54 protein-coding genes (2 of these 54 only partly in view) are annotated in these 55375 nt (G+C 69.3%); 23 read left to right on the plus strand and 31 right to left on the minus strand.

Annotated elements, in window-relative coordinates; genetic code table 11:
• Nucleotides 1-27, minus strand: partial view of a response regulator gene (locus tag DEU34_RS15700; protein ID WP_121151919.1) — the 5' end (the start) only. It extends 672 nt beyond the left edge of the window; the window shows 27 of its 699 coding nt (coding positions 1-27); its start codon is at nt 25-27; the stop codon falls past the left edge of the window.
• On the minus strand, nt 24-1277 hold the full coding sequence (locus DEU34_RS15705) for an ATP-binding protein (RefSeq protein ID WP_121151921.1): 1254 nt from the start codon (nt 1275-1277) through the stop codon (nt 24-26). Before DEU34_RS15705 ends, DEU34_RS15700 begins: the two co-directional genes overlap by 4 nt.
• A gap of 125 nt (nt 1278-1402) precedes the next feature.
• Here DEU34_RS15705 and DEU34_RS15710 point away from each other — a divergent pair, with 125 nt between their 5' ends.
• The 3 genes from DEU34_RS15710 to DEU34_RS15720 are packed head-to-tail and all read left to right on the plus strand — an operon-like array spanning nt 1403 to nt 4574.
• The gene (locus DEU34_RS15710) at nt 1403-2386 is read left to right on the plus strand and encodes a tripartite tricarboxylate transporter substrate binding protein (protein ID WP_121151922.1); all 984 of its coding nucleotides are present in this window, start codon (nt 1403-1405) and stop codon (nt 2384-2386) included.
• A gap of 20 nt (nt 2387-2406) precedes the next feature.
• Nucleotides 2407-3036 carry a tripartite tricarboxylate transporter TctB family protein gene (locus DEU34_RS15715; protein ID WP_183042525.1) on the plus strand — a complete coding sequence of 210 codons (630 nt, stop codon included), beginning with the start codon at nt 2407-2409 and terminating at the stop codon, nt 3034-3036.
• Nucleotides 3036-4574, plus strand: a complete 1539-nt coding sequence (locus tag DEU34_RS15720) for a tripartite tricarboxylate transporter permease (protein ID WP_121151926.1) — start codon at nt 3036-3038, stop codon at nt 4572-4574. The genes DEU34_RS15715 and DEU34_RS15720 overlap by 1 nt, the downstream gene beginning before the upstream one ends.
• 75 nt (nt 4575-4649) lie before the next feature.
• On the opposite strand, the gene DEU34_RS15725 is transcribed toward DEU34_RS15720, so the two are convergent.
• The 8 genes from DEU34_RS15725 to DEU34_RS15760 all read right to left on the minus strand — a co-directional run bounded on the left by DEU34_RS15725 (nt 4650) and on the right by DEU34_RS15760 (nt 13184).
• A complete protein-coding gene (locus tag DEU34_RS15725) occupies nt 4650-5237 on the minus strand; it encodes a hypothetical protein (protein WP_121151928.1) in 588 nt (195 codons plus the stop codon).
• Nucleotides 5238-5298: 61 nt separating this feature from the next.
• Nucleotides 5299-6405, minus strand: a complete 1107-nt coding sequence (locus DEU34_RS15730) for an Lrp/AsnC family transcriptional regulator (protein ID WP_121151930.1) — start codon at nt 6403-6405, stop codon at nt 5299-5301.
• Complete coding sequence (locus tag DEU34_RS15735; protein WP_121151931.1) at nt 6339-7247, minus strand: alpha/beta fold hydrolase; 909 nt, start codon at nt 7245-7247, stop codon at nt 6339-6341. Before DEU34_RS15735 ends, DEU34_RS15730 begins: the two co-directional genes overlap by 67 nt.
• A gap of 46 nt (nt 7248-7293) precedes the next feature.
• Nucleotides 7294-8487: a Xaa-Pro peptidase family protein gene (locus DEU34_RS15740; RefSeq protein ID WP_121151933.1), complete on the minus strand. Its 1194-nt coding sequence runs from the start codon at nt 8485-8487 to the stop codon at nt 7294-7296.
• Entirely contained in the window at nt 8477-9379 is a 903-nt protein-coding gene (locus tag DEU34_RS15745; RefSeq protein ID WP_121151935.1) for an ABC transporter permease, read from the minus strand. The genes DEU34_RS15740 and DEU34_RS15745 overlap by 11 nt, the downstream gene beginning before the upstream one ends.
• A complete protein-coding gene (locus DEU34_RS15750) occupies nt 9376-10341 on the minus strand; it encodes an ABC transporter permease (RefSeq protein ID WP_121151937.1) in 966 nt (321 codons plus the stop codon). Before DEU34_RS15750 ends, DEU34_RS15745 begins: the two co-directional genes overlap by 4 nt.
• Nucleotides 10342-10359: 18 nt before the next feature.
• Nucleotides 10360-11976: an ABC transporter substrate-binding protein gene (locus tag DEU34_RS15755; RefSeq protein ID WP_121151939.1), complete on the minus strand. Its 1617-nt coding sequence runs from the start codon at nt 11974-11976 to the stop codon at nt 10360-10362.
• Nucleotides 11976-13184, minus strand: coding sequence for a dipeptidase (locus DEU34_RS15760; RefSeq protein WP_121151941.1), 1209 nt, complete (start codon nt 13182-13184; stop codon nt 11976-11978). The genes DEU34_RS15755 and DEU34_RS15760 overlap by 1 nt, the downstream gene beginning before the upstream one ends.
• A gap of 169 nt (nt 13185-13353) precedes the next feature.
• Here DEU34_RS15760 and DEU34_RS15765 point away from each other — a divergent pair, with 169 nt between their 5' ends.
• The 4 genes from DEU34_RS15765 to DEU34_RS15780 all read left to right on the plus strand — a co-directional run bounded on the left by DEU34_RS15765 (nt 13354) and on the right by DEU34_RS15780 (nt 18836).
• Entirely contained in the window at nt 13354-15030 is a 1677-nt protein-coding gene (locus tag DEU34_RS15765; RefSeq protein WP_121151943.1) for an ABC transporter ATP-binding protein, read from the plus strand.
• 20 nt (nt 15031-15050) lie between these two features.
• On the plus strand, nt 15051-16730 hold the full coding sequence (pgi, locus tag DEU34_RS15770) for a glucose-6-phosphate isomerase (protein ID WP_121151945.1): 1680 nt from the start codon (nt 15051-15053) through the stop codon (nt 16728-16730).
• An 8-nt stretch (nt 16731-16738) separates the two neighbouring features.
• Nucleotides 16739-17743, plus strand: coding sequence for a hypothetical protein (locus tag DEU34_RS15775; RefSeq protein WP_121151947.1), 1005 nt, complete (start codon nt 16739-16741; stop codon nt 17741-17743).
• Nucleotides 17744-17924: 181 nt separating this feature from the next.
• Nucleotides 17925-18836 (plus strand): phospholipase, encoded by a 912-nt coding sequence (locus tag DEU34_RS15780; protein WP_121151949.1) that lies wholly within the window; start codon nt 17925-17927, stop codon nt 18834-18836.
• A 24-nt stretch (nt 18837-18860) separates the two neighbouring features.
• Here the strand turns inward: DEU34_RS15780 and DEU34_RS15785 are convergent, their stop codons facing one another.
• Nucleotides 18861-19187, minus strand: a complete 327-nt coding sequence (locus tag DEU34_RS15785) for a hypothetical protein (protein ID WP_121151951.1) — start codon at nt 19185-19187, stop codon at nt 18861-18863.
• A 164-nt stretch (nt 19188-19351) separates the two neighbouring features.
• Here DEU34_RS15785 and DEU34_RS15790 point away from each other — a divergent pair, with 164 nt between their 5' ends.
• The gene (locus DEU34_RS15790; protein WP_121152072.1) at nt 19352-20158 is read left to right on the plus strand and encodes an alpha/beta fold hydrolase; all 807 of its coding nucleotides are present in this window, start codon (nt 19352-19354) and stop codon (nt 20156-20158) included.
• Nucleotides 20159-20230: 72 nt separating this feature from the next.
• Here the strand turns inward: DEU34_RS15790 and DEU34_RS15795 are convergent, their stop codons facing one another.
• From DEU34_RS15795 to DEU34_RS15805, 3 genes are all read right to left on the minus strand, one after another.
• Nucleotides 20231-21295 carry an ABC transporter substrate-binding protein gene (locus DEU34_RS15795; RefSeq protein WP_121151953.1) on the minus strand — a complete coding sequence of 355 codons (1065 nt, stop codon included), beginning with the start codon at nt 21293-21295 and terminating at the stop codon, nt 20231-20233.
• A gap of 89 nt (nt 21296-21384) precedes the next feature.
• Entirely contained in the window at nt 21385-21960 is a 576-nt protein-coding gene (locus DEU34_RS15800) for a phosphoribosyltransferase family protein (RefSeq protein ID WP_220659967.1), read from the minus strand.
• Between the two features lies 1 nt (nt 21961).
• Nucleotides 21962-22549: a hypothetical protein gene (locus DEU34_RS15805; protein WP_121151956.1), complete on the minus strand. Its 588-nt coding sequence runs from the start codon at nt 22547-22549 to the stop codon at nt 21962-21964.
• 115 nt (nt 22550-22664) lie between these two features.
• Here DEU34_RS15805 and DEU34_RS15810 point away from each other — a divergent pair, with 115 nt between their 5' ends.
• Complete coding sequence (locus DEU34_RS15810) at nt 22665-23708, plus strand: LacI family DNA-binding transcriptional regulator (protein WP_121151958.1); 1044 nt, start codon at nt 22665-22667, stop codon at nt 23706-23708.
• A gap of 86 nt (nt 23709-23794) precedes the next feature.
• Nucleotides 23795-24025 (plus strand): hypothetical protein, encoded by a 231-nt coding sequence (locus DEU34_RS15815; protein WP_121151959.1) that lies wholly within the window; start codon nt 23795-23797, stop codon nt 24023-24025.
• A gap of 3 nt (nt 24026-24028) precedes the next feature.
• Here the strand turns inward: DEU34_RS15815 and DEU34_RS15820 are convergent, their stop codons facing one another.
• Nucleotides 24029-24427 carry a pyridoxamine 5'-phosphate oxidase family protein gene (locus DEU34_RS15820; RefSeq protein ID WP_121151961.1) on the minus strand — a complete coding sequence of 133 codons (399 nt, stop codon included), beginning with the start codon at nt 24425-24427 and terminating at the stop codon, nt 24029-24031.
• 176 nt (nt 24428-24603) lie between these two features.
• On the opposite strand from DEU34_RS15820, the gene DEU34_RS15825 reads away from it, so the two are divergent.
• Nucleotides 24604-25317: an alpha/beta fold hydrolase gene (locus DEU34_RS15825; protein WP_121151962.1), complete on the plus strand. Its 714-nt coding sequence runs from the start codon at nt 24604-24606 to the stop codon at nt 25315-25317.
• A gap of 16 nt (nt 25318-25333) precedes the next feature.
• Here the strand turns inward: DEU34_RS15825 and DEU34_RS15830 are convergent, their stop codons facing one another.
• On the minus strand, nt 25334-25690 hold the full coding sequence (locus tag DEU34_RS15830) for a DUF2834 domain-containing protein (RefSeq protein ID WP_183042526.1): 357 nt from the start codon (nt 25688-25690) through the stop codon (nt 25334-25336).
• A 173-nt stretch (nt 25691-25863) separates the two neighbouring features.
• Between DEU34_RS15830 and DEU34_RS15835 the strand changes: the two genes are divergently transcribed.
• From DEU34_RS15835 to cls, 3 genes are all read left to right on the plus strand, one after another.
• Complete coding sequence (locus tag DEU34_RS15835; protein ID WP_121151964.1) at nt 25864-26310, plus strand: VanZ family protein; 447 nt, start codon at nt 25864-25866, stop codon at nt 26308-26310.
• A 148-nt stretch (nt 26311-26458) separates the two neighbouring features.
• The gene (locus DEU34_RS15840; protein ID WP_121151966.1) at nt 26459-28114 is read left to right on the plus strand and encodes an alpha-amylase family protein; all 1656 of its coding nucleotides are present in this window, start codon (nt 26459-26461) and stop codon (nt 28112-28114) included.
• Nucleotides 28115-28154: 40 nt separating this feature from the next.
• Complete coding sequence (gene cls / locus DEU34_RS15845) at nt 28155-29645, plus strand: cardiolipin synthase (protein WP_121151969.1); 1491 nt, start codon at nt 28155-28157, stop codon at nt 29643-29645.
• A 154-nt stretch (nt 29646-29799) separates the two neighbouring features.
• Here the strand turns inward: cls and DEU34_RS15850 are convergent, their stop codons facing one another.
• Genes DEU34_RS15850 through DEU34_RS15860 form a run of 3 tightly spaced genes read right to left on the minus strand, consistent with a single transcriptional unit; the run spans nt 29800 to nt 32772 of the window.
• Entirely contained in the window at nt 29800-30900 is a 1101-nt protein-coding gene (locus DEU34_RS15850) for a HAMP domain-containing sensor histidine kinase (protein WP_121151971.1), read from the minus strand.
• Between the two features lie 43 nt (nt 30901-30943).
• Nucleotides 30944-31546 (minus strand): DNA-binding response regulator, encoded by a 603-nt coding sequence (locus tag DEU34_RS15855; RefSeq protein ID WP_121151973.1) that lies wholly within the window; start codon nt 31544-31546, stop codon nt 30944-30946.
• Nucleotides 31543-32772 (minus strand): sensor histidine kinase, encoded by a 1230-nt coding sequence (locus DEU34_RS15860; protein ID WP_183042527.1) that lies wholly within the window; start codon nt 32770-32772, stop codon nt 31543-31545. Before DEU34_RS15860 ends, DEU34_RS15855 begins: the two co-directional genes overlap by 4 nt.
• A 185-nt stretch (nt 32773-32957) precedes the next feature.
• Between DEU34_RS15860 and DEU34_RS15865 the strand changes: the two genes are divergently transcribed.
• Nucleotides 32958-33449, plus strand: a complete 492-nt coding sequence (locus DEU34_RS15865) for a small multidrug efflux protein (RefSeq protein ID WP_121151977.1) — start codon at nt 32958-32960, stop codon at nt 33447-33449.
• 52 nt (nt 33450-33501) lie between these two features.
• Here the strand turns inward: DEU34_RS15865 and DEU34_RS15870 are convergent, their stop codons facing one another.
• Nucleotides 33502-34161 (minus strand): response regulator transcription factor, encoded by a 660-nt coding sequence (locus DEU34_RS15870; protein ID WP_121151979.1) that lies wholly within the window; start codon nt 34159-34161, stop codon nt 33502-33504.
• Between the two features lie 87 nt (nt 34162-34248).
• Here DEU34_RS15870 and DEU34_RS15875 point away from each other — a divergent pair, with 87 nt between their 5' ends.
• A complete protein-coding gene (locus DEU34_RS15875) occupies nt 34249-34878 on the plus strand; it encodes a M15 family metallopeptidase (RefSeq protein ID WP_121152076.1) in 630 nt (209 codons plus the stop codon).
• On the opposite strand, the gene DEU34_RS15880 is transcribed toward DEU34_RS15875, so the two are convergent.
• The 9 genes from DEU34_RS15880 to DEU34_RS15920 all read right to left on the minus strand — a co-directional run bounded on the left by DEU34_RS15880 (nt 34815) and on the right by DEU34_RS15920 (nt 45211).
• The gene (locus tag DEU34_RS15880; RefSeq protein ID WP_259460207.1) at nt 34815-35423 is read right to left on the minus strand and encodes a trans-aconitate 2-methyltransferase; all 609 of its coding nucleotides are present in this window, start codon (nt 35421-35423) and stop codon (nt 34815-34817) included. The genes DEU34_RS15875 and DEU34_RS15880 overlap by 64 nt on opposite strands.
• 68 nt (nt 35424-35491) lie before the next feature.
• Complete coding sequence (locus tag DEU34_RS15885; RefSeq protein ID WP_121151983.1) at nt 35492-35977, minus strand: DUF1990 family protein; 486 nt, start codon at nt 35975-35977, stop codon at nt 35492-35494.
• Nucleotides 35978-36099: 122 nt separating this feature from the next.
• Complete coding sequence (locus DEU34_RS15890) at nt 36100-37122, minus strand: LacI family DNA-binding transcriptional regulator (protein WP_121151985.1); 1023 nt, start codon at nt 37120-37122, stop codon at nt 36100-36102.
• Nucleotides 37123-37139: 17 nt separating this feature from the next.
• The gene (locus tag DEU34_RS15895; RefSeq protein WP_121151987.1) at nt 37140-38474 is read right to left on the minus strand and encodes a glycoside hydrolase family 13 protein; all 1335 of its coding nucleotides are present in this window, start codon (nt 38472-38474) and stop codon (nt 37140-37142) included.
• Nucleotides 38475-38480: 6 nt separating this feature from the next.
• Nucleotides 38481-39302 (minus strand): carbohydrate ABC transporter permease, encoded by an 822-nt coding sequence (locus tag DEU34_RS15900; RefSeq protein ID WP_121151989.1) that lies wholly within the window; start codon nt 39300-39302, stop codon nt 38481-38483.
• Nucleotides 39299-40243 carry a carbohydrate ABC transporter permease gene (locus tag DEU34_RS15905; RefSeq protein ID WP_121151991.1) on the minus strand — a complete coding sequence of 315 codons (945 nt, stop codon included), beginning with the start codon at nt 40241-40243 and terminating at the stop codon, nt 39299-39301. The genes DEU34_RS15900 and DEU34_RS15905 overlap by 4 nt, the downstream gene beginning before the upstream one ends.
• A gap of 10 nt (nt 40244-40253) precedes the next feature.
• Nucleotides 40254-41519, minus strand: coding sequence for an ABC transporter substrate-binding protein (locus DEU34_RS15910; RefSeq protein ID WP_121151993.1), 1266 nt, complete (start codon nt 41517-41519; stop codon nt 40254-40256).
• Nucleotides 41520-41572: 53 nt separating this feature from the next.
• Entirely contained in the window at nt 41573-43282 is a 1710-nt protein-coding gene (locus DEU34_RS15915) for a glycoside hydrolase family 13 protein (RefSeq protein ID WP_121151995.1), read from the minus strand.
• A 57-nt stretch (nt 43283-43339) separates the two neighbouring features.
• Nucleotides 43340-45211, minus strand: coding sequence for an alpha-amylase family glycosyl hydrolase (locus DEU34_RS15920; protein ID WP_183042528.1), 1872 nt, complete (start codon nt 45209-45211; stop codon nt 43340-43342).
• A gap of 503 nt (nt 45212-45714) precedes the next feature.
• Here DEU34_RS15920 and DEU34_RS15925 point away from each other — a divergent pair.
• Nucleotides 45715-47364, plus strand: a complete 1650-nt coding sequence (locus DEU34_RS15925) for a RecQ family ATP-dependent DNA helicase (RefSeq protein ID WP_259460209.1) — start codon at nt 45715-45717, stop codon at nt 47362-47364.
• Between the two features lie 27 nt (nt 47365-47391).
• Here the strand turns inward: DEU34_RS15925 and DEU34_RS15930 are convergent, their stop codons facing one another.
• Nucleotides 47392-48552, minus strand: coding sequence for a DUF4232 domain-containing protein (locus DEU34_RS15930; protein ID WP_121151999.1), 1161 nt, complete (start codon nt 48550-48552; stop codon nt 47392-47394).
• 66 nt (nt 48553-48618) lie between these two features.
• Nucleotides 48619-49221, minus strand: coding sequence for a hypothetical protein (locus tag DEU34_RS15935; protein ID WP_121152001.1), 603 nt, complete (start codon nt 49219-49221; stop codon nt 48619-48621).
• 112 nt (nt 49222-49333) lie between these two features.
• Between DEU34_RS15935 and DEU34_RS15940 the strand changes: the two genes are divergently transcribed.
• The 6 genes from DEU34_RS15940 to DEU34_RS15965 form a co-directional block, all read left to right on the plus strand.
• Entirely contained in the window at nt 49334-50698 is a 1365-nt protein-coding gene (locus DEU34_RS15940) for a serine hydrolase (RefSeq protein ID WP_259460210.1), read from the plus strand.
• A gap of 107 nt (nt 50699-50805) precedes the next feature.
• Nucleotides 50806-51741, plus strand: a complete 936-nt coding sequence (locus DEU34_RS15945; protein ID WP_121152005.1) for an iron-siderophore ABC transporter substrate-binding protein — start codon at nt 50806-50808, stop codon at nt 51739-51741.
• Nucleotides 51738-52781 (plus strand): iron ABC transporter permease, encoded by a 1044-nt coding sequence (locus DEU34_RS15950; protein WP_259460211.1) that lies wholly within the window; start codon nt 51738-51740, stop codon nt 52779-52781. The genes DEU34_RS15945 and DEU34_RS15950 overlap by 4 nt, the downstream gene beginning before the upstream one ends.
• Nucleotides 52778-53827: an iron chelate uptake ABC transporter family permease subunit gene (locus DEU34_RS15955; protein WP_121152009.1), complete on the plus strand. Its 1050-nt coding sequence runs from the start codon at nt 52778-52780 to the stop codon at nt 53825-53827. The genes DEU34_RS15950 and DEU34_RS15955 overlap by 4 nt, the downstream gene beginning before the upstream one ends.
• Nucleotides 53820-54635, plus strand: a complete 816-nt coding sequence (locus DEU34_RS15960; protein ID WP_121152011.1) for an ABC transporter ATP-binding protein — start codon at nt 53820-53822, stop codon at nt 54633-54635. Before DEU34_RS15955 ends, DEU34_RS15960 begins: the two co-directional genes overlap by 8 nt.
• Nucleotides 54632-55375, plus strand: the 5' portion of a protein-coding gene (locus DEU34_RS15965; RefSeq protein WP_121152013.1) for a siderophore-interacting protein. The gene runs 78 nt beyond the window's last position; 744 of the gene's 822 nt are visible here — the first part of the coding sequence; it begins with the start codon at nt 54632-54634; its stop codon lies off the right edge, out of view. The genes DEU34_RS15960 and DEU34_RS15965 overlap by 4 nt, the downstream gene beginning before the upstream one ends.

A 55375-nucleotide genomic window follows, 5' to 3' on the forward strand; every position in this document is an offset into this window, starting at 1 on the left:
CAGCGTGCGGATGCGGGGGCCGCTCACCGGACGAGCCCCCGGGCCGGGATGGGCATCTCGACCGTGAAGCGCGCTCCGCCCCACGTGGAGCGTCCGACCGTGATGGTGCCCCCGCGCCCCGCGACCGCGCGACGCACGAGGTCGAGCCCGACCCCGCGCTCGTCGGGTCCGCCCTTCGACGAGACGCCGCGCTCGAAGACGCGGTCGACCAGGTCGGCCGCGATGCCCGGGCCGTCGTCGCCGACGTCGATGTGCACCCCGGTCGGGTCGGCGGCGACGAGTACGCGAACGTACTGCCCGCCCGCCTCGATGGCGTTGCGACAGAGGTTGCCGATCACGAGCAGGTCGGCGTCATCGAGCAGCCCCGGCTCGACGGTCGTCAGCGGATCGAGCTCGAGGCGCCCGCCGCGTTCGTGGAACTCGGCGGCGAGGGCATCCAGCAGGGTGCGCAGGGCGGGGTCGCCGACCGCCGCGGCCGCCGCGGTGCCGGTCGTCAGCGGCACCAGTCGATCGACGTAGTCGAGGGCGGCCTCCGACTCGCCCTCGGCGACGAGGCCGCGGATCACGTGCAGTCGGGTGCGGAACTCGTGCGTCTGGTCGCGCAGCGCCGCGGCGATCCGCCGCTGCGTCTCGGCGTCGCGGGCGCGGTCTTCGAGACGGCGGATGCTGCGGCGCAGGACTCCGGTCAGCAGCGCGCTGACGAAGCATCCGATCACCACCGATCCGAGCACCCAGGGGAGGAGCCCTCCGACCGCGGCGTTCAGGTCGCTCGCGATACGGCTCTCGAGGATGCCGACCGACGCCGCGCCCACGATCTCTTCGCCGTCGTAGACCGGCACCTTCGCGCGCAGCGTCGACCCGATCGTGCCCGTCTCGGTGCCCACGAAGGTCTCGCCGTCGAGCACGGCCGACGGGTCGGTCGAGACCGGCAGGCCGCGCTGATCGGGCGTCGGGTGGGTGAGACGCAGGCCCGCCGCGTCGGTGATGACCACGTAGTCGACGCCGGAGGACTCCTGCAGGATGTCGGCGAGCGGCTGCAGCTCCGCCATGGCCGAGGCGGTGTCGTCCTGCACGGCGGTACGCACCTGGTCGAGCTCGGCGAGGCTCCGCGAGACGTCGAGCACGCGCTCGGTCGTGGCGACACGGATGCTGCGGTCCTGCACCGCGAGGGCGACCAGGGTGGTGACGGCCACACAGGCCAGCACGACGACGCACTGCATCACGAGGATCGCCAGCGTGCGGGTCTTCGTGCTCGTGCCCTGCGTGTTCGAGGTCATCGTCGACTCCTCCGCGGCGTGAGCATCAATGAGCGCAAATCCAGCCGAACGCGACGCGACACCCACGCGATGCCAGTCTACTCGGGCGGTCTGCAGCAACGACGACGCAGACCCGGGAGGTGGATATGCGTCGACGCATCATCGGAACGATCGTGGGTGTGCTCGCCGGGGCGCTCTTCCTCGGCGCCGCCGTGCACGCGAGCGTCACCGGAGGGGGCTCCGCCAGCCCGCGCACGAAGATCACCCTCGTCGCGCCCGCCGCACCCGGCGGCGGATGGGACGCCTTCGCACGCGAGGGGCAGCAGGTCATGCGCACCGAAGGCATCGCCGGGGGAGTGCAGGTCGTGAACATCCCCGGCGCGTCGGGCACGATCGGCCTCGGACAGGTCGCCGAGATGGGCGACCGGCACGACATCATGCTCGTCACCGGCGGAGTCATGGTCGGCGGAACGATCATCAACAACTCCCAGGTCACCCTCGAAGACGTCACCCCGATCGCCCGGCTCGCCGACGATTTCAACGTGCTCGTGGTGCCGGCCGACTCGCCGTTCCAGACCCTCGACGACTTCGCCGCGGCGCTCGCCGCCGACCCGGGCGGCACGGCCATCGCCGGCGGTTCACTCGGCGGCATCGACCACCTCCTCGCCGGGCTTCTCGCTCAGGCCGTCGGAGCGGATCCGGCCTCCGTGAACTACCTCGCCTACCCCGGCGGCGGCGAGGTCGTGACCTCGGTGCTCTCGCACACGGCCGCGGCCGGCCTGTCGGGGTACAACGAGTTCCGCGACCAGATCGAATCGGGCAGCATGCGGGCCCTCGGCACCTCCGCCCCCGAGCCCGTCGAGGGCATCGACCTGCCGACCTTCCGCGAGGGCGGGCTCGACGTGTCGATGTCGAACTGGCGCGGGTACATCGCCCCGCCCGGCATCGACGACGAGACCCGTGAGGAGCTGATCGCCATGGTCACCGAACTGCGCGATACGGAGGCGTGGGCCGAGGTGCTCGACCGCAACGGCTGGGTCGACAGCTTCATGACCGGAGATGACTTCGGCGCATTCATCGCCGATGAGACGCGCCGCACCGAGCAGATCGTCGAGGAGCTGGGACTATGACGACCAACGATTCACATCCGATGACCACGGGGACCATCCGCGTCCAGCGCATGCCTCGCTGGTTCACCGGCCGCAGCGAGCTGTTCGTCGTCGCCGGCGTGCTCGTGCTTGCGACGTGGATGCTCATCGGCACCGTCACGATGCAGGTGCCCGACGGCGCCGCCTTCCCCGGGCCACAGTTCTTCCCGACCCTCGTCTGCGTCTTCCTCTACGCGGTGGGCATCGCCTTGGCGATCGAGGTGCTCCGCACCCCGCAGCGCCAGCACGTGGGGGATGACCCGGTCGAGATCTCCGACGAGATGCTCCGCGACCTCGGCGCGATCGACGCGACCAGCGAGATCCGCGTCGTCTCGCCCGAGGACTACGCCGCGAAGCCGACGGATGCTGCGGGGAGCGCAGCATCCGGATCCGACCACAAGACGGTGCTCATCACGATCGCCGGCTTCGCGGGCTTCATCGTGATCCTGCCGTTCGTCGGCTGGCTCATCTCGGCCGCGGCGCTCTTCTGGGTCATCGCCTGGGCGTTCGGCAGCAAGCGACCGCTGATGGACATCGCGATCGCCGTCATCGTCTCGTCGGTCGTGCAACTCGCGTTCGGGGCGGGCCTGGGCCTGTCGCTCCCCGCCGGCTTCCTGGGAGGGATTCTCTGATGGATCAGCTCGGACACCTCATGGAGGGGTTCGCGGTCGCCTTCACGCCGCAGAACCTGCTCTTCCTCGTCATCGGTGCCGTGCTCGGCACCGCCGTGGGCGTGCTCCCGGGCCTCGGCTCGGCCATGGCCGTCGCCCTGCTGCTGCCGGTCACGTTCAGCCTCGACCCGACCGGCGCGTTCATCATGTTCGCGAGCATCTATTTCGGGGGGCTGTTCGGCGACTCGACCTCGGGCATCCTGCTGAACACGCCCGGGAACTCCTCGGCGATAGCCACGACCTTCGAAGGCCATCGGATGGCGAAAGACGGTCGAGCGGCCAAGGCCCTCGGAACGTCGGCGATCGGCGCCTTCATCGGCGGCACCATCGCCTGCATCCTCGTGGTCTTCTTCGCCCCCGCGATCGTGCAGCTCGCGACGATCTTCGGTCCGGCCGAGTACTTCGCGCTCGCCGTGTTCGCGTTCGTCGCCATCTCGGCCGTCGTCGCCGACTCGATCGTGCGCGGCCTCGTCTCGCTCGGACTCGGCTTCGCGCTCGCCCTCGTCGGGATCGACGGCATGACCGGCACCGAGCGGTTCACCGCCGGCAGCCCGGTGCTCTTCGACGGCATCTCGATCATCGTCATCACGGTGGGCCTGCTCGCTCTCGGCGAGGTGCTGCACGTCGGCTCGTACATCCGTCGATCAGGCGGCCCCGGCGCGGTCGTCGCGCCGAAGGGCTCGCCGATGCTGAACGCCCGCGAGTGGCGTCAGGCGCTGCCGGCCTTCCTCCGCGGCACCGCGTTCGGCGTGCCGTTCGGTGCGATCCCGGTGGGCGGCTCCGAGGTTCCCACGTTCCTGGCGTACGGCACCGAGAAACGACTCGCCAAGCGTCGCAACGACCCCGACTTCGGCACGCGCGGTGCGATCCAGGGCGTGGCCGGTCCTGAGGCCGCGGGCAACGCGACCGCCGGCTCCGCGATGGGTGCGTTGCTCGGCCTCGGCATCCCCACGTCTGCGACGGCGGCGATGATGATCGCCGCGTTCCAGCAGTACGGGATGCAGCCCGGCCCGCTCCTGTTCGAGCGCAGCGGCGACCTGGTCTGGCCGTTGCTGGCGAGCCTCTTCCTCGGTCTCATCATCCTGCTGATCATCAACCTGCCGTTCGCCGCGGTGTGGGCGAAGCTGCTGCTGATCCCGCGTCACTACCTCTACGCGGGCATCTCGGTCGTCGCGATGCTCGGCATCTACGCCATCGCGTCGCGCACCGTCGATCTCTGGATGGCACTGGGCATCGGCGTCGTCGGGTTGATCATGCGACGCTTCGCGCTTCCGCTGGCACCGGTGCTGATCGCCGCGATCCTCGGCCCGCTGGCCGAGACGCAGCTGCGCCGTGCGCTGGCGGTGTCGGAGGGCGACCCCACGATCCTCGTCTCCTCGCCCATCACGGTGGTGCTGTATCTGCTCCTCGCGGTAGTCGTCGGGGTGAGCGTGCTGCAGCACACCCGCCACACCGTCAAGCGCCGCAAGACCGACAAGGCCGACGCGCTCGTTCCGTGACCCACGCGAAAACGGCGGTTCGTGCCGCATCCGGATGGATGATGCGGCACGAACCGCCGTCTGGACGTCGACGTGTCAGGCGGTCCACTCCCAGGTGGCGAAGACCGACTGCGCGAGGGCGGTGCGGTCGGCCTCGGCGACGTCGTCGTTGAACGTGAACGTCACGACGTAGGTCTGGCCGGCGTTGCTGGGGTAGTACTGGTCGATGCGGAACTCGCTGCCGCTCGAGGCGAGGAGAGCGGTCAGGTGCGACGACTCGACGCCCGCGACGGTCGATCGGTCGAGCACCTGAACGTCGGTGGCTCCGCCGGTCTCCAGCTCCTGCACGCCGATGGTCTCGACCTGCTCGTTCGTGACCTCGCCGGCGGGGCTGAGGACGACGTTGATGTTGTCGGCGAAGCCGTCGGTGTCGGTCACATCGGCCACGGCCGTGTCGACGCCGTCGGGCACGGCCTGGCCTTCGGGGATGCCCCAGCCCTCGGGAGCGATGAAGCTGTAGCCGTCACCGGTGATGCGGTCGCCGGTGGTGGCTTCGGCCGACTCCGACGGTGCGGTCGTGCTCGAGGCGGCGGGGGTGTCGGTGTCGATCGTCGCGGGCGCGCACCCGGCGAGGGCGAGGGCGATCACGACGGAGGCGGTGGCGAGTGCAGGAATTCGGCGCATGCCTTTCACCGTACGCGGGGCGCGGGGCGAGATCGACCGCCGGTACACTCCGCCCACGGCGTCACGCCGACGCGATGGCCCCGCGGTCGGGAAGGGCGGACGCGAGCTGCGACCGCCACCACGGCGTCTCGATGAACCCGCGCTTGAGGAAGACGAGCTCCATGCTGGAGGTCCACCCCTGCACGCCGTCCAGGTGGGCGAGGGAGTCGGTGATGAAGGCGTAGAGCTCGGCGGTCGACGGCGAGATGACCTCGCACACGAGGGCGTTCTGGTCCAGGAGCACGGCCAGATAGCGCACGAAGGGGTAGGCGCTCAGTTCACGGGCGACGTCGTCGAGGCGGTCGGGGCGCACCGTGACCGTCATGAAGGTCTCCGCCGCCATCCCGAGGGCCGCCGAGGGAACGAGGGCGAGCATGTCGACGCAGTGCGTCGTGCGCATCCGCTCGAAACGTCGTCGCACGCTCGACTCGTTCATGCCGAGTCGTTCGGCGATGCTCTGGAACGTCTCGCGTCCGTCGGCGCGCAGTGCCGAGAGGATGGCGCGATCGGCGCTGTCGAAATGCTCGGGCGCGCACGCCGCGTGCGTCGGGGGCGCTTCGTCCTCGACGGTGTCGGGCGGGCCGAGCAGCTCCCCGTACAGCTGACGGCCCCAGTCGAAGCTCACCTTGTACACGTGCAGGATGAGGTCGCTGCGCCAGCGCTCGACACCCTCGATCAGTTGGAGTTCCGCGACGTGCTGCGGGTACCGGGTCGCGCCACCACGAACGATGACCTCGGCGATGATGTCGTAGCTCCCCGTCACGACGGTGCAGAACCTGACCTCCCTGCTCTGGGCGAGAGTCTCGGCGACACGCATCTGCATCCCCGGCGCGGTGTTGATGCGCACGAAGAACGAATCGAACGGTCCGTCGGCTCCGAGGGCGGGAACGGCCGCGACGCGCACGACCCCGTCGGCGATCAGCTGCTGTCCCCGTCGGGAGACCGTCGTCACCGGGCCGCCGACCGCTTCGGCGATGGCACGCCAGCTGGCGCGCCCGTCGCGTTGCAGCGCGACGATGATGCGCTTGTCGAGATCGGTCAATCGGTCCAGGGCGCCCGAGATCACGGGTTCGCTGCCGCCTTCGGCGGGACGACCCGATGCAGGAACGAGCGGACGGTCCGGGTCCATTCCTCTGCCTCCTCGATCTGGGGCGAGTGGCCCGACTTCTCGAAGACGACGAGATGCGAGTCGGGGATGAGCTCTGCGATGGTCTCACTGCACGATACCGGCGTGATCCAATCGGTGCGTCCGACAGTGATGAGCGTCGGCGCCGTCACCCCGGGCAGCCGCGGCTTGAGGTCGTAGTTCTTGAGATTGACAGAGAAGGCGTAGTTGTGCGCCTCGAAGCGGTAGGGCGTGGCCTGCACCTTCCTCTCGGTGGCCTCGGGGTCGTAGACGAAGTCGTAGAGGGGCAGGATCTCCCGCCAGCAGTCCTTGAGGTCGTCGTTGTCGCGGACACGACCTTCGTCGATGCGGTCGAACTTCTCCATGTCGATGTCGACGCGGTCGCTGGCGATCGCGTTCTCGCGAGCGAGGTGGGCGTTTCCGTTGTCTGCCGAGGTGTCGCGCAGCACGACCGCGCTCACACGGTCGGGGTAGCGGATGGCGTATTCCATCGCGATGAAGCCGCCGTACGAGCCACCCGCCATGATGACCGTCTCGGCGCCCGCCCACTCGCGCAGTCCATCGAGGTCGGCGGCCCACTGCTCGTGGCTGAAGACGCCCGCCCCCTCGCTCTCACCGCTGCCGCGTGCATCGAAGACCACGACGCGATACTCGTCGGCGAGTCGGCCGAAGCTGGCGCGGGGCTCGGCACGCGAGCCGAGCCCGGGCGCACCGTGGTGGGTCAGGATGACGGGAGCGCCCTCTGGGCCGAGCACTTCGACGGCGAGCTCGTTGCCGTTGATCACCACGCGTTGTGCACGCGTCGTGGCTGCGGCGAACTCGGGGGAGACGGCGTTCTCGGTCATGGGGGTCCTTTCGACGGGTGGATGCTGCGCGGTGAGCCGGCGAGGATCAGAGGGGGATGACGCAGTCCGCGAGCGAGCGCGGGAACGACGTGAGGGGTTCGGAACCGGTCTCGGTGACGAGCATGCTGTCGCTGATCCGGTAGCCCGCGTGCCCGGGGATGTAGATGCCCGGTTCGTTGGAGACGATCATGCCGGGTCGCAGGACGGTGGGATCGCCGTCCTCGAGCCACGGCGGCTCGTGCATGCCGAGTCCGATGCCGTGGCCCTGGCGGTGCCGGAGGTACGACCCGAGTCCGGCGTCGCGGATCACATCGAGGCAGCGCGCGTTGCTGTCGCAGCAGCGCGTGCCCGGGGCGATCGCCCGGCCTCCCTCGGCCTGCGCGTCGCGGATCGTGTCGTGGTAGCGCCGCTGGTCGGACGTCGGCTCGCCCAGCACGAACGTGCGTTCGCCCTCGACGAAGCGTCCGCCGACGGCGGCTCCCAGGGACAGCATGAAGGTGTCCCCGTCGCGGAGTCGGTACGAGGAGGGCAGGCCGTGCGGGATGGCCGAGTTCGCTCCGGCGTAGACCAGTCCGCCCGCGAGGAAGGAGATCACGACGACGTCGGCGTGCTCCCGATACATCTTGCCCACGCCCACGCGTCCGACGTGGGCTGCGAGGTCGGCTTCGGAGGGGAACGGTGCGCCCGACACGATCGCATCGCGCACGAGGCCGACTCCCTCGTGGAGCATGAGATCCGTGATCCGAGCCGCCTCGCGGTGGAGTGCGATCTCCTCGGGCAGCTTGATGAAGCGGGCCGTTGTCACCATCTCGCTCGGCACCCACTCGACGTCGTCGAAGGCGGAGCGCAGGAGCGCAAGGCGATGATGGGTGATCTGCGTGGTGACTGCGATCCTGCGCGCCGGCTTCGCCGCCCGGCAGAGCGGTGCGAAGGGGTTCTCCAGGCCGGGATACTCCGCGAACGTGACGATCTCGGAGCGCGCACGCTGCTCCTCGGCGTGCTGGCGTTCGAGCTCGGGCACCAGCAGCACGATACGGCCGCTCGCCTCGAGCAGAGCGGCCACCGGCCGCTCGCCCGGGTGGTGGAAGAACCCCGTCAGGTAGGAGACGTCCTCCGGGTGGTCGGTGATGAGCGCGTCGACCTTCGCTGCGGCGAGCATGGGCAGCATCCGCTCCTGGATGCGGTCGTAGACCTCCGGATCCAGGCGCTGCGAGAAACGGGTGGACGGATCAGCGCTCATGGTTGCGGGGGTTCCTCGCGTCGTTGTAGCCGATCGAGAGCAGCGTCGCCGACAGCACCAGGGCGAGGATCGCCAGCGAGGGGAACAGTGTCAACCACCACGCGCTCACCATCGCGCCCGACTGCTGCGCCTCGAACAGGATGCGTCCCCACGACCAGGTCGTGGGGTCTCCGAGTCCGAGGAACGCCAGCCCCGCGGCGGAGAGCACCGCCCGCGACGCCGTGACGACGACCGACACCACGATGACCGGTGTGACGGCGGGGATGATGTGACGCCCGACGATCCAGATGTGGTTGCGCGTCATCAGGCGAGCGGCGTCGATATAGGGGAGTTTGACGACGGCGAGAGCCTGCGAGCGGACGAGGCGCGTCACCTCGGGCCACGAGAAGGCCGCCACGACGAGGATGATCGTCCATGTGCTGGGCCCCGCGAGCGCGGCCACGAGGATCATCAGCGGCAGAACAGGCAGCGACAGGGTGAGATCGACGACGACGCTGACGACGGTGTCGAGACGGGGCACGTAGGCGCCGGCGACGGCCACCAGCGTGCCGATCATGATCGCGATCGCCGACGCCGCCACGGCCACGAGAACCGACTGCTGGGTGCCCCAGATCACCTCGGCGAACACGTCGCGGCCCAGCGCGTCGGTGCCGAACCAGTGGGCCGCGCTGGGCGGACTCAGCACATCGGTGCCGTAGCTGGCGGGGTAGGGGGAGAGGAGAGGCGCCAGGACGCTGACGAGCACGAGGATCGTCAGGATCACGAGCGAGACGATGCCGAGGGGCTGTCGCCGGAACGCGCGCCACGTGGCCCGGCTCGCGCGGTCGCCGCGTTCTCCGGCCGGCTCGACGAGCGGGGTGGTGAGCTCTGTGGTGGTGAGCGGAGCGGTCATGAGGCGGTCTTCACTCTCGGGTCGAGGAATCCGTAGGCGATGTCGGTGAGCATGTTGGCGATGACGACGGTGAGCGCCAGGAGGAGGAACGCTCCCTGGAGAACGGGGAAGTCGAGCTGGGTGACGGCCTCGTAGATCCCCCGGCCGATGCCGGGGTAGGCGAAGACCGTCTCGGTGAGCACGGCACCGCCGACGACGAAACCGAGCTGCAGGCCGATCAAGGTGATGGCGGGGAGCATGGCGTTGCGCAACGCGTGTTTCCAGAGGATGCGGCGCGGGGGGATGCCGTTCGCCTTGGCGAGGGTGACGTAGTCATCGCCGAGCGCATCGATGAGCGTGGCCCGCATCGTCAGCGCGAACGAGCCGAGTTGGATGAGCGCGAGCGACACGGTGGGCAGCACGAGGTGCTGCAGCACCGACCCGTACCACTCCATCCCGTAGACCCCCTCGCTGTAGGCGCCGCCGATGGGGAACCAGCGGAACGTCAGCCCGAAGACCAGAAGGAGCAGGATTCCGACGCTCGGGACGAAGAGCGACTGACCCGTCACACCGAGCACCTGTACGAGCCGGTCGAGAAACCGGTTCTTGTGGGACGCCGCGAGCACGCCGAGCGGGATGCCGATCACGATCGTGAGCACGAGTGCCGAGATCGTCAGCAGCAGCGTCCACGGCAGTCGCTGCAGGAGGACGTCGACGACGGGCACCGACTGGGTGAACGACGTGCCGAGGTTGCCCTGCAGCAGCTGCCCCAGGTAGAGGACGTACTGGACGGGGAGGGGCTGATCCAGCCCGTACTGCGTAAGCAGGGCCGCCCGCGCCTGCTCGGTCATGTTCGTGCTCGCCACTGCCAGCGCGGGGTCACCGGGCAGCAGTCGCAGGAGCAGGAAGGTCACGGTCACGGCGAACAGGATCGTGACGGCTCCCCGCCCGAGGCGGCGGAGGACGAACAGAGCGATGGACACGCGGGCGGCCCTTTCGGATTACTCGGCGACCCGGAAGGCGCTGGCCACCGAGACGGGGTTGACGATCGACAGCAGCTCGCTGGGCTTGGACATGAAGCCGTCCCACTCGGAGCTGTACGCCACGTAGAGGTTCTGCGTGTACATGACGTTGTCGTAGACCTGCTCGTGGACGATCTTCGCGGCCTCCTGCATGAGCGAGATCTTCTCGGCTTCGTCGAAGGTCTGGGAGGCCTCGGCGATCAGCGCGTTCAGTTCGGCGTCATCGTTGTAGGTGTAGTTGATGGCACCGCCGGGCAAGTACGACAGGCTGAAGTTCGTCACCGGGTCGTCCATGATCGCGAAGTTGCCGGCGTAGATGTCGTAGTCGCCGTCGTTCGTCTGCGACAGGTAGGTGTTGCGCTCCGAGCCCTGCAGCTCGATGCGGATGCCGGCCTGTGCCGCGCCGTCCTTCACCAACTGGGCCCACTGGCTCGTCACCGGGTCCTGCAGCGAATAGATGAGGCGGAACGAGACGGGGAACATGCCGTCGCCGTCGGCCGTGTAGCCGGCGTCCTCCATCAGCTGCCGCGACTGGTCGGGGTCGAAGGCGTACTCGGTGATCGAATCGTCGTAGTACTTCGACAGCACGGGCATCAACGGGCTCGACCCGGTCGATACGGCCTGTCCCTGCAGCACCACGTTGCGGATCGCCTCGTAGTCGGCGGCGTGTGCGAGCGCCTGGCGCACCTCGACCTTGGCGAGGTCGGGGTTCTGCATGTTGTAGGTCATGTGGGCATAGCCCAGACCGGTGACTTCGGCGACCTCGATGCCGTCGGTGTTCTGCAGCTGCTGCACCTGCGCGGGCGGCAGCGAATTGGCGATCACGTCGACTTCGCCGCTCTGCAGCGCGAGGATCTCGGTGTTGACGTCGGGGTAGACCCGGTAGACGACCTTCGCGGCGATCGGCGTGCCGCCGTCGACGAGCGGGTAGTTCTCGACCCGCTCCATCGTGTAGCTCTGACCTGCCTGCACGGTGGTCAGGAGGTACGGGCCGGCGCTGACCCAGCCGCCGTCACCATCGTTCGCGAACTCGGCGACCGAGCCCGCGGGTTCGAAGACGTGCTGCGGCACCACGTTCCCCCAGAAGCCGATCTCCTCGACGATCGACGAGTCGGGCTGGGTCAGCTGGATCTCGACACGCGTGTCGGAGACCGCGGTGGCCGAGGCGAAGTTGGTCATCTGCCCGTAGAAGGTGCCGGAGGGCTGATCCTGTTTCACCGCGTTCATCGTGTAGGCGACGTCCTCCGCCGTCAGCGGCTCGCCGTCGCTCCACGTCATGTCATCGCGGATCTCGTAGTAGCCGGTGGTGTCGTCGACGTAGCCCCACTCGGTGGCGAGCTGCGCCTCTTTGGCGCCGTCGTCCCCGATGGACAGCAGGTGCGGGTACATGAGATTCGTGACCCAGTAGTCGCTGCGGCTGTTGCCGATCAGCGGGTTGTAGTTCACGACGTCGGTGGTGGTGGCGATGGTGAGGGTGTCGTTCCCCGCCTCGCTCGCCCCTCCCGACGGTGCCTCCGGCGCCTGCGGCGCGCAGGCGCTCAGAGCGAGTGCGGCGACGGCGAGCAGGCCCGCCCCCGCCAGTGTTTTGTGTCGCATCAGAACCAGACCTCCTCGAGTACGCGCATCGTGTTGCCACCGACGACGGCGCGGATTTCGTCGTCGGAGTATCCGTTCTTGACCAGCCAGCCGATGATGTTGCCCATCGCTTCGGCGGGGTTCTCGACGCCGTCGACGTAGGGCACCTCTTCGAAATCGACCTGGCCGTGGGCCTGGCCGAGGGAGAGCTGCGCCGCGAAGGCGTGGTGGAGTCCGACGTGGTCGCCGAAAAGGGTGTCGGGTCCGAAGCTCACGTGCTCGATCCCGACGAGGTCGACGCAGTACTGGAAGTGGTCCATCACCGACTCCAGCGAGTGGTGGGGATGCGCCGGCGACAGGGTCGTGTGGGGAGCCGCCTCGATGCCGATCACCCCGCCGCGCTTGGCGCACTCGATGATCGTCTCGTCGGTCTTCATGCGGTTGGTGGGCCAGAGGCCGCGCGCACCGGCGTGGGTGATGAAGACCGGCTTGGTGGAGGCCTTGATGACGTCGACGCAGGTGCGATCGCCCGAGTGCGAGATATCGATCGCGATGCCCAGCTTGTTCATGCGGGCCACGGCCTTCTCGCCGAAGTAGGTCAGACCGCCGTCGCCGCGTTCCTTCAGCCCGCCGCCGAGGTAGTTCGCCTCGGAATAGGCGATCCCCATCTGCCGCACGCCGAAGCCGTACAGGACGTCGAGACGGTCGACCTCGTTCTCGATCGGCGTGGCCGCCTCGAGCGCGAAGATGTGGGCGATCCGGCCCGTGTCCTTCGCCAACTGGATGTCTTTCAGCGACTCGCCCTTGATGACGTAGTCCTGGTGGGCGAGATCGGCCATGCGCACGCCGAGGTCGAAGAGGACGTCCTGGTACTTCCAGCCGGCGTCGCTGGAGATGCAGCACGTGCCGTCCATTCCGTTGTCGAACACCGCCGTCAGTCCGGAGCGCGCGAGACCTTCGTAACCCGTGGGTTCCCTTCCCGCCCGGATGTGGTCGCGCAGGTCTTCCATGTTCTCGGGGAACACCTGCACGTGCTCGTGCAGGGAGATGACCGTCTCCTCGGCGAGGAGCTTCTTGGCGCGGGTCGACTGCTCATCGGTGAGCTGCAGGCCGGCGTACTCGGGCACGCGGCCGATCTGGGCGGCGTAGGTGAATTCGCGATAGTCCACCCCTGCTTCGAGATAGTCGTAGGCCCGGTATCCCGTGTACCGCTCAGCTGGTTCGAGCACGTGTGTCTCCATTCACTCGGCAGGTCAGGGCGCTTCGGTCCGGAGGATCGGCGCCATCGGCATGACTTTGCCGCGCATCCGGCGCATCTGTCAACCAAAGTGAGAAAATCCGGCACAGAGTTTTCATGTTTGAAACAATCCGGCGCCCCGCGGGGTGCATGATGGTGCGATGACGAACGAGACGATCACGGGCCGAACGGTTCTGTCGGTGCGAGGACTCGACATCGGCTTCCGCAGCGCCGGTGACTACGTGCCCGCCGTATCCGGACTCGATCTCGACGTGCGCGGGGGCGAACTCGTCGCCCTTCTGGGCGAGTCGGGTTCGGGCAAGACGGTCACCGCGCGCGCCATCATGGGTATCCAGGACGAAGCGGCCGTCGTGCGCGCCGACGAGCTGCGTCTCGGCGACACCGATCTGCTCGCCCTCGATGAAGAGCGCCGCCGCCGGCTGCGTGGCGACGCGATGAGCATGGTGCTGCAGGACGCACTGTCATCGCTGAACCCCGTGCTGTCGATCGGAGACCAGATCGGCGAGATCTTCCGCGTGCACCGGGGGATGCGGCGTTCCGCGGCCAAAGCGCGCGCCGTGGAGCTCCTCGACCTCGTCGGCATTCCGTCGCCGAAGACCCGCGTCGACGACTACCCCCACCAGTTCTCGGGCGGCATGCGCCAGCGCATCCTGATCGCGATGGCCATCGCCCTCGAACCCGCTCTGCTGATCGCCGACGAGCCGACGACGGCTCTCGACGTCACGGTGCAGGCGCAGATCCTTCGCCTGCTGCACGATCTGCGCGGGCGTCTCGACATGGGCGTGCTCCTCATCACCCACGACATCGGCGTCGTCACCGAAGTCGCCGACCGCCTTGTCGTGATGCACCAGGGCAAGGTCGTGGAGTCCGGGGATGCCGACAAGATCTTCGAGGCGCCGCGGGACGCCTACACCCGCACCCTGCTCGGGTCGGCGCCGCGCCCCGAACCGGCGCGCGTGCTCCTGTCCACGACCGGGGCCGAACGCTCCGACCCCCCGCTCGCTCTCGAGGTGACCGGTCTCACCCGCACGTTCTCATCCGGCTCGGCGCTCTCCCGCCACCACGTCCGAGCGGTGGACGGGGTCGACCTCGTGCTGCGCCGCGGAGAGACACTTGGCATCGTCGGAGAATCCGGATCGGGCAAGTCGACGTTGGCTCGCATGATCGTCGGCCTCGAGAGCGCCGACGCCGGCACCGTGCTCTACCAGGGGCGCGATGTGACCCGCCGCACCCGAGGGCGCCGCCCGGGGGCGCAGGCCGGTGTGCAGATGGTCTTCCAGGATCCGTACACCTCGCTCGATCCGCGCATGCGTGTGCGCGACGTGATCGCCGAGCCGCACACCGTGGCCGGAGTGGGCACCGCGAGCTCGCGACGAGCCCGCGTCGCCGAGCTGCTCGACCTCGTCGGCCTCTCGCCCGAGATGATGAACAGGTTCCCCCATCAGTTCTCCGGCGGTCAGCGACAGCGGATCGGCATCGCACGGTCGCTCATGCGCGACCCCGACGTGCTCGTGTGCGACGAACCGGTCTCCGCGCTCGACGTGACCATCCAGGCCCAGGTCGTCGACCTCCTCGTCGACCTGCAGGATCGATTGGGGCTCAGCATCCTGTTCATCTCGCACGACCTGTCGGTCGTGCGGAACCTGGCCCACCGCGTGCTGGTGATGTACCGGGGTGAGGCCGTGGAGACCGGGGACGTGGAGCAGATCTTCGAGCGGCCCGCTCATGCCTACACGCGTGAGCTTCTCAGCTCGATCCCGCCTCTCACGAGGGCCGAGCGAGGACGACTCACCAGCGCCGCCCCCGCGGGACGCTGAATCGTCGCTAGCGTAGGGGTGTGAGCGCACCTGTCGACCCCACGTCCACGTCTGCCTGGAGCCAGCTGACCGCGGCCCGCGACACCTTCGAGCCCGATCTCCGCGGGTGGTTCGCGAACGACCCGGGTCGGGTGGAGCGCCTGACCCACACGGTCGGCGACCTCCACGTCGACCTCTCGAAGAACCTGGTGACCGACGAGATCCTCGCGGCGCTCGTGCAGCTCGCCGAGGAGACCGGCGTGGCGGAGCGCTACGCGTCGATGCTCGCCGGCGACCACCTCAACACCAGCGAAGACCGCGCGGTGCTGCACACCGCTCTCCGCCGGCCGGGCGGGGCGAGCCCCGAGCTCGTCGTCGACGGACAGCACGTCGACACCGACGTGCACGAGGTGCTCGACAACCTGTCGGCCTTCGCCGAGCGCGTGCGGTCGGGAGAGTGGCGCGGGGTCACCGGCAAGAAGGTCACCCACGTCGTCAACATCGGCATCGGTGGATCCGACCTCGGCCCGGTCATGGTCTCTGAAGCGCTGAAGCCCTATGCCGATGCCGGTATCGAGGCGCTGTTCGTGTCGAACATCGACCCGACCGACGTCGCGCAGAAGACGGCCGGTCTCGACCCCGAGACGACGCTGTTCATCGTCGCGTCGAAGACCTTCACGACCCTGGAGACCCTCACCAACGCGCGCCTGGGCCGCGAATGGCTCTGGTCGGGACTGACGGAGTCCGGTGCGATCGACGGCTCCGAAGCATCCCGGACGGATGCTGTCGCCCACCACTTCGTCGCCGTCTCGACCGCGCTCGACAAGGTCGCCGCCTTCGGCATCGATACGGCCAACGCGTTCGGGTTCTGGGACTGGGTGGGCGGTCGCTACTCCGTCGACTCGGCGATCGGCCTGTCGTTGGCGATCACCCTCGGTCCCGACCGCTTCCGCGAGCTGCTCGCCGGGTTCCACGCGGTCGACGAGCACGTCGCGCACACGCCGCTGGCGCAGAACGTGCCGGTGCTCCTGGGCCTGCTCAACGTCTGGTACAACAACTTCCTCGGGGCGCAGTCGCACGCGGTCTTGCCCTACGCGCAGCAGCTGCATCGCTTCCCGGCCTACCTGCAGCAGCTCACGATGGAGTCCAACGGCAAGTCGGTGCGCTGGGACGGCACGCCCGTCGTCACCGACACCGGTGAGATCTTCTGGGGAGAGCCCGGTACGAACGGACAGCACGCGTTCTACCAGCTGATCCACCAGGGCACCCGCCTCATCCCGGCCGACTTCATCGCCTTCGCGAACCCGGCGTACCCGCTCGAGGACGGCGGCCGCGACGTGCACGGCCTGTTCCTGGCGAACTTCCTCGCGCAGACGAAGGCCCTCGCCTTCGGCAAGACGGCCGAGGAGGTCGAGGCCGAGGGCACCACCGGAGCCCTCGTCGCCGCCCGCACGTTCCCGGGCAACCGTCCGACGACGTCGATCTTCGCGCCGTCGCTGACCCCGTCGGTTCTCGGGCAGCTCATCGCGCTCTACGAGCACATCACTTTCACCCAGGGCACCATCTGGGGCATCAACTCGTTCGACCAGTGGGGGGTCGAGCTCGGCAAGCAGCTCGCCCTGCAGATCGCACCGGCCATCGAGGGAGACGAAGACGCGCTCGAGGCGCAGGATGCCTCGACGAAGGCGCTCCTGGCGTACTACCGGGCCCAGCGCCCCTGACGAGCCGGATGAACGACTCCGCCGAGCATCCGCAGATCGGGCTCCTCGACGTTCCGCAAACCGTGATCGACGAAGCCGGCATTCCGCTGGGCCGCTTGGCGGCGGAGTTCGGGGCGACGGTAGACGAGCGGGGGATCGAGGGCATCCCCGCCGACGGCTGGCGGGTGCTCCAGCGCTGGGAGACCGGGGCCGCAGTGATCGGTGCTCCCGTCGATGCTGCGGGTCGGTCGTGGCGGATTGCGCAGCTGGGAGATGGGCGCCCTGGGGCGCCGAGCCGATCGGCGCGGGTGCAGTCAGAGACGATGCCGTTGCGCCCCAGTCGCGCGGAACGGTCGCGCGGTCTCGAGATGCGGTGGCCGGAGGCGACCGGCACGTCGATCGACGAAGCCCTCGACGGTGTCGGGTTCTCGGTCGACATCGTCAACACCGGTGAGAGCATGTGGCGCCCCGACGGTGATCCGTTCCACGTCGTCGGTGTCATCGTCCCGGCGGAGCAGAAGGACGTGGGCTTCGGCTGGATGAGCGGAGGAGGGAACAACCGCGCCGTGCCGCTGGCTCCGGGGGAGTACGCGCGCCTTCCGGTCAACGTCGGGGACGGACAGTGGCGCGATCTGGAACCCGGCAGCTATGGACTGCGCGCATTCTTGCCGGGTCTGGCCGTTCCTTCGCCTCCGCCCCTGCCGCTGGAACTGACGGCCGAGGCGATCGAACGCCATCGTCCCATCGCCAGGGGCAGGTCGACTCCCGCCGAGGAGAAGGAACAGATCGAGGCGCAGATCGTGCAGAGTCGCGCTCTCGTGGCGGCGCGTCACCGGTTCTCCGAGGTGGCGGATGCTGTCATGTCGGCTGCTACGCGCGAGGCCGCGCGCGACGAGGTGCAGCGCATCCTGGGTTGCGACCCTATGGCGGCGAACACGGTCGTGCACACTCGCCTCGTCGATGTCACCGACGAGGCCATCGCGCAGACCCACGGTCTGATCACATATCTCGAGGGGCGGCTCGCGGACCTCTGATGTGCGCGCGCCGACCGGCTAAAAGCTCCTGATCCGGTCTTTCCGATAAGGGCTCCTCTCACGTTCCGTCCAGGAAGTGCCGAGGATTCGTCCAGACGCGGTGGTGCAGACTCGGGCACTTGTGTCTCACCCGAGGACGCGAAGCGCTGTTCTGGCGCCCACCAACCGAAGGACCCGGTTCATGCTCCACACCCAGAAATCGGCGCGCCCGCGCCGCCGTCTCCTCATCGCCGGCGCGTGCGCCGGTGTCGCCGCCAGCGTTCTGGCCTCCGCCGCCGCGGCGACGGCGAGTCCGATCGCGACTCCGGCCGCAGCATCCGCCACCCTCGCCCTGCAGATCACCGAGGCGGCGCCCTTCCTCGTCGATTCCCCCGTCGTCGACGCGTTCACCACCAGCACGAGCGATGCCCAGGCTGCACTCGACGGCGCGCGATCAGCCCAGACCGAGGCCGCGACCGTCATGGCGTCGGTCGCCGAGTCGGGCCTGTCATCGCGGATCGCCGAGCCCACGATCGACACGACCGACCTGCGCGCGTCGATCTCGAATCTCGCGAAGGCGAGCTTCGTGCCGGTGCTGCTCTACCCCGAACTGGCCGACGACGCCGAGACGCAGGCCGCGTCGGTGAGCGGCGAGGTCGCGACCCTTCGCACCGAGCTCGACGCCGCGCGCGAGCAGAAGGCGGCGGAAGACGCAGCCCAGGCCCAGCGTGAGGCGGAGGAAGCCGCGCAGGCCGCCGCAGCCGCCGCCGCGCAGGCCGCCGCCGACGCTCTCGCGGCGGCGAACACGCCCAGTGGCGCGAAGGCCGTCGCGAGCTCGATGGCGGCCGAGCGGTATGGCTGGGGGAGCGATCAGTTCTCGTGCCTGTCGTCGCTCTGGCAGAAGGAGTCGAGCTGGAACTACCAGGCCTACAACGCCTCGAGCGGTGCCACCGGCATCCCGCAGGCTCTGCCCGGTAGCAAGATGGCCAGCGCCGGCTCCGACTGGCAGACCAACGCCGCCACGCAGATCGCGTGGGGCCTGCAGTACATCTCCGCGGCCTACGGGACCCCGTGCAGCGCATGGGGCCATTCGCAGGCCACGAACTGGTACTGAGCCCCACCGCCGCGCCCGATGGAGTCAGCCGGCCTCATCGGGCCGCGGCGCACGGACGACCCAGCCGTAGCGGGTGAGGGCAGCGTCGAGCCGCTGGGCCTCGACGGCGGCCGCCTCCAGCGATGCGTCGGAGCACACGTCGATCGCGAGCGGGGGCGGGTCGGCGAACCGGGGGATCTGCACCTCGGCCCACACGTTCGGTGCCAGGCCCACGCGTGGCCATGCGGTGCCCGCGTGCTCGATGACCGAGTCGGCGGCGAAGGCGATCACGTCGAGGGCGTCGAGTTTCGTGATCGGCACGTCGACGACCAGCGTCACGACGAACGGACCGCTCGCGGTGTCTCGCATCATGGCGTCGACGTTACGGATGCGGCCGCCCGAACGCCAGGTCGGGACGCGGGCTATCTCTCGACGGGCGGGCTTTCTGCGCCGCCATGCCCGTGCGCCGACCGATCGCCCGCGCGTCGGCGCCGCGGTGGGCCGGGGGACCGCCGCCCGTGCGCGACAATCGGTGGATGCCTTCCGCCCCCCGCGCGCTGACCGAGATGCCCGACCCGCAGTTCGTGATGACCGGTGACGGGTTGCGCCTCGCGACCTACCTCTGGGGAGGGGTCGACGCCGACGAGCCGACGGTGCTCGCCGTGCACGGCTTCGGTTCGAGCGCGCGCGACAACTGGGTGAACACCGGCTGGGTGCGCGACCTGCAGGCCGCGGGGTTCCGCGTGCTCGCCGTCGACCAGCGCGGGCACGGGGCGAGCGAGAAGCCGCACGACGCCGCCGGCTACCTCATGACGACCCTGGTGGGCGACCTGCTCACCGTGCTCGACACCTACCTGCTCGACACCGTGCGCTACCTCGGATACTCGCTCGGCGCCCGCGTCGGGTGGGAGCTCGCCGTCACCTACCCCCATCACGTCGACCGTGCCGTGCTGGGCGGGATCCCCGACGGGCGCCCCCTGCGCCGCCTCGACGTTGCCCAGGCGCGCGCGTTCATCGAGAACGGTACCCCTGTCGAAGACGCGACGACGCAGCGGTACGTCGGACTCGCACAGCGTGTTCCCGGCAATGATCTGCGCGCCCTCGTGTCGATTGCCGAAGGCATGACGGTCGACGGCGGGGATCCGGATCCCGCCACGCCGCCGCTTCAGCCCGTGCTGTTCGCCACCGGCAGCGACGACCCGATCCTGCAGCAGTCGCGACAGCTCGCCGGATATGCGCCGCGTGGGGAGTTCTTCGAGATCGAAGGCCGCAACCACGTGAACGGCCCGGGGGCCCGCGCGTTCCGCGAGGCCGGGGTGGGGTTCCTCCAGCGCGAGGACTGACCCGGCCATGCGGCGAGATCGGATGCTGCGCCGCCGCGAGGATCCGGCGCAGCATCCGATCCCGTGCTCCGATCAGCTCGCGGCGTAGTCGATCAGTTCGGGGTGTTCGGCGTACACGGCTTCGAGCAGGCTCATGTCGAACAGCTGGTCAGCGCTGACGGTGATGCCCGCGGTCGCCAGGGTCTCGACGGTCTCGGCCTGGAGGGTCTCGGAGGTGGTGAAGAGCCCGTTCTCGGCCGTCTCGTCGGTGACGACGAGCTGCGTGTTAGCCGCCTCGGCGCACAGCAGCTCGTTGGCGGGGTCGAGCCCGAGGTCGGTTCCGCTCTGCGACATCATGAGGTCGATGCCTTTCTGCGGATTGCGCAGCGCCTCGGCGTATCCGCGGATCTCGCCCTCGAGGAAGGCCTTCAGCTTCTCGGGTTCGTTCGCGATCATCTCCTCGGTCGCGATGATCGCGTCCGCGACGAAGGGGAGCCCGTTGTCGGCGAAGGGCATGTCGACGGCGTCGTGACCCTCGGCGCGCACGAGGATCGACTCGTTCGTGAGGAACGACATGTACCCGTCGATCTCTCCGAAGATGAGCGGGGAGGGGTCGTAGCTGACGGGGACGATCTCGACCTGTGTCTTGTCGATGCCGTTGGCCGCGAGGAGCGCGTCGAAGAGGATGACGTTGACGTCCTGCACGCCGATCTTCTTGCCGATCAGGTCTTGCGGTTCCTCGATCGGGTCGCCGTCGGCGAGCGACAGGATGCTGTAGGGGTTCTTCTGGTACCCGCTGGCGATGATCTTGATCGGAGCGTTCTCGTTCGCGACGGTCGCGCCCAGCGTCATCGCGTCGACCATGCCGACGTCGACCGTTCCGCTGAGCACCTCGCTGACGGACGACGACGGCCCGGGAACCAGGTTCACTCCTTCGAGCCCGGCATCGGTGAAGTAGCCCTCGTCGATCGCGAGGTATTCGCCGATGAACTGCGAGTTGAGGATCCACGGCAACTGCATCGTGATCGAGCCCAGCGACTCGTCCGAGGACGGGGACGACCCGGTGTCGCCGGCGGGGGTGGAGCAGCCCGTCAGGGCGGTGGTGGCGATCAGGGTCAGGGCGCCGAGGAGTCCGGTGGCGGTGCGGCGTGCGGTCATGGGTGTTCGTCCTTTCGAACGGCGGGTACGGGTGCGGGTCGGCGGATGCCGGTGTCGGGTGGAGCGGGAGATGCGCGGGAGGGGCGGGATCAGAAGTCGTCGGTGACGGCGGGGAGGCGGCCGAGCGATTGCACGAGGCCGGCGCTCTCGCCCAGGGCGCTCCGCCAGTCGTCGCCCTCGGTCATGAGGGCGGCGACCGACACGATCTGCGCGCCGTGCCGCGTGAGCAGCTCGAGGGCGGCCGCCGCGGAACGGCCCGTCGAGATCACGTCGTCGATGAAGGCGACGCGCGCGCCGTCGATCGACGCGAGTCGTCGGGCATCGAGGGTGAGTCGTTGTGCGTCGATCGTGGTCACGGAGGTGACCTCCACGGACGGGCTGTCGCGGAGGTGCCACTTCCTGCTCTTCTGCAGGACGACGTACTCGTCGAGGCCGAGGTGGGGCGCGATGGCGATCGCGACCGGGATACCGAGGGTCGCCGCGGTGACGATGATGTCGGGCTTGCGTTCCCGGACGAGGTCGGCGAGCTCGCGTCCGGCCTGCGCCAGCACCGACACGGGCAGGTCGATCGTCATCAGCAGCGCCGCCTGCTTACCCGGGCCGAGGTCGACGATGGGCAGCTCGATCTCCTGAGAACCCATCTGGGCGAGGTAGGTGCGGTCCACGTCACACCACCGTTCCGGCGGAGATCGCGACCGACGCATCGAGCCAGTCGCCGACATCGGTCAGCGCGATGACGTCGACCCGGAGTTCAGCGGCGATCTCCGGCGGCAGCCCGCTCGCCGTCCCCTCGACGAACGAGACCGGAGGGGGAGAGGGGTTCCATTTGGTCCACGCCAGCTCGGCGATCGTGCCGCAGCTGAGTCCGATGGTGACCATGGCGTCCGACATCTCGCCGATCTGGTGGTGCTGCTCGTACCAGGTCAGCTCGTCGCGCAGTTCGTGGCAGCGCACCCGCTGCAGCTCGATAGAGGGCATGGCGGCGGGTTCACTGATGCCCGATGCGGGGGTCAGACCGATCAGTCGGGTTCCTCCGGCGGCCAGGTAGCCGTCCATGGCGGAGACGGCGACGCCGCGATCGGGGACGACGATCATCGCCCACCCCCGGCGAGCGATCGTCTCTCCGACCTGTTCGGCGGCGTCGACCAGACGGGCGGGGGCGATGCCGGCCGCAGCGGCGACGCGAGCAACGTTCGAGGGCCCGAGCACGGCGACGATCGGAACATCGGTGGTGGAGGGTGAGACAGGCTGCATGGTGCAAGGTTGCACCAACCGCATTTCACCGGTGCTGGTGTTTCGTTACATCTAGATTTCGGCGGTCGGCAGCCCTCGCCGCCGTCGTGTGTGCCGCGACGCATAGGATCACCGGGTGGCCTCCTCCCCAGCGAAAGACACCGCACCTCGCGACCGGGCGACGCTGCGCGACATCGCCCTCGATACCGGGCTGTCGATGAGCACTGTCTCGCAGGCGCTCCGCGGCGCCGGTCGCATCAGCGAGGCGACGCGCGCTCGCGTCGCCGAAGCATCCACCCGGCTCGCATACCGGGCGAACGTCAGTGCGCTGCACATGCGGGGCGCCCGCACCGGACTCGTGGGGCTCGTCGCCACCGTGCCCGACTCGACGTCGTGGAGCGTGGGCGATCTCGACTTCCTCGTGCGATGCGAGCGCGCGTTCTGCGATGTCGCGCTCGGGAGCGATCGCTACCCGGTGATGCTGTCGGGTTCGTCGGTGTCGGGCGCGATCGGCGTGCTGCCCGTGGACGGCGTCGCGGTCATCGACCCGGGACCGAACGACCCGCTGCTGCGTCTGCTCGAAGAGCGGGGTGTGCCCCACGTGACGCTCGGTCGAGACGTGTTGAGCGACGCCACGGATGAGTGGGTCGTCGACAACGACAAGTCGGAGATCACGCGGGTCGCGCTCGACGGTCTGTATGAGCGGGGGATGCGCCGGTCTCTGATGTTGATCGCCGACACCGGGCAGAACTACATGACGGATGTGGCGCAGGCCTACGACGCATGGAGCGATGCGCACCCCGACGTCGCGACGACCACCGCCGTGCTGCCGCTGCCTTTCGATGCCGCACAGGCTGCACGGGTGGTGTCGGACGCATGCCGCGACGGGGTGGACACGATCTATCTGGCCGTAGAGCCGGCGCTCACCGCGGTGCTCGATGCGGTGGCCGCCGTGGGCCTCAGCATTCCCGACGACGTGCAGCTGCTCGCCACGACCGACAGCACGCGTGCACAGTCGCTCGTTCCCGCCATCTCCGCGGTCGATCTGCAACCCGCCGCGCTGGGGGAGAGGCTCTTCGAACTGCTCGAGCAGCGCGTGAGCGGCGCGGTTCCCGATCTGGTCGAACGCCTCGTACCCGCCGACGTGCAGTGGCGGGGCAGTACGCGCGCGCTCGTCTGAGGCGCTGGCACATGCGGCGGCCCCTGTCGACCCTCTCTCGCACGGGAGCGCGCTCGGCATGCTGGGTGCAGTCGAAAGGATTCACGATGAGCGACAGCAGCAGCATCCGCCCTTCGTCCGACGGTGACGCCACGCAGGCCGACCTCGAGCAGCTCGCCGGGGGTGAGCTCGAGAACCTGCCGCCCGCGCCCGAGGGTTCTCCCGACCACGGGGGCGAGCCCGATCCCGACGAGGTCTTCGTCGCTCCCGAGGGATCGGGCCCCTACGCCGACCGCGAGGTGGTCACCGACGAGCGGACGGGCTCGGCCGAGGTCTGAGCTCTACTCGCCGGAGTAGTCGCGCGCCCAGCTGACCTCGGGTTCGATGTAGAACGCGGTCAGTCCGGCGCGCACGTCGTACGGGGCGCCGGTGTACTTCTCGGAGATCCGGTCGACGATCGGCAGTGCGTCGTCACCGGTGATCCGTTCGACCACGCGTCCGCGCACGAACGCCGAATCGAGCGGATTCGCGGGGTTGGTCACCGACACCGCGAGACGCGGATCGACCTGCAGGTCGCGGTCTTTGCGGGAGTCGGCCATGGTGAACATCGTGAGGCGGTCGCCCTCCACGCCGATCCACACCGGAACGGTGTGCGGCGCTCCGTCGGGGAGCAGCGTGGCCACGTGCACGACCTGGTCGCGCTCGAAGTAGGGGCGGACGTCGTTCCAGCGCTTGCTCATTCGCTTCTCCTTCGTTGGGGCTGTCTTCTCGACAACCGGCCCGCGCGGCGGGGTGTTCCCTTTGGCGCGCGCCTCGTCTGCGTCGACCGTGCCCGTTTCCGCCAAGAGTGCTCGCTTTTTCGGGCACCCCCGGCAGGAACGGACACCCTCGGCGACGCCCCCGCTACGTTGGCGTCATGAACGCGACGGCGGACCACCCCCGGCGGCGCTGGCTGCTCCTGCACGGGACTCCGCTCGGTCCGGCCGTGTGGGCCGAAACCGCGCGCGCCCTAGGGCAGGCTGCCGTGCTCACGCCCGACTGCCGGACGGTGCCCGCGGGGAGCGATCCGCAGCGCCGCCTCGCACACGACCTCGCCGCTCGATTCGACGGTGACCTCGACGTCGTCGGCCACTCGTTCGGCGGACAGGTGGCCCTGGAGGTGGCGCTCGCCGCACCTGAGCGGGTGCGCTCGCTCACGATCCTGTGCAGCCGCGATACGCCGTTCCCCGCGTTCGGCGCCGTGGCGGATGCCGTCGCCTCCGGCACCGGCGTCCCCACCGTCGAGGCGAGCCTGGCGCGCTGGTTCTCCGCGGCTGAGCTCGCCGGTGACGCCAACATCGTCGAGCTCGCGCGGAGCGAGCTCCGCGCAGCATCCTTCGTCGACTGGTCCCGGGCGCTCGCGGCGATAGCGGTCTACGACAGCTCCGCTGTGACGCCGGCGCTTCGGATACCCGTGAATGTCGTCGCCGCCGGACACGACGCCGTCTCGACGCCCGACGCGATGCGTGAAATGGCGGCGCGTATTCCGGGTGCGCGTTTCGCGGTGCACGAAGACTGGTTCCACATGTCGCCGTTCGTCGATGCTGGGGCGCTCGCTCGGCTGCTGCAGTCGGGTCGCGACCGCAGCTGACAGATGCGTGGCCGGATCAGCCGTCGCCGGCCTCGCGCGCCGCGATCTTGCGCTCCCGCATCGCGAGGAAAAGCGGGAACGTGAAGGCGAATGCCGTCACCGCCGAGAGCACCACGTACAGCCACGCGCGCTTCATGCGGAGCCGCCGGGCCTCGGCGAAGATCAGCACCACCCCCGCGATCGCGACGACCAGCAGGTCTACGCCGATCGACGACACCGCCGGGCCGCCCCCGAACAGGTCGGCGAAATAATTGCGTCCTTCGACGACCGTCCAGACGTTCAGCGCGAAGGTCCACACCAGTCCGACGACCGAGAGTGCGAGGTAGATGAACGCCCGGGGCGTCCAGTGCTTCGTGATCGCGCGTTCGCTCATGCTCGCACCGTACTCCCGCGAACATGAGTTGCCGCAATGCGGGGCTTCCCCAGGGGTCGTGCGCCCCATTCGCGGCAACTCGCGTGCGACTCGAACGCATACGCTCCCGCAACATCGCAGCGGGTGGACTCGTCACGCCGGCCTGCCCGAGGTCGGCGGAAAGGGCCGCTTCGATGACCGCTGCCACCACCCGCAGCATCCGCCTCTTCGCCGCCGCGCTCGCGGTGGGAATGGTCGCCCTGCTCACGCTCGCCCCGAGGTCGGTCGTGTCGCCCGCGCGCGGGCAGTTCATGCGACTGATGGATGCTTCGCTCGCCCCGCTCGTCGATGCCATCCCCTACGGCGACGCCGAGCGCGTGCTCAACGCGCTGCTGTTCGTGCCTCTCGGTGCGACGATCGCCCTCCTGCTGCATCGCCGCGCGTGGCCGCTCGCGGTCGTGGCGGGCTTCGGCCTGTCGGCGGCGGTGGAGTACGCCCAGGCGTCGATTCCGGGGAGGGTCCCAGACCTCGACGACGTCTTCTGGAACACACTCGGCGCTGTCGTCGGCGTCGCCGTCGTCACGGTTCCGCGCATAGCCGGCGCGATCGTGGCCCGCATCCCGCACCGCGCGCGGCGGTGAGCCCATACATCATCGAGACCCGCCACCCCTGCGACCCGCCCAGGTCGGCGCGGTAGAACGGAGGGACCAGCCGCCACCGTCCCACCGAGAGGGCTCCGATGACGACCACCCCGTTCCGCGCACCCGACCTCCGACCGGAGGCCGTGCGATGAGACTCACCGACACCAGCGACCTGTGGTGGAAGACCGCGGTCTTCTACAACCTCGACGTCAAGACCTACCTCGACACCGACGACGACGGAGTGGGAGACCTGCGCGGACTCGCGCAGCGCCTCGACCATCTCGCCGAGCTCGGCGTCACGTGTCTCTGGCTCGCGCCGTTCTACCCGTCTCCGCAGCGCGACAACGGCTACGACATCCAGGACTACTACGGCGTCGACCCGCGCTACGGAACCCTCGGCGACATGGTCGAGGTGCTCCGCACCGCCCACGACCGCGGCATGCGTGTGATCGTCGACCTCGTCGTGAACCACACGTCCGACCAGCATCCGTGGTTCCAGGAGGCTCGCACGAGCCCCGACAGCCGCTACCGCCACTTCTACCAGTGGCGCGACGACGTGCCCGACGATGCGCCCGCGAGCATGTTCCCCGATGCCGAAGACGGCGTGTGGCGGTTCGACGAGACGGCCGGGCAGTACTACAAGCATTCGTTCTACCGGCACCAGCCCGACCTGGCCACCGATCACCCCGAAGTGCGCGAAGAGATCGCGAAGGTGCTCGGCTTCTGGCTCGAGCTGGGCATCGACGGATTCCGCGTCGACGCCGTGCCGTTCCTCATCGACGGCGACGGCGGTCCCGAGCACGAGTACCTCCGCACCCTGCGCGGCTACGTCTCGCGGCGGCGCGGGGCGGCGATGCTGCTCGGCGAAGTCAATTTGCCCTACGACGAGCAGCTCGCCTTCTTCGGCGACTCGGACGGCGACGAGCTCACCATGCAGTTCGACTTCGTCGCCAACCAGCGGCTCTACCTGGCGCTGGCGCGACAGGATGCGGCGCCCCTGCGCGACGCACTGCTCTCCCGCCCCGCGATCGCCCTCGGCAACCAGTGGGGCAACTTCGTGCGCAACCACGACGAGCTCACTCTCGATCAACTGAGCGCCGACGAGCGCGACGAGGTCTTCGAGGCTTTCGCGCCCGAGAAGGGGCAGCGCATCCACGATCGGGGGATCACCCGTCGCCTGCCATCGATGCTCGAGGGCGATCCACGCCGCATCCGCATGGTCTACAGCCTGATCTTCTCGCTGCCGGGAGCCCCCGTGCTCTACTACGGCGAGGAGATCGGTATGGGAGAAGATCCCCGCGTCACGGGCAGCCGCGCCGCGGTGCGAACCCCGATGCAGTGGACGGATGCTGCCGGAGCAGGCTTCTCCGACGCCGACCCCGACGACATGGTCGCGCAGGTCGTGGCGGGCGGGTTCGCTCCGCAGCACATCAACGTCTCGCAGCAGCGGCACGACCCCGGGTCGTTCCTGCGCTTCGTGCAGGAGCTGATCCGCACGTATCGGGCCGCCCCCGAGATCGGTTGGGGCGAGCTGGCGATCCTCGACCAGCCGCACTCCTGCGTGCTCGCGCATTCGGTGACGAGCGAACTCGGGATGCTCGTCGCGGCGCACAACTTCGCGCCCGACGGACGCACGTTCCGCATCGACGTCTTGGGCGCCGATGAAGGCTGGCGCGTCGTCAGCCTGCTCGGCGACGACCCCGCACCGGTGACGCTGGACGAGGGCGGATTCGACGTCGAACTCGGCGGGTACGGCCACCAGTGGTGGCGCGTGATCCGGCCGGGGGAGCGGCGGATCGCGTAAACGTGTGCACGGCGCCCCCCAGGACTGAAAGGATCAGCAGATGAACTGGCGCGCCCTCGTCTCCCGGATCCCGGCCCTGGTCAAGACGCTCTCACCGGTCGTCTTGGTGGTCGACATCGTGATCCGCGTCGTCGCCGTCATCGCCGTGCCCCGCAACCGGCGTCCCACGTCTGCCATGGCGTGGCTGATGGCGATCTTCATCGCGCCGATCCCGGGCAGCCTGCTGTTCGGCCTCTTCGGGAGCTCGAAGCTCCCGCGCGACCGGCGCACTCGTCAGCGCGAGATCAACGACCTGATCCTCGAGCACACGCAGGGGATCGACGAAGAGATCGCCGACGACCCGCGCCCGCCGTGGTTCGCGTCGGTCGCCCAGCTGAACCGCACCCTCGGCGCGATGCCTCTGCTCGAGGGCAACGCCGCGCGTCTGTACCCGCACTACGAGGGCTCGATCGCGGCGATGACGGATGCTGTCGACGCGGCACGCCGGTACGTGCACGTGGAGTTCTACATCCTCGCGCGCGACAAGACGACGACCGGCTTCTTCGACGCGCTGAAGCGCGCCAGGGAGCGCGGCGTGCAGGTGCGCGTGCTGTTCGACCACTGGGCGACGATCACAAACCCCGAGGGTCGCAACACCCGACGCTGGCTGGAGGAGAACAGCATCCGTTTCGAGGAGATGCTGCCCTTCCACCCCACGAAGGGCATGTGGCGCCGCCCCGATCTGCGCAATCACCGCAAGATCGTCGTGGTGGACGGCAAGATCGCCTTCACCGGTTCGCAGAACATGATCGACAGCAGCTACAACAAGAAGGGCAACATCCGCCGCGGCCTGCAGTGGGTTGACCTCATGGTGCGGCTGGAAGGACCGGCGGCCATCGGTCTCGATGCGCTCTTCATCACCGACTGGTACAGCGAAACGGACGAGCTTCCGGATGTGTCCGACGTCGACGAGATGACCGTCGACCACAGCGACCCCGGCACGTTCGAGTGCCAGGTGGTGCCGAGCGGCCCCGGATTCGACGGCGAGAACAACCTCAAGCTCTTCAACGCGCTCGTCTACTCGGCGCAGAAGAGACTCATCATCGCGAGCCCGTACTTCGTGCCCGACGACTCGATGCTCTACGCCATCACGACGGCCGCCGAGCGCGGAGTCGACGTGCAGCTGTTTGCGTGCGAGGTGGCCGACCAGTTCCTCGTCTACCACGCGCAGCGGTCGTACTACGAGGCGCTGCTGCGAGCGGGCGTGCGGATCTTCCTCTACGAGAAGCCGATCGTGCTGCACTCGAAGCACTTCACGGTCGACGACCAGGTCGCCGTCATCGGGTCGAGCAACATGGACATGCGCTCCTTCAGCCTCAACTTCGAGGTGTCGCTGCTCGTCCACGGCCGCGAATTCGTCGACGACCTCCGCCACATCGAGGACGACTACCGGTCGCGCTCGAAGGAGGTGCTGCTCGAGGAGTGGTTGCAGCGCCGCGTGCCGGTGCAGGTGCTCGACAACGTCGCTCGCTTGACCGCCACCGTCCAGTAACCCGGCAGCGCTCCGTCGCGAGCAGCCGGTCGCCCTGAGCGGCGGTTCGTGCGCAGAACGCAGGACGAAACCCGTCCCGTGGCGCCGCGCGGGCCACTGCAGCGCCGTTCTTCCTGGATTCTGAACCGCAGACGGCTCAGACGGGCACGCCGCCTCAGCGCGGCAGCACGACGCGCACGAGCAGACCGCCCTCGGGGCGCGCCGTCACGTCGAGCGCCCCGTCGTGGGCGCGCACGATCGACGCCACGATCGCGAGGCCGAGGCCCGTGCCCTGGTGCCCCGACTCGCTGCGTGTGCGTCCGGCGCCGCGCACGAACGGCTCCGTCAGCGTCGCGGCGACCGCGGGGTCGAGGACGGCGCCGCTGTTCTCCACGGTCAGCGCCGCCCATCGGTCGCCCGGCGTCACCGTCAGCCTCACCCAGCCGCCGGGCTCGTTGTGCACGATCGCGTTGTGCAGCAGGTTCGCCGCGAGCTGACCGATCAGGGCTGGATTCGCCGCGATCTCGGCGGGTGGCAGCGACACCTGACCGCGGATGCTGCGCGCCTCCGCCTCTGCCTGCACGTCTTCCAGCGCGATCGAGGCGACCGCCGCGAGGTCGATCGTCTCGATCGAGAGCGCGCCCCGGCCGACGCGGGCGAGGGTGAGGAGCGCCTCGGTCGTCGCGATCGCCCGGTCGTTGGTGGAGCCGATGCGCTGGAGCAGCACGTCGACGTCCCGCCCCGCCGGGTCGGCCTGGCCGACCTCGACCATCGTGCGGATGATCGCGTGCGGCGTGCGCAGCTCGTGGGAGGCGTTCGCGGCGAAACGCCGTTCCTCGGCGATCGTGTGCTCCACCCGGTCGAGCATCGTGTCGAGCGCGTCGGCCAGGTCGGTGAGCTCGTCACGTCGTCCGGGGAGGGCGACGCGCTGGTCGAATCGTCCGTCGCGCACGCGGCGCGCAGCATCCGCGATCCTTCCCAGCGGGCGCAGCACGAGCCCGGCGAGAACCCAACCGCCGATCAACCCGAAGACGACGAGGCCCGCCAGCGCCCACCACGCGTACTTGACGAAGACGTCGATCAGGTCGCCGCGGTTGGGCACGTACTCACCCGTCGGGCGGTAGAGGTTGCCGTCGGGTACGTACCGCAGCAGCAGGAACCCGACGACGAACAGGGCGATGCCGGCGACGATGAGGAACCCGGCATAGCTCAGGGCGAGCTTCGCCTGAAGCGAGAGACCCCGGGCGCGAGAGGGGCCCGCTCCGGTCACCGGCATGCGATCAGCCTAGGTCGATGCCCGTATCGCCGACGTATGCCGCTCAGATCCAGCCGCGTTCCTGCGCCACCACGGTCGCCTGCTGGCGCGTGGCCACCGAGAGCTTGCCGAGGGCCGACGACACGTGGTTGCGCACGGTGCCGGGGGAGAGGTGCACGCTCGCGGCGATCTGCGCGATCGTCTCGCCGCGCCGGCCGGCTCGGAGCACGTCGAGTTCGCGGTCGGTGAGCGGGCTGCGCTCGTCGGCGAGGGCGTCGGCGGCGATCTCGGGGTCGACGTAGCGGCGTCCTGACGCGACGCGCCGGATGATCTCGGCGACCTCCTCCGCGCGGCGCGACTTCGGCACGAACCCCTCGACTCCGGCCTGCAGCGCGCGCCGCAGCACTCCGGGCCGGGCGTGCCGGGTCACCACGATGCACCGGGCGGCGCTCTTGCCGCGCAGTCGCTCCGCGACCTCCACGCCGTCGAGCCCGGGCATCTCGAGGTCGAGGAGGCACACGTCGGGCTCGACGCGCAGTGCCTCGGCGACCGCGTCGGTTCCGGTGCGGCACTCCGCCACGACCTCCAGGTCGTCTTCGAGTCGCAGGAGCGACGCCAGAGCCGTGCGGATCATGTCTTCGTCGTCGGCGATCAGAACGCGGATCATGCGAGCTCCTCCAGATCGACGGATGCTGCGTCGGCCGGCAGCGATACGGTCAGCGCGAACGTCGTGCCCTCGCGAGAGACGCGCACCTCGCCGCCCACCGCTTCGGCGCGTGTCGTCATGCCGTCGAGCCCCGATCCCCACCCGGTGTCGTTGTCGCCGGGGTCGTCGTTCGCGATCCGGTACACCCACCGGTCGGCGTTCCGCACGAGCGACAGCGACGCGTGCCGTCCGCCGCCGTGCTTGAGCACGTTCGTGACGCTCTCCCGCACGATCGGTCCGAGCGCGTCGATGCGTCCGACGTCGGTGTCGACGTTTGTGGCCACCTCCAGCCCCGCGGACCGCAGCAGGTCCGCCGCGTTCTCGAGCTCGTCGGGCAGAGGCACGCCTCGGAACTGCGATGCGAGGTCGCGTGTGCCCTGGCGCGCGTCGTCGACCGCGGCGCGTGCCCGCGCGATCTCGCGGGCCGCGCCCGCGGGGTCGTCGCGTTCCAGCAGACGTTCGGCGAGCTCGAGCTGCAGCGCGATCACCTGCAGGTGGTGACCCTGCAGATCGTGCACGTCGTTCGCGAGGCGCAGTCGCTCACGCGTCGCGGCCAGTGCGCTTTCTGCCTGCCGGGCCCGGTCGAGTTCGAGCACGATCACCCACCACCACATCGACGAGGCGAAGGTGGCGGGCAGCAGGGTCGTGAACAGCGCCGGAACGTAGAGGTCGGATCGCGTCGACAGCGCCGGCGCCTCGACGATCCACAGCGCGATGAGAACGACGGTGAGTCCCGTGACCACGCGCCACCGGATGCCGCTCGGCCAGGCGCGCGCGCTGAGTGCCCCGGCGACGACACCGACCCCGGCCAGCCATGTTCCGGTGGCCACCCCCAGCAGACACGCGGCCACGAGCATGATGACGAGGCCGACCAGCTCGCCGAGGCGGAGTGCGCGACGTTCCCCGTCGTGTTGCGCGATCGCGCTCGGCCGATACTCGCGCAGCAGCACGGCGAGACCGCCGACCGCGAGGATCGTCGCTGCAAGGCCCAGCCACAGCCCCAGCTCCACCCGCCCGGCGGTGTCGTCGTATCGGAGCGCGATCCATGCGACCCACGACAGCGGGGTGATGACCTGGAAGAAGACGAGCGCGGTCGCGGTGTACCACCAGGTCGCGGTGACGCCACGGCCGAGCGCGCGGTCGCCGATGCGCGCACCGCGGTCGGGGGCACTCGTCGGCGTGGTCATGTCTCCACGGTAGCCAGCCGTGGGTGCCCCGTGCCGTCCGGCCGCAGGGTCGTGACATTCGTCATGGGTCGGTGGACGCATCCTCCCGGCCGGACGTGACACGACGACACTGCCGGCGGCGGGGCGTCGCGGATGGGATGGAATCACCGCCGCTCGCACAGGGCATCCCCACGGAAAGGCTCCCCATGAACCCCGTCGCCGACCTCATCCTCGGATTTCAGAACCTCATCGCGCAGCTTCCGGAATGGGCGCAGCCCCTCATCGTCTTCGTCGCCGGTGCGGTGCCCTTCATCGAGGGCGAGGGCGCAGCATCCATCGGCATCATCGGCGGCATCAACCCGGTGATCGGCGCCACCGCCGGTGCTCTCGGCAACTTCGTCGCCGTCGCCATCGTCGTGTTGCTGGGGGCGCGGATCCGCGCCGCGCTCACGAAATCGAAGCCCGCCAAGCCGGCCTCGGCGCGCCGGGAGAAGTTCCAGAGAGCGTTCCACCGCTACGGCGTGGTCGGCGTGAGCCTGCTCGGGCCGCTGCTGCTGCCGACCCACTTCACCGCCGCGGCGCTGGTCGGGTCGGGCGTGCCCAAGGCGCGGGTGCTGCTCTGGCAGGGCGTGGCGATCGTGCTCTGGACGACGCTGCTGACCCTGATCATCACGGGTGTCATCGCCGTCGCGGTCTGACTCTCTCGACTCGGCGCCACCGCACCTTCTGTGGGGAAGGGCGGTGGCGTCGTCATACCGTCATGCGGTAACCGACGCCGGGCACCGTCTCGATGACCCACGGCTCTCCGAGACGCTTGCGCAGGGTCGAGATGGTGATGCGGACGGCGTTGGTGAACGGATCGGCGTTCTCGTCCCACGCCCGTTCGAGCAGGTCTTCCGCGCTCACGACCCCGCCCCCGGCTGTCATGAGAACGTCGAGCACGGCGAACTGCTTACGCGTGAGGTTCACGTAGTGCCCGTCTCGGAACACCTCGCGCCGGAACCGGTCGAGCCGCACTCCCGACACCTCGATCACGGGAGGCGTGGATGCTGCGGGCCGCCGGCCGAGCGCGCGCAGCCGCAGCACGAGCTCGCGCAGCGCGAAGGGCTTGGTGAGGTAGTCGTCGGCGCCGCTCTCGAACCCCGTCGCCTTGTCGTCGAGGCGGTCGGCCGCCGTGAGCATGAGCACGCGGGGCGAGGCGGGTTCGGCTGCCAAGCGCCGCGCGATCTCGTCGCCGTTCGGCCCGGGGATGTCGCGGTCGAGCACGACCACGTCGTAGGTGTTGACGGCGAGCTGCTCGAGGGCGGTGTCGCCGTCGCCGGCGATGTCGGCCGCGATGGCCTCGAGGCGCAGCCCGTCGCGGATCGCTTCGGCGAGATAGAGCTCGTCCTCGACGATCAGCACGCGCATGTTTTCAGCGTAGAGCGGGGCACGTATCGCGGTCGTATCGTTTCGCGCGTACGGCGCGACAACATCGGCCCGCGTGGGATGGGCATCATGCTCACGCTCGATGCTCCCGCTCCCGCTCCCGCCACTCCCGTCCGTCGTTCGTCCGCGCGGAGGCGCCGGGTCGCCTTCGTCGTCGCCGGGGTGATCGCGGCGACTCTCACCGCCGCCGTCATCGGTGTCGCGGTCACCGGCACGTTCTCGGAGGCTGTCGCGCCCTTCACCAAGCTCGTGCCGTTCTCACCGACGGCAGAAGACGGCCTCATCGCCGAAGGCGAGACCGTGACCCTCGACGACGAGGTGCCCGCGATCGCCCGCCTCGACCCCGACCTGCGCGATGCGATGCGCGCCGCCGAAGCAGATGCGGCGTACGACGGCCTCTCCTTCCGGGTGATGAGCGGATGGCGGAGCGTCGAGTACCAGGAATGGCTGCTTCAGGATGCGATCGAGCTCTACGCGAGCGAGGAGGTCGCTCGCCAGTACGTCGCGAGCCCGGACCGCTCCACCCACGTCACCGGCGACGGCATCGACATCGGCCCCATCGATGCGCAGTTCTGGCTCATGACGAACGGCTCCCGCTACGGCATCTGCCAGACCTACGCGAACGAGCGGTGGCACTACGAGCTCGCCACCGACCCGGGCGGGGTGTGTCCCGAGATGAAGTCGGATGCCGCATCCTGAGAGGGCGCGTTCCGCCACACGAGCGAGTATCGCCACATCGGATGCTGTCGCCAGAGCACGCCCGGAAGGATCTCGGTGGCGCAACGACGAACCTCGTTGTAGGTGTGCGGCGGGGGCCAGACGGTCGGAGCGGAGTGCTCCCACAGCGTTCTGCGGCGTGCGTACCACCGGTGCTGGAGTGCGCCGATCACGCCGCGCAGGTGGTCGCCGGGTGAGGACGCTCGGGCCAGGCCGATGATCACGAGAACGCCGCCCGGTGCCGTGAGGTCTCGGAGTCGCGACAGGCCGGCGGCCATGTCGGGAAGGTGGTGGATGGTCGCCACGGAGGCCACGACATCGAAGGGTCGCTCGACATCGAGCTGCATGATGTCGCCCGGCACCCACACGATGTCGGGACGACCCACGGCCGCACGGGCGAGCACCTCGGCGTCGATGTCGACGGCGGTGACGTCGGGCACGGCGTCACGAAGCTCGCGCGCGAGCAGACCGTCGCCGGTGCCCACGTCGAGCGCTGACCTCGCGCCGCGGGGGACGGCGGCGGTCACGATGCCGTGCAGGTGGATGTTGTGGTTCCACGGTGCTCTCCGGCGAACGCGGCGAGATCGACGAGGGTTCACAGTGCGGCCAGGTAGCGACGCGTCATCCGCGACTGTACGAGGCGCGCGAGCGGGCCGCCCAGGAGGGCGAACCAGCGGCCGGGTGCCGAGAACGCGGTGATCGTGAAGGTCACCTCACCGGACGGCGCGAGATGCAGCGCGAACCGCTCCTCTCCGCGCTCGGGGTGACCGGGCAGGGTGCCGTAGGCGTAGCCGGCCGAGGTCGCGCTCCGTTCCGCCCACACGACGAGGCACGGAATGCGGAACGAGAGCGGCCCGACGCTCACGAGCATGCGCACGCGCGTGCCCTCGCGGAGCGGCACGTCGGAGAGCCGGATGCGGGCACCGGCCCGTCGCTGCACGAGACCGGCGAACAGGTCGTCGGAGGCGCGATCGAAGACCTCTCGTCCGTGGCCGATGACACGCGTCAGCCGGACGTGGTGGTACCCCGCGGGCAGTTCGCCCGCGGTGGCGCCGACCTCGGCATAGGTGACGGTGGTCATCCCGCCACCCTAGGCGCGCATCCGCCTCGAGCGACGTCGGTGAGATCGGGCGGAATCGGTGCGCATGATCGCTGACACGCACCGACCTCGCCCGATTCCACCGACGACACGAAGGGCGGCCGCTACGCTGCCCGAGCCGTGGAGGCGCGCACGAGCAGCGAGGTGGGCAGCCGTTGGTGGCGGATCTCGGCGGGCTCGTCGGTCGCGATCGCCTCGACGAGGTACTCCGCCGCGAGGCGGCCCTTGGTCGCGATGGGTTGCCGCACGGTCGTGAGACTCGGCGCCGTCCAACTCGCTTCGGCGAGGTCGTCAAACCCGGTCACCGAGAGCGCGCCGGGCACGTCGACCCCGGCGGAGCGAGCGGCGTCGAGCACGCCGAAGGCGATGATGTCGCTGAACGCGACGATCGCCGTCGGCGGGTCTGCCTCCGACCAGAGCCGCCGGAACGCCTCCGTTCCGCCCGCGCGGGTGCACGCCACCTCGAGCACCGTGATGCCCGGGTCGTGGGTCGAGAGGCCCACCTCGCCGAGGCTCCGGCGCACGCCGTCCATACGCCGGCGCACGGGCCCGCGCCACGCTCCGTACCCGCCCTCGACGCCCGTCTCGAAGGCGACGAAGGCGATCCTGCGGTGGCCGAGGCCGAGGAGGTAGTCGACGACTTCGGCAGTGCCCTGCCCGTCGTCGATCTCGACGCTCGGAACGTCGTCGTGCCACTCGCTGTCGACGAGCACGAACGGGATGCGGCGGTGCCTGAGCGCCGTGACCTCCCCTCGGTCGTACTCCAACCCCGAGACGATGAAGCCGTCCACGGCGGCGTACGGGATCGCTCGCAGCATCGAGCCCCGGAGTGGCGGAGCGAGCAGGAGGGTGAAGCCCTCACGGTGACACGTCTGGCCGATGCCCTGCAGGAACTGCGTGTAGTACGGGTTCTGCAGCACGTTGTCCAACTGCTGCGGCAGGAGGAGCGCGAGGCTGTCGGTGCGCCGTGTGCGCAGCATCCGTGCCGCCGGATCCTGCGCGTACCCGAGTTCGTTCGCCGCCGCGCGGATGTTCCGCAGCGTGGAGTCGGAGAGCTTGCGTGGATCGTTGAACGCCAGCGAGACCGCCGATTTCGACACTCCGGCGAGGTCGGCGACCTCCTGCATGGTCACCCGCCGGCCTGTCACGCAGAACCTCCGAGCGACGCCGTGTCGCGCCGACCGAGCACGATGACGTCCTCTTCGAGCCCAGCGAGCTCGGGCACCGCCGCCACGTCGACGGTCGTCCCCTCGCCGCGATGCACGATCACCGCGGCCCGTTCGTGCTCGCCCGCCCGCACGATCGCGATCGTGTCGGCGTCGAGGGCGACGGCGGTCTGGCGCCCCCGCCGCATCGCGGGATGCTGCGCGCGGAACGCTGCGAAGGTGCGGATGCCGTCGAGGAGCCGTGTGTTCCACGTCTCCTCGTCCCACGGCATCGTGCCCCGGCACCCGGGGTCGTTGTCGCCGGTGAGTCCGACCTCGTCGCCGTAGTAGACCATCGGGGCTCCCTCCAGGGAGAACAGCAGGGCATACGAGAGCAGCGCCGCCTCGATGTCATCCCCGTGCCGGGTGAGCACCCGTTCGGTGTCGTGACTTCCAAGCAGGTTGAGCATGCCCCGATGGAAACCCGCGGGAATCTCGGCCTGCAGCGCGTTCAGGCCGGCGGCGAGCGCGTAGGCGTCGGTGTCGCGGTCGGCGGTGAAGCCCAGAATGAGGTCGCGGGCGGTGTAGTTCATGGTGCCGTCGGCGGTATCTCCCTGCAGCCATTCGACGGGTGAGCGCCACTCTTCGGCGACGATGTAGAGGTCGTCGCTCTTGTCCTTCACCGCGGTGCGGAACTCGCGCCAGAACGCGTGGTTGATGAAGTACGGCACGTCGAGGCGCCACCCGTCGATGCCCTGGTCGATCCAGTACCGCGCGACGTCGAGGTGGTGGTGGCGTACGTCGGGGTTGTACGCGTTCCACTTCGGCAGGTAGTAGCAGCCCGAACAGGTGCGGTAATTCGGCGTCGGGTGCGCGGTGACGGGAAACCCCTCGACCGAGAACCAGTTCACATAGGCCGAGTCGGCCTCGTTCTCGACGACGTCTTCGAAGGCCCAATGGCCGTTGCCGCAGTGGTTGAGCACGGCGTCGAGCACGACGCGGATGCCTCGCGCATGACATTCCGCGATCAGTGCGCGGAAGGTCTCGAGCGTGCCGAGCCGGTGATCGATCGAGAAGTAGTCGGTGGCGTCGTAGCGGTGGTTCGTGTCGGCCTCGAAGATCGGTGTCAGGTAGAGCGCGTTCGCCCCCAGCGCGACGATGTGGTCGAGGTGGTCGATGATGCCCTGCAGGTCGCCGCCGAAGAAATTGTCGGGCGTCGGCGTCGAGCCCCACGGCACCACGTCGTCAGGGTCGAGCGAGGGGTCGGCGTTTGCGAAGCGCTCGGGGAAGATCTGGTAGAAGACGGCATCGGCGAGCCAGTCGGGAACGGTCACGGAATATCAGTCCTTCAGTCCGGAGGTGGTGATGCCGCGCACGAGGGCGCGTTGGAAGAAGAGGAAGACGAGGATGCTGGGGATCGTCGCCGTCAGAGTGCCCGCCATCAGGTAGTTCCAGCTCGTGCCGTACCGGCCGACGAACGACGACAAACCGATCTGGATCGTGCGCACCTCGTCGGTGTTCGTCACCAGCAGCGGCCAGAGGAAGTCGTTCCATGCGAAGAGGAAGCTGAAGATCGCGAGCGTCGCGAACGCGGGGCGCGAGAGCGGCACGATGATGCGCAGGAAGGTGCCGACGCGGCTGCAGCCGTCGATGCGCGCCGCGTCTTCGAGCTCCTGCGGGATCGATACGAAGAACTGACGCAGGAGGATGATGCCGAACACATCGGCCATGCGCGGGACGATCAGGGCCGCGTAGGTGTCGATCCAGCCGAGGTCGGCGACGATCGTGTACGCCGGGATGATCGTCACGAAGGTCGGCACCATCAGCGCGGCGAGCAGCACGACGAAGATCGCGTTGCGGAACGGGAAGGTCAACCGCGCGAAGGCGTAGGCGGCCATGGCGTCGAAGACGAGGTGGCTCGAGACGATCCCGACCGCCATCACGACGCTGTTCAGGTAGTACTGGCCGAAGGGTGCGGCCTCCCACGCGGTCAGGTAGTTCTCCCAGTTCCACGACGTGGGGATGACCGACGTGTTCGTGTAGGTCTCCGCACGGCTCAGCAGCGATGTCGTGAACATCCAGAGGAACGGCACGACGACGAGCGCCGCACCGGCGATCAGGAGGGCGTGGCGCCCGAGGCGGAGGGCCAGCGGTCGTCTCATCGGTCGCTCCGTCCCGAGCCGCTGGCCCGCCACTGCACGAGGGTCACACCGAGCACGAGCAGGAGCGTCACGAATGCGATGGCCGTCCCGTATCCGAAATCGCCCAGGCGGAAAGCCGTGCGGTACATGAACATTCCGAGCACATCGGTGCCGCCCCGCGGTCCGCCCTCGGTGAGGACATAGACGAGATCGAACGCCTGGAAGCTCGTGATGAGCGCCTGCACGACGACGAAGAACGTCATCGGGGCGAGGAGGGGGATCGTCATGTGACGCAGGCGCCGCCACGCGTTCGCCCCGTCGAGCTGCGCCGCCTCGTAGACGGCCGGAGGCAGTGCCTGCAGCGCCGTGAGGTAGAGCACGGCGTTGAAGCCGACGTTCTTCCACACGGTCAGCGCGGTCAGCGCACCGAGCGCGAGCCACCGTTCCTGCAGCCAGTCGGGGCCCGCGATGCCGACCTGTGCGAGCAGGGCGTTCACGAAACCGGCGGGGTCGAGCATGTACTTCCACACGATCGCCGCGGCGACCGACGAGGTGACCGCGGGAAGGAAGTAGATGCTGCGATAGAAGCCGCGCCCTCGCATCGGAGCGTCGAGCAGCAGTGCGACGGCGAGCCCCGTGGCGACCGACAGCAGACACACGCCGGTCGCGTAGACCACGGTGACGAGCAGGCTGTTCCAGAACGCGGGGTCTTGCACGAGCCGCACGTAGTTGTCGAGTCCGATGAACTCCTTGACGGGGTCGAAGCCGTTCCACGAGGTGAGGCTCGTATAGCCGGCGCTGATGATGGGGTAGACGACGAACACCCCGAGGATCACGAGCGCCGGAACGAGGAACAGCAGCGCGGTGACGATCTGCTCGCGATCACCTCTGCGGCGCCGTGCGGGGGCGGACCCGCCCGACGCGAACTGCGCCGGGCGGATCCGGGTGGGTACCGATGTCACGATCGTCCGCTCAACCGTTCTTCAAGACGGCGTTGACCGCCCGCTCGGCGGCGTCGAGCGCGTCGTCGACGGACGCTTCGCCGGCGAGCGCTTTCTCGATCTCCTGTGCGAACGCGAGCGACACCGTCGGATAGAGCGGGGTGTTCGGGCGGGCGTGGGCATTCGCCATCTGCTCGACGTAGGGCCGGAGACGGGGTTCGGTCGACTCCACCCACTCGAGGTACTCCGAGCCCGTCGCGACGGAGTCGAGCACCGGCAGCATCCCGGTCTTCTTGCTCCACTCGGTCACCTGGTCGGCCTCGAGGAACCACGAGAGGAATTCGGCGGCGGCGTCAGCCTCGGCATCGGAGTTCTCGAACACCATGGCCTGCTCGCCGCCGAGGTTCGTGGCCGGTTCGCCGTCGCTCGGGTAGGGAACCTGCGCGGTGCCGAACTCGAACGGCGGGTCGGCCGCCCAGATGCCGACCATCCACGAGCCCTCCTGAGCGGAACCGCCCTGCCCCTTCTCGAACTCGCCCCACTTCGCATACGGACTCACACCCGAATCGATGAGGTCGACCCAGTACTGCAGGGCTTTCGCGCCCTCGGGCGTGTTGAAGGCCGCGGCGGAGTTGTCGGGGGTGAGGAACTCGCCGCCCGTCTGCCAGAGGTTGACCTGGAAGTTCCAGGTCAGGCCCTCGCCGCTGTCCCCGGCCTGCGTATACAGGTCGTAGCCGGGCTTGCCGGTCTGGTCGAGGATCGCCTGGCCGGCCTTCTTCAGCTCGTCCCACGTCGTCGGGGGATTCTCGGGGTCGAGCCCGGCCTCTGCGAAGAGGGTCTTGTTGTACATGTAGCCGAGGTTGTTCGCCGAGACCGGCACCGAGACCTGCTTGCCGTCGATCGTGCCGAACGAGGTCAGCGCGTCGTTGACGTCGGAGAGGGTGTCGTCGGGGATGCGGCCCTTCAGATCGGCCAGCGTGCCGATCTCGGCGATCTGGGGCACCCACACGAGATCGCCGATGGCGATGTCGGGCAGGGTGTCGGACGTCGCGGAGGCTCGCAGCTTCGTGAGGAAGTCGGAGTTCGGCACGTTCGACGCGCTGATCTTCACCTCGGACTGCGAGGCGTTGTAGGTGTCGACCATCGCGTCGAACGCGTCGGCGTTGGTGCCGTCCCAGTAATGCCAGACGGCCACCTCGACGGGTTCGTCGCCGGGTGCGCCGTTCGCGGCGCATCCCGAGAGGATGAGCGCGCCGACGGCTCCGATGACGACGGCGGCGGTGGACCTGCGTTTCATGGGTTTCTCCTTGCTGTTCGGGTTCGAAGATAAGAACGGGAATGTATACATGCTCAGGCTGCGCCGACGCGGTGCAGTGTCGACCACACGGTCGCTTCCGGTGGCACCGTCGCCGAGTCCGCCAGCGGCTGAGAGGCGAGGAGCGGCGCGATGGCGCCCCAGGCCGACGGCGGGGTGAAGGGTGCGGCGCCGAAGTTCGTGACGACGACGACATTCCCGCGACGGAAGGCGAGCACCTCGTCGTCTGCGGTCGCGAGCCAGACGAGCGGCTCTGATCCGCTCAGGTGGGCGCGGCGCGTGGCGAGGAGATCGCGGTGCAGCGAGAGCATCGAGTCGGGATCTGCGGCCTGTGTCGACCGCGCGAAGGCGCCGAACCAGGCGGGCTGGGGGAGCCAGGTCGCGTCGGCCTCTGCGTCGCTGAATCCGAAGGTGACGCCCTCCCGCGTCCAGGGAAGGGGGATGCGGCATCCATCGCGCCCGAGCTCGGTGCCGTTCGAGCGGGTCCAGATGGGGTCTTGGCGCGCAGCATCCGGCAGGTCGAGAACCTCGGGGAGCCCGAGTTCTTCACCCTGATAGAGGTACATCGAGCCGGGCAGAGCCAGGGCGAGGGCGGCTGCCGCCCGGGCGCGGCGAAGACCGCGATCGAGGTCGGCCGGGCCCCGGCGTCGCGCCGCGGCGATCATGTCGGTCGGCAGGGCCTCGTCGAGTGGCTGCTCCTGGCCGTAGCGGGTGACCGCGCGGTGCACGTCGTGGTTGGCCAGGGTCCAGGCCGGCCACCCGCGCCCGACGGTGAGCCCGGTGTCGATGGCCTTTCGGAAGCGGTCGGCCTGCCACGGCTGCACGAGCAGATCGAACGAGAACGCATTGTGGAGCTCGTCGGGTCGGAGATAGTCGGCCAGGCGTTCGGGGGAGGGCACCCAGATCTCGCCGACGAAGTACTTCTCCGGCTCATAGCAGCGGCCGAGCGCTCTCCACGAGCGGTAGAGGTCGTGCACCTCCGGCTGATCCCACATGCCGTGGTTGTGGCCGGCGTCGGGCCCGCGACCACCCGGATGGTCGGGCAGGGCCGCATCTTTGAAGTGGCCGTGGGCGACGTCGATGCGGAAGCCGTCGACCCCTCGCTCGAACCAGAATCGCAGCACCTTCTCGAAGTGCTCGGCCACCGCGGGGTGCCGCCAGTCGAAGTCGGGCTGGCTCGCATCGAAGGAGTGCAGATACCACTGCCCGGGGCGTCCGTCGCGCTCGGTGACGCGGGTCCAGGCGAGACCGCCGAACACGCTGTCCCAGTTGTTCGGTGGCAGCTCGCCGTCGGGGCCGAGGCCGTCGCGGAAGATGAAGCGCGCCCGCTCGTCGCTGCCGGGCTCGGCGGCCAACGCCGCCTGGAACCAGGCGTGATCGGACGAGCAGTGGTTCGCGACCATGTCCATGAGCACGCGCAGCCCGAGCTCGTGCGCTCGTCGAACCACCGCGTCGAACTCCTCGAGGGTGCCGTACGCCGGGTCGATCATCAGGTAGTCGGCGATGTCGTACCCGTGGTCGCGCTGCGGCGAGGCGTAGCAGGGGTTCAGCCAGATGGCGTCGCAGCCGAGTGCCGCGATCGCGTCGAGACCCTGGCTCAGGCCGCCGAGGTCGCCGATCCCGTCGCCGTTCGCGTCGCGGAACGACCGCAGGTAGACCTGGTAGACGACCGCGTCACGCCAGGAGAAGCCGCGCCCGGCCGTGTCGAGGGGGGAGGGGCGTTCGATGGTGTGGCTCACAAGCATCCTTTCGATGGGGCCCCGGGCGGCGTCCGACAGGCCGGCGCCGCCCGGGGGTGGGGGTCAGAAGGTGGGATAGATGTCGATCACATCGCCGCCCGTCCCGGTGAAGTTCCCGCCGGTCGACCACGTGACGTCATCGATCAGAGGCTTGAACTGGAAGGTCTCACCGTCGGGGATGCGCTCGACCTCGAACTCCCAGACATCGGACGCGACGTTGCGAGCGCCCCGGCCGGAGGTCCAGGTGAACGGGTACTCGTCGCCACGGATCGCGATGCTGTGTCCGAGGCCCACGTCGTAGTGCACGCGGATCTTCGTGGTGTTGCGCGCCTCGGGGCTGTAGGCCGACACCGGGGTTCCGGGTGCGTACACCTTGCTCTCGTGCTCGCCAAGAGCGACGGTGATCTGCTTTCCCGTGACCCCGCCGGCGGTCACGGTCACCGTGTCGCTCGTGTTCATGAGGTTCGTCAGCGTCGTCCCGACCGTGATCGAGCTCTCGGCGCGCAGCGGCACGGTGCGCGTCTGCGTCGCCCACGAGTTCGACGAGAGGGTGATGGCCTCGGCGCCCGTGCTGTCGACGCGCCGCGAGAACCCGTAGACGGAGGTGTCGGACCACATCTCGCGCTGCGTTCCGACCTGCAGAGCCGGGTAGGCGGCCTTGATCGCGGTCAACCGCTGGATGTGCGTGTAGAGGTTCGAGTTCTGGTCGAAGCTCTCCATGTCTTTGCGGTTGTCTTTGTTCGCGATCGGCACCTCGTAGGGGTTGCCGTTGCCGTCGTCGGCCTGCTCGGTGCCGTAGTAGATCACGGGCACGCCCCGGGAGGTCAGCAGGAACGTCAGCCCCGACCGCAGCCGCTGGTAGTTGTCATCGGCCCACGTCAGGAATCGCGCCCGATCGTGGTTGTCGAGGAACGTCTCCAGCCGGTTCGGGTTCGCGTACTTGATGTCCTGGTCGAAGAGGTCGCCGAGCTTGTTCATGTCGGTATCTGCCGCGAACGCCTCGCGCACGGTGAAGAAGTAGGGGAAGTCGAGCACCCCCCACTCGTAGTCCTGGTACTCCGAGACGTAGTCGACGTCGCCGACGAAGACCTCTCCGAAGGTGGGAACCCCCATCTCGGCCTCGAAGTCGGCGAGCCACGGCTTCGGCACCGAGCGCGCAGCGTCGACCCGGATGCCGTCGAAGCCCATGTCGACCCAGTCCTTATAGGTGCTCATCAGGTGCGCCGAGACGAACGGGTTCGACTGATCGAGGTCATCGAGCCCGCCGAGGTCGCAGTTCTCGATCTGGGTCTGCGTCTCGAGACCGTTGAAGAGGCAGTCGCCGGCGTGATGGAAGTACGACGCGTCGTCGAGCGGGCTCGCCGGCTTGTAGGTGCTCGGCGAATAGGTCGTCGATGTGCCCGCGAGGTAGTCGGCCGTATGGTTCGGAACGACGTCGAGGATCATCTTCAGCCCGAGGCCGTGCGCGGTGTCGATGAGCTCCTGCAACTCGGCGCGGTCGCCGAAATGCTCGTTCGGCGTCGCGAAGTCGCGCGTGAAGTAACCGTGGTAGCTGGCCTCCTGTCCATCACGCGAGAGCGGCTGCTGCTCGGAGACGGGCGAGAGCCACACCGCCGTCACGCCCAGGTCGGCGATGTAGTCGAGCCTGTCGGTCAGACCGGCCCAGTCGCCGCCGTGGTAGAAGCCGAGGTCGGACGGGTCGTACTCGCCGTCGCCCTGGTCGTTGTTGCTGGGGTCGCCGTCTTCGAACCGGTCGACGAGCACCTGGTAGATGACGTCGCCTTCGGCCAGCGGGCCGGGCGACGTGGTGGGGTCGGCGCTCGCGGGGGCGGGGCCGGCGCCCCAGGTGAGCGCGCCGGCCGCCAGTGCGACGGCTGCTCCCATCGCGAGACCCCTACGCGCGGAGACGCGAGCGGTGTGAACTGTCGTTCTCATGACTCTCTCCTGACTTCCTTGTCGGATGCGCATCGGTCCGTGAGGTGCACGGTTTACTGGATCGATGCAACATGTATAAATGCGTTTTGTCAAGTACTGACACCGGCCGTGCCCGTGAAAGTGATTCGACTCCCGTACTTAACGCACATCAAGCCCGTCTCCGGCGCGATGTCCCCTGCCGGGAGGTGGTCATGGGCTGCCAGGCCAGCGAGGACGCGCGTGGACGATGTATACCTGCTCGGGGTGCGAGGAAAAGCGAACGCGAAAGTTCGTCCGAATGCATGAGATCGCGCCGACGCTGGGGGACTCGCGGTCCGCAGGATCCCCCGAGCGCGCAGGCACGCGCGCCGAGCGACGTCGGTGAAATCGGGCGGGTCCGGTGCACTTTCCTCCGCAGACTCACCGAACTCGACCGATTCCACCGGTGTCGCGATCGTCCGAGCGCCCGGGATGGCGCTGTCAAGCGGTACGGATCGCAGGATCGGGATTGTTAGCGTCCGATCGTGAGCTCCTCCCGTCCTTCCACAGCATCCATCGATCGCGTCGCCCGCGAGGTCTTCGGCTGGGAGACGCTCCTCCCGGGTCAGCGTGAAGCGATCGAGGCGTCGGTCGCGGGGCGCGACACTCTCGTCGTGCTCGCCACCGGCGGCGGCAAGTCGGCCGTGTACCAGATCGCCGGAGCGCAGCGCGGTGGTGTCGTCGTCGTGGTGTCGCCGCTCGTCGCCCTTCAGGCCGACCAGCTCGCGTCGATCCACGCCGCTCCCGCCGCTCCGGCCGCGGTCGCGATCAACGCCTCCCTGGGGGAGGCTGCTCAGGCGCGCGCCTGGGAGCGCGTGGACCAGGGCGGCCCGCTGTACGTGCTGCTCGCTCCCGAGCAGCTGGCGAAGGACGAGAACGTCGCCCGGCTCGCCGCCGCCGGGGTCTCGCTGCTCGTCGTCGACGAGGCGCACTGCGTCTCGTCGTGGGGTCATGACTTCCGGCCCGATTATCTGCGCCTGGCCGACGTGCGTCACGAGCTCGGCGATCCGCCGGTGCTCGCGATGACGGCGACCGCCTCCGGGCCCGTGCGCGAGGAGATCGTCGAGCGCCTGGGGATGGTCGATCCCGAGGTGCAGGTGCACGGTGTCGACCGCCCGGAGATCCGGCTCGTCGTTCACCGCCACGAGAGCGAGGGCGACAAGCGCGCCGCCGTCGTGGCGGAGGCGCGCACCTGGACCGCGCCCGGTCTCGTCTACGTCGCCACCCGCAAGGAGACCGAGCTGTACGCCGCCGAGATCGCGGCTGAAGGGCGCAGGGTAGCCGCGTATCACGCGGGACTGCGCGCTCCCGAGCGTCGAACGGTGCAGGACCGCTGGCGGGAGGGGCAGCTCGACGTCGTCGTCGCGACCTCGGCGTTCGGGATGGGGATCGACCGCGCAGACGTGCGTTTCGTGCTCCACGCCACCACGACCGAGTCGCTCGACGCCTACTACCAGGAGGTCGGACGAGCCGGCCGCGACGGCGAGCCGGCCACCGGTGCGCTGCATTACCGCGCCGAAGATCTCGGTCTGCGACGCTTCTTCGCCAAGCGCTCCGTCGACAAGCCCGCGCTGCGCGCGATCTGGGCCGCGGTCGTGGCGGGTCCGGGGAGCAAGGTCTCCGAGCTCGCGAAGGCGGTGGATGTGCCGTCGCGCACCGTATCGCGCCTCATCAACGATCTCGTCGATGCCGGCCTGGTCGACACGGCGTCGGGGGTCAGGGCAACGACAGACCGCCGCATCGATGCGGTGGTGCGAGCGGTGAAGTCGACGCTCGCGTCGAGAGAACGCGTCGCCGAATCGCGGCTGTCGATGATGCGCGCCTACGCCGAGACCTCGCACTGCCGCCGTCGGGTTCTGCTCGACTACTTCGGTGTCGAGGGCCCGCAGTGGTGCGGAAACTGCGACGGGTGCGAACGGCACGAGGCTCTTCACGGCGAGGCCGTCGCGGAAGCGGTCGACGCTCCGCTCGCGGTCGACGAGATCGTGCAGCACCGCGAGTGGGGCGAGGGGACGGTCATGAGCGTCGAAGCCGACCGGGCGACCGTGTTCTTCGAGTCCGAGGGCTACAAGGTGGTGTCGTACACGGCGCTCGACTCCGGCGTGCTGAAGGAACGCGAGCCCGCGTCGGTCTGACGGCCGGGACTCACCCGCTCGTGAGCGTCAGCCGTCGCTGTATCGGGAGTCGCCGAGCGCGTCGAGTTCCCACGCGGTGACCTCGACGGTCGAGCCGGCGGTGATGTCGAGCGACACCGCCGATCCGTTCCTCTGGTCGCCGGCGACCTGGGCGACGAGCACGGAGGAGGCGACGAGCGCGCCCGCCGTGGAATTGGCGTTCCACCCGATCAAGGCGATGGCGTATCCGCCCGCCGGCACCTCGACCGGCTGGGCGCCGGCATCCGTCGCCATGAACGAGCTGCCACGCTCGACTCTGACGTCGAGCGCGTGACCGTTCTGATCTGCGAAGGCGACGTCGGGATAACCCTCGACAAAGCAGGGCGCGTCAGAGAAGTTCATGAGTCGGATGCTGAGACCCCGGTGCCCGGTTGCGGCGTCGTCGCCCCCGACGAAAGCCGTCGCCTGTTCGGGCGTGCACCACAGCGGATCGCGAGGCACCGAGGTCGGCGCGACGAGCTGCGCGGGCGTTCCGACGGCTTCCGGGTCGGGGACCGCTCCGAAGCCCGTGTACTGCTCGGCCGCGGCCTGTGTCTCGGCGTCGGCGCGGGCCTGCGCTTCGGCCACCGCGGTGCGGTCGGCGGTGCGACCCGCCGTCCCCGCGACCACGAACGCGACCAGCACGGCTGCGGCGACGGCCCACGTCCACCGCGCATGCCTGCGCCGCGGCCCGTCGACGGATTCGCGCGCTCCGCGTGAGGCGATGAGCGCGGGTATCCATCCCTGGACAAGACCCCAATACGCGCCCACGACGGCGTAGTCGATGCTCGCGGTCGTGAGCCCGCGCGCACCGAAGCTCTGCACGACATCGAGCACTCCCACGCCGTCGATGAAGAGGCCGACCACCGCGCCGGCGGCGACCGTTGCGAACCACGCAGCGGCGAAACCCGGCGCCCTGCGGCGGGCGACCCATCCCATGACGACGAACACCACGGCGGCGACGCTCGCGCCGGCGAGCGCGAGCGCGAGAAACGACCACGGGGCCGGCCACGCCCAGAACAGGGAGTTGGTCGGCGACGGTACGAGCAGTCGGAGAGCTTGAGTGGCGTGCGGGATCGACGCGACGACGGTGTGGATCAGTCCGCTCGCCAGCCACAGTATTCCCGCGGCGGCGGCGGCGAACAGCATCCTTCTCGTCTGCGACCCCATAGCGACGACCTTATGAGACGGTGCGCTCAGGAATCCGACGTGCCGCCGTCTCCGTCGTGGTGCACCTCACGGCCAGAATGGTACGGATCGCTCAGCGAGTTCACGGAACGACGAGACGTCGAGGTACGTGCGGGTCTCGGGAACACCCAGCGCCGGCCATTGGAGAACGAGCTCGAGCGACCCCGAGGGTGGGAGCGGCCAGAGCCAGAGCGCATCGTTCGACGAGTACGAGTGCCCGTCTCCGCCGCCGCCTCCGCCGCTTCGCACGAGCGATGAACCCTTCGGCGGCGACATGGGGTCGCCCGCGAAGCCGAAGGGGCGATCGGAGAGCACCTGTTCGCCGCTGCTCAGCACGACCCCGTATCGCAGCCGCTCGGCCGATGACGCACCGTGACCGGCCCAGTGCTCCATGAACACGGTGGTCATGCGCTGCCACTCATCGAGCGGCAGGTCATTGCGACGGAGCCTTCGCTCGAGGCGGATCTCGATGCCGTCGGAGTAGACGTCGACGCCGACGAGCGCGATCGCCAGGTGCTCGGTGGTCGCGAGGATCTCGCCCGCGGGGTAGAGAACCGGGAGGCGGTCGGTCGGGGCCGTCCACCAGGGAGATCGCACCGCCGGGGCATCGTCGAACTCGGGCAGCTCGGGGTCGGGCGGGAAGAAGGACATGCCACCACCCGAGCACACCGCGCGGGTCGACGCAACGATCCGGACCCTGGACGCGCCGGAATTCCGTCGCGCGGGGGAGGCGCCCGACGCGGATTCCGCCGAGGCTCGAAGGGTGAAGATCTCGCCACAGACCCTCCGCCCGCTCCGATCCCTGTCCGTCGCTCTTCTCGCTGCCGCCGCCCTCGTGATCACGGCCTGCGCCTCGCCCGCCGAACCGGCATCGGAGGAGCCGTCCGAGCGAGTGGCCATTCCCTCGAATCCCGTCGGCACGCAGGCCGCGTGGGTGCTGACCGAGATCAACGGTGCGCCGAGCGAGCAGGCCGAGTTCGAGGGTCGATTCGATCCGATCATGTTCGAGCAGATGGCCGTCTCGGATCTGCAGCAGGTCTTCGAGCAGTTGCGAGCGGCGGCCCCGTGGACGCCCGTCGCGTACGAGGGCACCGAGACGCAGGCGCGCGTCACGATCGAGTCGCCGCAGGTCACCTACGACATGTCGGTGTCGGTCGGCGATGACGGCAGCATGAACGGCCTGTTCTTCGGCGAACCGCAGGCCCCGCGCACCCCCGCCGGCAGCTGGGACGAGCTCGAGTCGCAGATCTCGGACGCGCCGTACGAGGTCTCGCTGCAGGTGACCGAGGCCGGCACCGGTGAACCCGTGAGGCTCATGGGGGAGTCGTCGCTCTCGCCGATCGGGTCGGTGTTCAAGCTCTGGGTTCTCGGTGCGGTCGTCGCCGCGGTCGATGCGGGCACCCTCGCCTGGGACGACCCGCTGACCATCGACGCCGAGGTGCGGAGCCTCCCGAGCGGCGAGCTGCAGAACCTCCCCGACGGCTCGACCGTCACCGTGCTCGACGCGGCGCAGAAGATGATCGCGATCAGCGACAACACCGGCACCGACGCCCTCATCCGTGCGGTCGGGCGCGATGCTGTCGAAGCCGCCCTCGTCGACATGGGCCACGCGACGCCGGGGGTCAACACGCCGTTCCTCACGACCCGCGAGATGTTCTGGATGCTGTTCGACGACGCGGCTCTGCGGGAGCGGTGGGCGTCGGGCGACCCCGCTGCCCGTGACGCGGTGCTGGCCGAGATCCCGGCCGGCGTGCCGTCGCTCGCGAACGCCGCCGAGGTTCAGCCCGGCTGGCCGGAGGGCGTCGACTGGTTCGCGACGCACGACGACATCGCCCGCGCGCACGTCGCCCTGCAGCAGAAGGCGCAGACTGCGGCGGGTGAGCCGCTGCGCGAACTGCTCTCGGCGAATCCTGGCATCGCTTTCGGCGATGAGTGGACCCACGTCGCGTTCAAGGGCGGCAGCTCGATCGGCGTCCTCGCCGGATCGTGGTACCTCGAGCGCGACGGTGTCGAGCCGGTCGTGCTGACGGTGCTCGCCCGCGCCGACGATGCGCAGACGCTGACGACCAATCAGACCGCGGTGTTCGGATTCATCGAGGATGCTGCGGCACTGATCGCAGCGGAGTGACGGGTTACGGGCAGCGGCGGCAGCATCGGCCGGTTTTGTAAGGGTGACCTAAGTAAGGCTACGGTAAGTCGGGTAGTTCTCGCCCGGACATCGAAAGGCTGCTCGCCATGCCCTCCCGCCTTCACGCCCGTTTCGTCGCACTCGCAGCTACGACCGCTTGCGCCGCCCTCCTGCTCGCGGGGTGCTCTGCTCCGTCGCCCTCGACGGAGGCCGCGAACACCGACACCGCGACCACGCGCGAGGTGCAGCACGCCCGCGGCACCACGGAGGTTCCGCTCGAGCCGCAGCGCGTGGTGACCCTCGAGCCGCTCGAGCTCGATACTGCCGCCGCCGTCGGTGTCGTGCCGGTCGGCGCGGCCGTCGCGAGCAACGTCGTGGGTGTGCCGGCCTACCTCGGGCTTGACGGAGTGGAGGCGGTGGGCAGCGTGCCCGAGCCCGATCTGCAGGCCATCGCGGCACTGAAGCCCGACCTCATCCTCGGCACCGAGGCCCGCCACTCGGCCCTGTACGAGCAGCTGTCGTCCATCGCGCCGACCGTGTTCATCGCGACCCAGGCCGACCCGTGGCGCGACAACGCCGCGCTCATCGGCGAGGCTCTCGGGCGCGATGGCGAGACGGCTGCGCTGCTGGAGAAGGTCGATGCCCGCTGCGGCGAGCTCGCCGACACCTACGGCGTCGACGGCCAGACCGTGCAGCTCATCCGCCCTCGCGACGAGACGACCCTGAGCCTGTACGGCCCGGTGTCGTTCGCGGGCAGCCTGCTCGAGTGCGTCGGCTTCACCATCCCCGACCACGACTGGGCCGACGGTCTGCAGGCCGACATCTCTCCCGAGAACATCCTCTCGGCTCAGGCCGATCACGTGTTCGTGACGACCGCAGATACCTCAGACGACTCGACAGTCCCCGCGGCCATCGTGCAGAACGCGGATGCTTTCCCCTCGGTCACCCTCGTCGACACCAGCTACTGGGTGTCGGGCGTGGGCCCCCTCGGCGCGCAGAAGGTGCTCGACGACATCGAACAGTTCCTCGAAGAGCGCTCTTGACGACCCTCGCCGGGGTCGAGTCCCCACCGGCTCGGCCCCCGGTGCGCCGCTCGCGGCGGGTTGCCGCCCTCTCGGTCGTCGTGGCGGCGCTCACCGTCGCCGTCGCGTTATCGCTCATGATCGGGGCGAACCCGTTGTCGCCGCAGGTGGTCTGGACGACGCTGCGCGGTGAGGGCACCACCGAGACGACGTACATCGTGATCGGCCTGCGCATCCCGCGCACCGTCGCCGGTCTCGTCGCCGGTGCCTCGCTGGGCGTCGCCGGCGCGCTCACGCAGGCGTTCACCCGCAACCCGCTGGCAGACCCGGGCATCCTCGGCGTGAACGCCGGTGCGGCGCTCGCGGTGGCGCTCGGGGTGGCCCTGCTCGGACTCCGCGACATCTCCACCCTGGTCTGGCTCGCCCTTCTCGGAGCGTTCGTCGTCACGATCGCGGTGTACCTCATCGGTTCGTCGGGCCGGGGCGCGGCCGATCCGCTGCGGCTCACCCTCGCCGGCGTCGCCCTCGGAGCCGTGTTCTCGGGCATCACGACCGGCATGACGCTCAGCAACCCCGATGCGTTCGACTCGATGCGCAGCTGGAACGCCGGGTCGCTGCTCGGCCGCGGCTTCGACGTCATCGTGCCTGTGCTGCCGTTCATCGCGGTCGGTCTCGCCCTCGCGTTCCTCGTCGGCCCGGCGATGAACGCGCTCGCGCTCGGCGACGACGTCGCACGGGCGCAGGGTGCAGACGTCCGCCGCATCCGCGTCGCCGTCATCGTGTCGACCACGCTGCTCGCGGGAGCGGCGACCGCCCTCGTCGGCCCGATCGCGTTCGTGGGGCTCATGATCCCGCACGTCGTGCGGTGGATCTTCGGCGTCGACCAGCGCACCATCATCGCCCTGTCGGTGCTGCTGGCCCCCGTGCTCGTGCTGCTCTCCGACGTGCTCGGTCGAGTGATCATCGCCCCCGCCGAAGTGCCGGTCGGCATCGTGACCGCGTTCGTCGGCGCGCCCGTGCTGATCGTGCTCGCGCGGCGCAGGAGAGCGAGCACGCTATGACTCTCGTCGCGCCGGCCGCGCCGCGGCGCGTGCTGCTTCGTCTCGGGCCGCTCGCGGTTCCGTTGCGCGTGCGCAGCATCCTCGTCGCCTCCGTCGTCGTGGCGGTCATCCTCGTTCTCGGCGTCGTCTCGCTCGGCGTCGGAACCTACGTGGTCGCTCCCGACGCTGTCGTGCGTGCCCTCCTCGGCACCGGAGAGGCGATGGACCGCGTCGTCATCGTCGAGTGGCGCCTGCCGCGCACCCTTGCCGCAATCGCCCTCGGCGCGCTCCTCGCCGTCGCAGGTGCGCTGTTCCAGACCGTCACCCGCAATCCTCTGGCGAGTCCCGACATCCTCGGACTGTCCAACGGCGCGTTCACCGGCATGCTCGTCGCCCTAGCGCTGGTCTCGTCGAGCTGGCAGGCGCTGACGGTCGGAGCCCTGGTCGGCGGTGTCGCGACGGCGTTCGTGATCTGGATGCTGTCGTATCGCGGCGGCATCCAGGGCTTCCGTCTCATCGTGATCGGTATCGGTATCGCCGCGATGCTGGCGTCGTTCAACACGTGGATGCTGCTGCAGATCGAGCTGGAGACCGCGATGTTCGCCTCGGCGTGGGGCACGGGCTCGCTCAACGCGGTCACCGCGGGATCGCTGGGCGGAGCGCTGCTGTGCGCGGCCCCCTTCGTCGTGGTCGCGGCGTTGCTCGGGCCGGGCCTACGACAGCTCGATCTGGGCGACGACGTGGCCGCAGCATCGGGTGCGCGTCCGAACCTCGTGCGCGGCGTCGCCCTCGTCGTGGGGGTGGCGCTTGTCGCGGCCGCCACGAGCGTCGCCGGCCCCGTCGCCTTCGTGTCGCTCGCCGCTCCCCAGGTCGCGCGGCTCGTCGCCCGCACGCCTCACCTTTCGCTCGGGCTGTCGGCCGTGTTCGGGGCCCTGATCCTGCTGGCGTCCGACCTGGTCGCGCAGCACCTGTTGCCCGTCGTTCTTCCCGTGGGGGTCGTCACCGTGTCGGTCGGCGGCGCCTACCTCGTGCTGATGATCATTCTGGAGATCCGCCGTCGTGCCTGAACACACCTCCGCCCGCCTCCTCGCCGAGGGGGTCACGCTCTCGTACGACCGTGTCGAGGTCGTCAGCGATCTCACCGTGTCGATCCCGCCGGGGTCGTTCACCGTGATCGTCGGTCCGAACGCGTGCGGCAAGTCGACGCTCCTTCGGGGAATCTCGCGGCTGCTCTCACCGACCGGCGGACGGATCGTTCTCGACGGCGCGGCCATCTCGTCGTACCCGGCGAAGGAGGTCGCGCGCCGGCTCGGACTGCTTCCCCAGAGCGCGATCGCCCCCGACGGCATCACCGTCGCCGATCTGGTGGGCAGGGGCCGCTACCCGCACCAGAACCTGCTGCGCCAGTGGTCGGATGCTGACGCGAAAGCCGTCGACGACGCAATGGCCGCCACGGGCACCACCGACCTGAGGGATCGTCCCGTCGACGCACTCTCCGGGGGGCAGCGTCAGCGTGTCTGGGTGGCGATGGCCCTCGCGCAGGAGACCGAGCTGTTGCTGCTCGACGAGCCGACGACCTACCTCGACATCGCGCACCAGGTCGAGCTCATGGAGCTCTTCGCCGAGCTGAACGAGCGTGGGCGCACGATCGTCGCCGTGCTGCACGACCTCAACCACGCCGCGAGATACGCCAGCCACATCGTCGCGATGCGCGGCGGACGCATCGTCGCCGAGGGGGCGCCGCGCGACGTCATCACTACCGAGCGGGTGGAGGAGGTGTTCGGGCTCGCGAACGTGGTGATCGAGGATCCGGTGACCGGGGGTCCGCTCGTCGTGCCGTTGCGGGGCACATCGAGTGCGGCGGCCCGCGCATGAACCGGCCCTGGGCGTACAGCGCCTTCCGCGTGCAGGTGCGTGCGCGCGCGCTGCTGAGCCCGCGCTTTCTCCGCCTCACGCTGGCCGGCGACGAACTGCGCCACTTCGCGCCATGGGGAGTCGACCAGCGCATCAAGGTCGTGCTGCCCTTCGCCGATGGAACGATCGCGGAGTTCGGACTGCTCGATGACCCGACGCCGCATCCGTCGCACTGGTACAGCCGGTGGCGGGCCCTGCCCGAGGACGAGCGCAACGTGCTGCGCACCTACACGCCCGCCGCGATCCGCCCCGAGGTCGGCGAGATCGACGTCGACTTCTTCCTGCACGAACCCGCCGGTCCCGCGTCGGTGTGGGCGGCGGCGGCGCAGCCGGGCGACCGCCTGGTCGTGAACGGGCCCGACATCCGCATGGGGCGCACCGGATACGGCATCCACTGGAACCCGGGCGACGCCAGACGGTTCCTGCTCGTGGCCGACGAGACCGCCTACCCGGCGGTGCGCAACATCGTCGGCACGCTCGGGCCCGAAGCCGACATCGATGTGGTTCTCGAAGCGTCCGACCTCGACGACGAGATTGTCAGCCGCGAGCTGCCCGCTCACGTGCGCGTGCGCGTGGTGCTGCGCGACGTCGGCGTGGCCGCGGCCGTGCGCGAGTGGGGGGCGACGTTCGATGGCGGCTCGGACTTCTACGCCTGGCTGGCGGGGGAGTCGGGCTCGACGGCGAGCGTGCGGCGCTATCTC

The organism is Microbacterium sp. AG1240 (assembly GCF_003635115.1).
In the GTDB taxonomy this organism is placed as follows: Bacteria; Actinomycetota; Actinomycetes; order Actinomycetales; family Microbacteriaceae; genus Microbacterium.

What these genes read in the sequence shown, in the direction of transcription:
- DEU34_RS15705 (WP_121151921.1), bottom strand. Translation starts at nt 1,277, where the DNA reads ATGACCTCGAACACGCAGGGCACGAGCACGAAGACCCGCACGCTGGCG.
- DEU34_RS15710 (WP_121151922.1), top strand. Translation starts at nt 1,403, where the DNA reads ATGCGTCGACGCATCATCGGAACGATCGTGGGTGTGCTCGCCGGGGCG.
- DEU34_RS15715 (WP_183042525.1), top strand. Translation starts at nt 2,407, where the DNA reads ATGACCACGGGGACCATCCGCGTCCAGCGCATGCCTCGCTGGTTCACC.
- DEU34_RS15720 (WP_121151926.1), top strand. Translation starts at nt 3,036, where the DNA reads ATGGATCAGCTCGGACACCTCATGGAGGGGTTCGCGGTCGCCTTCACG.
- DEU34_RS15725 (WP_121151928.1), bottom strand. Translation starts at nt 5,237, where the DNA reads ATGCGCCGAATTCCTGCACTCGCCACCGCCTCCGTCGTGATCGCCCTC.
- DEU34_RS15730 (WP_121151930.1), bottom strand. Translation starts at nt 6,405, where the DNA reads ATGGACCCGGACCGTCCGCTCGTTCCTGCATCGGGTCGTCCCGCCGAA.
- DEU34_RS15735 (WP_121151931.1), bottom strand. Translation starts at nt 7,247, where the DNA reads ATGACCGAGAACGCCGTCTCCCCCGAGTTCGCCGCAGCCACGACGCGT.
- DEU34_RS15740 (WP_121151933.1), bottom strand. Translation starts at nt 8,487, where the DNA reads ATGAGCGCTGATCCGTCCACCCGTTTCTCGCAGCGCCTGGATCCGGAG.
- DEU34_RS15745 (WP_121151935.1), bottom strand. Translation starts at nt 9,379, where the DNA reads ATGACCGCTCCGCTCACCACCACAGAGCTCACCACCCCGCTCGTCGAG.
- DEU34_RS15755 (WP_121151939.1), bottom strand. Translation starts at nt 11,976, where the DNA reads ATGCGACACAAAACACTGGCGGGGGCGGGCCTGCTCGCCGTCGCCGCA.
- DEU34_RS15765 (WP_121151943.1), top strand. Translation starts at nt 13,354, where the DNA reads ATGACGAACGAGACGATCACGGGCCGAACGGTTCTGTCGGTGCGAGGA.
- DEU34_RS15775 (WP_121151947.1), top strand. Translation starts at nt 16,739, where the DNA reads ATGAACGACTCCGCCGAGCATCCGCAGATCGGGCTCCTCGACGTTCCG.
- DEU34_RS15780 (WP_121151949.1), top strand. Translation starts at nt 17,925, where the DNA reads ATGCTCCACACCCAGAAATCGGCGCGCCCGCGCCGCCGTCTCCTCATC.
- DEU34_RS15785 (WP_121151951.1), bottom strand. Translation starts at nt 19,187, where the DNA reads ATGATGCGAGACACCGCGAGCGGTCCGTTCGTCGTGACGCTGGTCGTC.
- DEU34_RS15790 (WP_121152072.1), top strand. Translation starts at nt 19,352, where the DNA reads ATGCCTTCCGCCCCCCGCGCGCTGACCGAGATGCCCGACCCGCAGTTC.
- DEU34_RS15795 (WP_121151953.1), bottom strand. Translation starts at nt 21,295, where the DNA reads ATGACCGCACGCCGCACCGCCACCGGACTCCTCGGCGCCCTGACCCTG.
- DEU34_RS15805 (WP_121151956.1), bottom strand. Translation starts at nt 22,549, where the DNA reads ATGCAGCCTGTCTCACCCTCCACCACCGATGTTCCGATCGTCGCCGTG.
- DEU34_RS15815 (WP_121151959.1), top strand. Translation starts at nt 23,795, where the DNA reads ATGAGCGACAGCAGCAGCATCCGCCCTTCGTCCGACGGTGACGCCACG.
- DEU34_RS15820 (WP_121151961.1), bottom strand. Translation starts at nt 24,427, where the DNA reads ATGAGCAAGCGCTGGAACGACGTCCGCCCCTACTTCGAGCGCGACCAG.
- DEU34_RS15825 (WP_121151962.1), top strand. Translation starts at nt 24,604, where the DNA reads ATGAACGCGACGGCGGACCACCCCCGGCGGCGCTGGCTGCTCCTGCAC.
- DEU34_RS15830 (WP_183042526.1), bottom strand. Translation starts at nt 25,690, where the DNA reads ATGAGCGAACGCGCGATCACGAAGCACTGGACGCCCCGGGCGTTCATC.
- DEU34_RS15835 (WP_121151964.1), top strand. Translation starts at nt 25,864, where the DNA reads ATGACCGCTGCCACCACCCGCAGCATCCGCCTCTTCGCCGCCGCGCTC.
- DEU34_RS15840 (WP_121151966.1), top strand. Translation starts at nt 26,459, where the DNA reads ATGAGACTCACCGACACCAGCGACCTGTGGTGGAAGACCGCGGTCTTC.
- cls (WP_121151969.1), top strand. Translation starts at nt 28,155, where the DNA reads ATGAACTGGCGCGCCCTCGTCTCCCGGATCCCGGCCCTGGTCAAGACG.
- DEU34_RS15850 (WP_121151971.1), bottom strand. Translation starts at nt 30,900, where the DNA reads ATGCCGGTGACCGGAGCGGGCCCCTCTCGCGCCCGGGGTCTCTCGCTT.
- DEU34_RS15855 (WP_121151973.1), bottom strand. Translation starts at nt 31,546, where the DNA reads ATGATCCGCGTTCTGATCGCCGACGACGAAGACATGATCCGCACGGCT.
- DEU34_RS15860 (WP_183042527.1), bottom strand. Translation starts at nt 32,772, where the DNA reads ATGACCACGCCGACGAGTGCCCCCGACCGCGGTGCGCGCATCGGCGAC.
- DEU34_RS15865 (WP_121151977.1), top strand. Translation starts at nt 32,958, where the DNA reads ATGAACCCCGTCGCCGACCTCATCCTCGGATTTCAGAACCTCATCGCG.
- DEU34_RS15870 (WP_121151979.1), bottom strand. Translation starts at nt 34,161, where the DNA reads ATGCGCGTGCTGATCGTCGAGGACGAGCTCTATCTCGCCGAAGCGATC.
- DEU34_RS15875 (WP_121152076.1), top strand. Translation starts at nt 34,249, where the DNA reads ATGCTCACGCTCGATGCTCCCGCTCCCGCTCCCGCCACTCCCGTCCGT.
- DEU34_RS15885 (WP_121151983.1), bottom strand. Translation starts at nt 35,977, where the DNA reads ATGACCACCGTCACCTATGCCGAGGTCGGCGCCACCGCGGGCGAACTG.
- DEU34_RS15890 (WP_121151985.1), bottom strand. Translation starts at nt 37,122, where the DNA reads ATGCAGGAGGTCGCCGACCTCGCCGGAGTGTCGAAATCGGCGGTCTCG.
- DEU34_RS15900 (WP_121151989.1), bottom strand. Translation starts at nt 39,302, where the DNA reads ATGAGACGACCGCTGGCCCTCCGCCTCGGGCGCCACGCCCTCCTGATC.
- DEU34_RS15910 (WP_121151993.1), bottom strand. Translation starts at nt 41,519, where the DNA reads ATGAAACGCAGGTCCACCGCCGCCGTCGTCATCGGAGCCGTCGGCGCG.
- DEU34_RS15915 (WP_121151995.1), bottom strand. Translation starts at nt 43,282, where the DNA reads ATGCTTGTGAGCCACACCATCGAACGCCCCTCCCCCCTCGACACGGCC.
- DEU34_RS15920 (WP_183042528.1), bottom strand. Translation starts at nt 45,211, where the DNA reads ATGAGAACGACAGTTCACACCGCTCGCGTCTCCGCGCGTAGGGGTCTC.
- DEU34_RS15930 (WP_121151999.1), bottom strand. Translation starts at nt 48,552, where the DNA reads ATGGGGTCGCAGACGAGAAGGATGCTGTTCGCCGCCGCCGCCGCGGGA.
- DEU34_RS15935 (WP_121152001.1), bottom strand. Translation starts at nt 49,221, where the DNA reads ATGTCCTTCTTCCCGCCCGACCCCGAGCTGCCCGAGTTCGACGATGCC.
- DEU34_RS15945 (WP_121152005.1), top strand. Translation starts at nt 50,806, where the DNA reads ATGCCCTCCCGCCTTCACGCCCGTTTCGTCGCACTCGCAGCTACGACC.
- DEU34_RS15955 (WP_121152009.1), top strand. Translation starts at nt 52,778, where the DNA reads ATGACTCTCGTCGCGCCGGCCGCGCCGCGGCGCGTGCTGCTTCGTCTC.